This window comes from Knoellia remsis (genome assembly GCF_003002895.1).
Taxonomy (GTDB): Bacteria; Actinomycetota; Actinomycetes; order Actinomycetales; family Dermatophilaceae; genus Knoellia; species Knoellia remsis.
Genome location: NZ_PVTI01000010.1, coordinates 1 through 55,630, shown reverse-complemented (window position 1 = coordinate 55,630; position 55,630 = coordinate 1). Strand labels below are relative to the sequence as shown.

Annotated in this window: 59 protein-coding genes (1 of these 59 cut by a window edge); 14 read left to right on the top strand and 45 right to left on the bottom strand. The window is 70.9% G+C overall.

Features of this window, described 5'->3' with window-relative positions:
• The 5 genes from BCF74_RS07700 to BCF74_RS07680 form a co-directional block, all read right to left on the bottom strand.
• Positions 1–1,525, bottom strand: partial view of a lysophospholipid acyltransferase family protein gene (locus tag BCF74_RS07700; RefSeq protein ID WP_245889266.1) — the 5' portion only. The gene continues 86 nt to the left of window position 1, outside the view; only the first 1,525 of its 1,611 coding nucleotides appear in the window; the start codon lies at positions 1,523–1,525; its stop codon lies off the left edge, out of view.
• A complete protein-coding gene (locus tag BCF74_RS07695; RefSeq protein ID WP_170070169.1) occupies positions 1,525–2,568 on the bottom strand; it encodes an NAD-dependent epimerase/dehydratase family protein in 1,044 nt (347 codons plus the stop codon). Before BCF74_RS07695 ends, BCF74_RS07700 begins: the two co-directional genes overlap by 1 nt.
• 257 nt (positions 2,569–2,825) lie before the next feature.
• Entirely contained in the window at positions 2,826–2,924 is a 99-nt protein-coding gene (locus BCF74_RS07690; protein ID WP_003792170.1) for a 30S ribosomal protein bS22, read from the bottom strand.
• A 249-nt stretch (positions 2,925–3,173) separates the two neighbouring features.
• Positions 3,174–3,371 (bottom strand): helix-turn-helix domain-containing protein, encoded by a 198-nt coding sequence (locus tag BCF74_RS07685; RefSeq protein ID WP_106297368.1) that lies wholly within the window; start codon positions 3,369–3,371, stop codon positions 3,174–3,176.
• 173 nt (positions 3,372–3,544) lie between these two features.
• Positions 3,545–4,735, bottom strand: a complete 1,191-nt coding sequence (locus BCF74_RS07680) for an acetoin utilization protein AcuC (RefSeq protein ID WP_106297367.1) — start codon at positions 4,733–4,735, stop codon at positions 3,545–3,547.
• A 106-nt stretch (positions 4,736–4,841) separates the two neighbouring features.
• Between BCF74_RS07680 and BCF74_RS07675 the strand changes: the two genes are divergently transcribed.
• Positions 4,842–5,507 carry a potassium channel family protein gene (locus BCF74_RS07675; protein ID WP_106297366.1) on the top strand — a complete coding sequence of 222 codons (666 nt, stop codon included), beginning with the start codon at positions 4,842–4,844 and terminating at the stop codon, positions 5,505–5,507.
• A 23-nt stretch (positions 5,508–5,530) separates the two neighbouring features.
• Here the strand turns inward: BCF74_RS07675 and BCF74_RS07670 are convergent, their stop codons facing one another.
• The 7 genes from BCF74_RS07670 to BCF74_RS07640 form a co-directional block, all read right to left on the bottom strand.
• Positions 5,531–6,058, bottom strand: a complete 528-nt coding sequence (locus BCF74_RS07670) for a GNAT family N-acetyltransferase (protein ID WP_106297365.1) — start codon at positions 6,056–6,058, stop codon at positions 5,531–5,533.
• 117 nt (positions 6,059–6,175) lie between these two features.
• Positions 6,176–6,694, bottom strand: a complete 519-nt coding sequence (locus BCF74_RS07665; RefSeq protein WP_106297364.1) for a GNAT family N-acetyltransferase — start codon at positions 6,692–6,694, stop codon at positions 6,176–6,178.
• On the bottom strand, positions 6,687–7,487 hold the full coding sequence (gene proC / locus BCF74_RS07660) for a pyrroline-5-carboxylate reductase (protein WP_106297363.1): 801 nt from the start codon (positions 7,485–7,487) through the stop codon (positions 6,687–6,689). The genes BCF74_RS07665 and proC overlap by 8 nt, the downstream gene beginning before the upstream one ends.
• Before the next feature lie 261 nt (positions 7,488–7,748).
• Complete coding sequence (locus BCF74_RS07655; RefSeq protein WP_106297362.1) at positions 7,749–8,699, bottom strand: proline dehydrogenase family protein; 951 nt, start codon at positions 8,697–8,699, stop codon at positions 7,749–7,751.
• A 94-nt stretch (positions 8,700–8,793) separates the two neighbouring features.
• Positions 8,794–9,417: a TetR/AcrR family transcriptional regulator gene (locus tag BCF74_RS07650; RefSeq protein ID WP_106297361.1), complete on the bottom strand. Its 624-nt coding sequence runs from the start codon at positions 9,415–9,417 to the stop codon at positions 8,794–8,796.
• Positions 9,417–10,253 carry a sugar phosphate isomerase/epimerase family protein gene (locus BCF74_RS07645; protein WP_106297360.1) on the bottom strand — a complete coding sequence of 279 codons (837 nt, stop codon included), beginning with the start codon at positions 10,251–10,253 and terminating at the stop codon, positions 9,417–9,419. The genes BCF74_RS07650 and BCF74_RS07645 overlap by 1 nt, the downstream gene beginning before the upstream one ends.
• Positions 10,253–11,179 carry a Ppx/GppA family phosphatase gene (locus tag BCF74_RS07640; protein ID WP_106297359.1) on the bottom strand — a complete coding sequence of 309 codons (927 nt, stop codon included), beginning with the start codon at positions 11,177–11,179 and terminating at the stop codon, positions 10,253–10,255. The genes BCF74_RS07645 and BCF74_RS07640 overlap by 1 nt, the downstream gene beginning before the upstream one ends.
• Positions 11,180–11,260: 81 nt before the next feature.
• On the opposite strand from BCF74_RS07640, the gene BCF74_RS07635 reads away from it, so the two are divergent.
• Together BCF74_RS07635 and BCF74_RS07630 are read left to right on the top strand one after the other, a co-directional pair.
• Complete coding sequence (locus BCF74_RS07635; RefSeq protein WP_106297358.1) at positions 11,261–11,824, top strand: hypothetical protein; 564 nt, start codon at positions 11,261–11,263, stop codon at positions 11,822–11,824.
• Positions 11,825–11,828: 4 nt separating this feature from the next.
• Complete coding sequence (locus BCF74_RS07630; protein ID WP_106297357.1) at positions 11,829–12,644, top strand: DUF3109 family protein; 816 nt, start codon at positions 11,829–11,831, stop codon at positions 12,642–12,644.
• Between the two features lie 52 nt (positions 12,645–12,696).
• On the opposite strand, the gene nadC is transcribed toward BCF74_RS07630, so the two are convergent.
• From nadC to BCF74_RS07590, 9 genes are all read right to left on the bottom strand, one after another.
• Complete coding sequence (nadC, locus tag BCF74_RS17305) at positions 12,697–13,605, bottom strand: carboxylating nicotinate-nucleotide diphosphorylase (protein ID WP_425432809.1); 909 nt, start codon at positions 13,603–13,605, stop codon at positions 12,697–12,699.
• On the bottom strand, positions 13,602–15,362 hold the full coding sequence (locus BCF74_RS17300) for an L-aspartate oxidase (RefSeq protein ID WP_218279226.1): 1,761 nt from the start codon (positions 15,360–15,362) through the stop codon (positions 13,602–13,604). The genes nadC and BCF74_RS17300 overlap by 4 nt, the downstream gene beginning before the upstream one ends.
• Positions 15,363–15,412: 50 nt before the next feature.
• Positions 15,413–15,838, bottom strand: a complete 426-nt coding sequence (panD, locus tag BCF74_RS07620) for an aspartate 1-decarboxylase (RefSeq protein WP_106297356.1) — start codon at positions 15,836–15,838, stop codon at positions 15,413–15,415.
• Complete coding sequence (gene panC, locus BCF74_RS07615) at positions 15,838–16,758, bottom strand: pantoate--beta-alanine ligase (RefSeq protein ID WP_106297355.1); 921 nt, start codon at positions 16,756–16,758, stop codon at positions 15,838–15,840. Before panC ends, panD begins: the two co-directional genes overlap by 1 nt.
• Positions 16,752–17,681, bottom strand: a complete 930-nt coding sequence (locus BCF74_RS07610) for a Rossmann-like and DUF2520 domain-containing protein (RefSeq protein ID WP_106297354.1) — start codon at positions 17,679–17,681, stop codon at positions 16,752–16,754. Before BCF74_RS07610 ends, panC begins: the two co-directional genes overlap by 7 nt.
• Before the next feature lie 31 nt (positions 17,682–17,712).
• A complete protein-coding gene (locus tag BCF74_RS07605) occupies positions 17,713–18,096 on the bottom strand; it encodes a type II toxin-antitoxin system VapC family toxin (protein ID WP_106297353.1) in 384 nt (127 codons plus the stop codon).
• On the bottom strand, positions 18,093–18,362 hold the full coding sequence (locus BCF74_RS07600) for a hypothetical protein (protein ID WP_218279222.1): 270 nt from the start codon (positions 18,360–18,362) through the stop codon (positions 18,093–18,095). Before BCF74_RS07600 ends, BCF74_RS07605 begins: the two co-directional genes overlap by 4 nt.
• Before the next feature lie 48 nt (positions 18,363–18,410).
• Positions 18,411–18,956 carry an FBP domain-containing protein gene (locus BCF74_RS07595; protein WP_342747557.1) on the bottom strand — a complete coding sequence of 182 codons (546 nt, stop codon included), beginning with the start codon at positions 18,954–18,956 and terminating at the stop codon, positions 18,411–18,413.
• Between the two features lie 137 nt (positions 18,957–19,093).
• On the bottom strand, positions 19,094–21,028 hold the full coding sequence (locus BCF74_RS07590; protein WP_106297351.1) for a CocE/NonD family hydrolase: 1,935 nt from the start codon (positions 21,026–21,028) through the stop codon (positions 19,094–19,096).
• Between the two features lie 113 nt (positions 21,029–21,141).
• Here BCF74_RS07590 and BCF74_RS07585 point away from each other — a divergent pair, with 113 nt between their 5' ends.
• The 4 genes from BCF74_RS07585 (at position 21,142) to BCF74_RS07575 (ending at position 25,219) form a co-directional block, all read left to right on the top strand.
• A complete protein-coding gene (locus BCF74_RS07585) occupies positions 21,142–22,080 on the top strand; it encodes an SAM-dependent methyltransferase (protein ID WP_106297350.1) in 939 nt (312 codons plus the stop codon).
• A gap of 32 nt (positions 22,081–22,112) precedes the next feature.
• Entirely contained in the window at positions 22,113–23,294 is a 1,182-nt protein-coding gene (locus BCF74_RS07580) for an NADH-quinone oxidoreductase subunit D (protein WP_106297349.1), read from the top strand.
• Positions 23,295–23,457: 163 nt separating this feature from the next.
• A complete protein-coding gene (locus BCF74_RS17295; RefSeq protein WP_170070167.1) occupies positions 23,458–24,489 on the top strand; it encodes a hypothetical protein in 1,032 nt (343 codons plus the stop codon).
• Complete coding sequence (locus BCF74_RS07575; RefSeq protein ID WP_170070166.1) at positions 24,443–25,219, top strand: class F sortase; 777 nt, start codon at positions 24,443–24,445, stop codon at positions 25,217–25,219. Before BCF74_RS17295 ends, BCF74_RS07575 begins: the two co-directional genes overlap by 47 nt.
• Positions 25,220–25,262: 43 nt before the next feature.
• On the opposite strand, the gene BCF74_RS07570 is transcribed toward BCF74_RS07575, so the two are convergent.
• The 19 genes from BCF74_RS07570 to BCF74_RS07480 all read right to left on the bottom strand — a co-directional run bounded on the left by BCF74_RS07570 (position 25,263) and on the right by BCF74_RS07480 (position 44,449).
• A complete protein-coding gene (locus BCF74_RS07570) occupies positions 25,263–25,928 on the bottom strand; it encodes a vitamin K epoxide reductase family protein (RefSeq protein WP_106297347.1) in 666 nt (221 codons plus the stop codon).
• Complete coding sequence (locus tag BCF74_RS07565) at positions 25,925–26,629, bottom strand: DsbA family protein (protein WP_106297346.1); 705 nt, start codon at positions 26,627–26,629, stop codon at positions 25,925–25,927. The genes BCF74_RS07570 and BCF74_RS07565 overlap by 4 nt, the downstream gene beginning before the upstream one ends.
• A gap of 127 nt (positions 26,630–26,756) precedes the next feature.
• The gene (locus tag BCF74_RS07560) at positions 26,757–26,990 is read right to left on the bottom strand and encodes a plasmid mobilization protein (protein WP_106297430.1); all 234 of its coding nucleotides are present in this window, start codon (positions 26,988–26,990) and stop codon (positions 26,757–26,759) included.
• Between the two features lie 121 nt (positions 26,991–27,111).
• Positions 27,112–27,582: a DUF3180 domain-containing protein gene (locus tag BCF74_RS07555; RefSeq protein ID WP_106297345.1), complete on the bottom strand. Its 471-nt coding sequence runs from the start codon at positions 27,580–27,582 to the stop codon at positions 27,112–27,114.
• Positions 27,583–27,586: 4 nt separating this feature from the next.
• Positions 27,587–28,471: a 2-amino-4-hydroxy-6-hydroxymethyldihydropteridine diphosphokinase gene (gene folK / locus BCF74_RS07550; RefSeq protein ID WP_106297344.1), complete on the bottom strand. Its 885-nt coding sequence runs from the start codon at positions 28,469–28,471 to the stop codon at positions 27,587–27,589.
• Positions 28,468–29,310: a dihydropteroate synthase gene (folP, locus tag BCF74_RS07545; protein ID WP_106297429.1), complete on the bottom strand. Its 843-nt coding sequence runs from the start codon at positions 29,308–29,310 to the stop codon at positions 28,468–28,470. The genes folK and folP overlap by 4 nt, the downstream gene beginning before the upstream one ends.
• Before the next feature lie 90 nt (positions 29,311–29,400).
• Positions 29,401–30,051, bottom strand: a complete 651-nt coding sequence (gene folE, locus BCF74_RS07540) for a GTP cyclohydrolase I FolE (RefSeq protein ID WP_106297343.1) — start codon at positions 30,049–30,051, stop codon at positions 29,401–29,403.
• Positions 30,041–32,164 carry an ATP-dependent zinc metalloprotease FtsH gene (gene ftsH / locus BCF74_RS07535; protein WP_106297342.1) on the bottom strand — a complete coding sequence of 708 codons (2,124 nt, stop codon included), beginning with the start codon at positions 32,162–32,164 and terminating at the stop codon, positions 30,041–30,043. Before ftsH ends, folE begins: the two co-directional genes overlap by 11 nt.
• Positions 32,165–32,440: 276 nt before the next feature.
• Entirely contained in the window at positions 32,441–33,115 is a 675-nt protein-coding gene (locus BCF74_RS07530) for a GntR family transcriptional regulator (RefSeq protein ID WP_106297341.1), read from the bottom strand.
• A complete protein-coding gene (gene ppsA / locus BCF74_RS07525; RefSeq protein ID WP_281257178.1) occupies positions 33,112–35,523 on the bottom strand; it encodes a phosphoenolpyruvate synthase in 2,412 nt (803 codons plus the stop codon). The genes BCF74_RS07530 and ppsA overlap by 4 nt, the downstream gene beginning before the upstream one ends.
• Positions 35,524–35,537: 14 nt before the next feature.
• Positions 35,538–36,377, bottom strand: a complete 840-nt coding sequence (locus BCF74_RS07520; RefSeq protein WP_106297427.1) for a pyruvate, water dikinase regulatory protein — start codon at positions 36,375–36,377, stop codon at positions 35,538–35,540.
• A 95-nt stretch (positions 36,378–36,472) separates the two neighbouring features.
• Positions 36,473–37,399, bottom strand: a complete 927-nt coding sequence (locus BCF74_RS07515) for a VOC family protein (RefSeq protein ID WP_106297340.1) — start codon at positions 37,397–37,399, stop codon at positions 36,473–36,475.
• Positions 37,396–38,343: a fumarylacetoacetate hydrolase family protein gene (locus BCF74_RS07510; protein WP_106297339.1), complete on the bottom strand. Its 948-nt coding sequence runs from the start codon at positions 38,341–38,343 to the stop codon at positions 37,396–37,398. The genes BCF74_RS07515 and BCF74_RS07510 overlap by 4 nt, the downstream gene beginning before the upstream one ends.
• A 34-nt stretch (positions 38,344–38,377) precedes the next feature.
• Positions 38,378–40,171: an FAD-dependent monooxygenase gene (locus BCF74_RS07505; protein ID WP_106297338.1), complete on the bottom strand. Its 1,794-nt coding sequence runs from the start codon at positions 40,169–40,171 to the stop codon at positions 38,378–38,380.
• Positions 40,168–40,617: a nuclear transport factor 2 family protein gene (locus BCF74_RS07500; RefSeq protein ID WP_218279221.1), complete on the bottom strand. Its 450-nt coding sequence runs from the start codon at positions 40,615–40,617 to the stop codon at positions 40,168–40,170. The genes BCF74_RS07505 and BCF74_RS07500 overlap by 4 nt, the downstream gene beginning before the upstream one ends.
• The gene (locus tag BCF74_RS07495; RefSeq protein ID WP_106297337.1) at positions 40,614–41,138 is read right to left on the bottom strand and encodes a DoxX family protein; all 525 of its coding nucleotides are present in this window, start codon (positions 41,136–41,138) and stop codon (positions 40,614–40,616) included. The genes BCF74_RS07500 and BCF74_RS07495 overlap by 4 nt, the downstream gene beginning before the upstream one ends.
• A gap of 43 nt (positions 41,139–41,181) precedes the next feature.
• Positions 41,182–41,955 (bottom strand): SDR family oxidoreductase, encoded by a 774-nt coding sequence (locus BCF74_RS07490; protein ID WP_170070165.1) that lies wholly within the window; start codon positions 41,953–41,955, stop codon positions 41,182–41,184.
• Between the two features lie 210 nt (positions 41,956–42,165).
• Positions 42,166–42,717, bottom strand: coding sequence for a hypoxanthine phosphoribosyltransferase (hpt, locus tag BCF74_RS07485; protein WP_218279220.1), 552 nt, complete (start codon positions 42,715–42,717; stop codon positions 42,166–42,168).
• A gap of 178 nt (positions 42,718–42,895) precedes the next feature.
• Positions 42,896–44,449 (bottom strand): MFS transporter, encoded by a 1,554-nt coding sequence (locus BCF74_RS07480; protein ID WP_218279219.1) that lies wholly within the window; start codon positions 44,447–44,449, stop codon positions 42,896–42,898.
• A gap of 87 nt (positions 44,450–44,536) precedes the next feature.
• Between BCF74_RS07480 and BCF74_RS07475 the strand changes: the two genes are divergently transcribed.
• Positions 44,537–45,019, top strand: coding sequence for a MarR family winged helix-turn-helix transcriptional regulator (locus BCF74_RS07475; protein WP_218279218.1), 483 nt, complete (start codon positions 44,537–44,539; stop codon positions 45,017–45,019).
• A gap of 107 nt (positions 45,020–45,126) precedes the next feature.
• On the opposite strand, the gene tilS is transcribed toward BCF74_RS07475, so the two are convergent.
• From tilS to BCF74_RS07460, 3 genes are read right to left on the bottom strand one after another with little or no spacing between them, the layout of a single operon-like run.
• Positions 45,127–46,092 carry a tRNA lysidine(34) synthetase TilS gene (gene tilS, locus BCF74_RS07470; protein ID WP_106297333.1) on the bottom strand — a complete coding sequence of 322 codons (966 nt, stop codon included), beginning with the start codon at positions 46,090–46,092 and terminating at the stop codon, positions 45,127–45,129.
• A 19-nt stretch (positions 46,093–46,111) separates the two neighbouring features.
• A complete protein-coding gene (locus BCF74_RS07465) occupies positions 46,112–47,158 on the bottom strand; it encodes a zinc-dependent metalloprotease (protein WP_106297332.1) in 1,047 nt (348 codons plus the stop codon).
• Positions 47,159–47,189: 31 nt separating this feature from the next.
• Positions 47,190–48,635, bottom strand: a complete 1,446-nt coding sequence (locus BCF74_RS07460) for a D-alanyl-D-alanine carboxypeptidase/D-alanyl-D-alanine-endopeptidase (protein WP_170070164.1) — start codon at positions 48,633–48,635, stop codon at positions 47,190–47,192.
• Positions 48,636–48,747: 112 nt separating this feature from the next.
• On the opposite strand from BCF74_RS07460, the gene BCF74_RS07455 reads away from it, so the two are divergent.
• The gene (locus BCF74_RS07455; protein ID WP_106297330.1) at positions 48,748–49,410 is read left to right on the top strand and encodes an inorganic diphosphatase; all 663 of its coding nucleotides are present in this window, start codon (positions 48,748–48,750) and stop codon (positions 49,408–49,410) included.
• Positions 49,411–49,489: 79 nt separating this feature from the next.
• Here the strand turns inward: BCF74_RS07455 and BCF74_RS07450 are convergent, their stop codons facing one another.
• The gene (locus tag BCF74_RS07450) at positions 49,490–50,197 is read right to left on the bottom strand and encodes a GNAT family N-acetyltransferase (RefSeq protein WP_106297329.1); all 708 of its coding nucleotides are present in this window, start codon (positions 50,195–50,197) and stop codon (positions 49,490–49,492) included.
• 10 nt (positions 50,198–50,207) lie between these two features.
• Positions 50,208–50,651 carry an SRPBCC family protein gene (locus BCF74_RS07445; protein ID WP_106297328.1) on the bottom strand — a complete coding sequence of 148 codons (444 nt, stop codon included), beginning with the start codon at positions 50,649–50,651 and terminating at the stop codon, positions 50,208–50,210.
• Positions 50,652–50,721: 70 nt separating this feature from the next.
• Here BCF74_RS07445 and BCF74_RS07440 point away from each other — a divergent pair, with 70 nt between their 5' ends.
• The 5 genes from BCF74_RS07440 to BCF74_RS07420 form a co-directional block, all read left to right on the top strand.
• The gene (locus BCF74_RS07440) at positions 50,722–51,756 is read left to right on the top strand and encodes a hypothetical protein (protein ID WP_106297327.1); all 1,035 of its coding nucleotides are present in this window, start codon (positions 50,722–50,724) and stop codon (positions 51,754–51,756) included.
• A gap of 101 nt (positions 51,757–51,857) precedes the next feature.
• Positions 51,858–52,721, top strand: coding sequence for an aldo/keto reductase (locus BCF74_RS07435; RefSeq protein ID WP_106297326.1), 864 nt, complete (start codon positions 51,858–51,860; stop codon positions 52,719–52,721).
• A 140-nt stretch (positions 52,722–52,861) separates the two neighbouring features.
• Complete coding sequence (locus BCF74_RS07430; RefSeq protein ID WP_146132896.1) at positions 52,862–53,698, top strand: glycoside hydrolase family 15 protein; 837 nt, start codon at positions 52,862–52,864, stop codon at positions 53,696–53,698.
• 106 nt (positions 53,699–53,804) lie between these two features.
• On the top strand, positions 53,805–55,139 hold the full coding sequence (locus BCF74_RS07425; RefSeq protein ID WP_425432808.1) for an ISL3 family transposase: 1,335 nt from the start codon (positions 53,805–53,807) through the stop codon (positions 55,137–55,139).
• Positions 55,140–55,415: 276 nt separating this feature from the next.
• A partial coding sequence (locus BCF74_RS07420) for a transposase (protein ID WP_177426639.1) occupies positions 55,416–55,630 on the top strand: 215 nt, incomplete at its 3' end.

Sequence of the window (55,630 nt, the reverse complement as noted above, 5' to 3'; positions counted from 1 at the left end):
CGAGCATCGGGTCCTCCGACGCGCCCTCGCCGTGCGACGCTGTCTCGATCGGCGCACCGAACTCGATGATCCACTTGCTCGGCAGCGGGATGAGCCCCAGCGGCCCGAGCAGCGGGAAGGTGGGCGTGATGGGCGCATACGGCACGCCCAACAGCCGCGCCACCGTCTTCATGTTGCCGATCATCGGCGCGATCTCCTCCGCGCCGACGACCGACGTCGGGATGATCGGCACCCCGGCCTTGAGGGCCGCCGACACAAAGCCACCGCGACCGAACCGCTGCAGCTTGTAGCGCTCCTTGAACGGCTTGCCGACGCCCTTGAACCCCTCTGGGAAGACGCCGACGAGCTCGCCCTGGGCGAAGAGCCGGTCGACGTCGGCGTTCGTGGCCAGCGTCGAGCCGCCGCGCCGCGCGAACGCCCCGACGAACGGCGTCTGGAAGACGAGGTCGGCGCCGAGCGCGCGCATCACCCGGTGCTTCGGGTGTTCGTCGTGGATGGCTTGCGCCACCATGAGCGAGTCGATGGCGATGGTGCCCGAGTGGTTGCTGACGATGAGGGCGCCACCCTCGTCGGGGATGTTCTCCAGCCCGCGCACCTCGACCCGGAACCACTTCCGGTAGAGCGGCCGCAACAGCGGGAAGATGACGTTCTCGGCGAAATGCTCGTCGTAGCCGAACTCGTCGACCGAGTAGTCGCCCTCGATGCGGCGGCGGATGAACGCCAGCGTCGCCGCGATCCGGCGCTCGACCTCCTCGGGCGAGAACCCCGCTCCCTGGGCGGCCATCCGCATCGCCGCGATCGAGGCCGACAGCAGCTCCTCGATGCCGGGCACGGGCAGGGCCATGTCGGTCTGGGTCGCCGTGGGGTCCGGCGCCGGCGGGGTGGGCGCGGGCGGCGGCGCGACCCGCAGGTGCCGTCGGGCCGCCTCGTCCGCCTTGCGCTTCGCCCGCGGGCTCTGCGGTCGTATGCCGGCCTGCCGGGTCGCCTTCGACGACGCCTCGGAGCGGGGGTTGGGTCGGGGGCGGTGCGCTCCGCGTCCGCCGGCCGGAGCCGTCGTCGTCGCGGAGGTCTTGCCGGGGGCGCCGGCCTTCACCGCCGCGGTGGCCGCCTTCGTGGCTGCCGTCGAGGAGGTCGTCGACGAGGTGGCAGGTGCCGGTGGCGTCGCCTGTGCCGAGCTCGTCGCCGCCGACTCCACCGCAGCGGTCAGGAGGGGCGTGGCGCGACGACGAGCCCGCTCACCGGACGCGCGAGCGGCACCCGCCGCGACCGAGGACGGGCGGCCCGTCGGGTCCTTCTTGGCCGGGGCGTTGCGGCGGGTGGCGTCCGGCTTCGGAGCAGCCTTCTTCGGCGTCGTCTTCCTGGCGGCCGTCTTCTTCGCGGTCGCCTTCGTCGTCGCCGTCTTCGCGGTCGCCTTCGTCATCGGCTTCTTCGCGGTCGGCTTCTTCGGAGTCGCCTTCTTCGCGGTCGCCTTCGTCGTCGCCTTCTTCGTCGTCGACGACTTCGCGGCCGTGTTCTTTGTCGCCATCAGCGAACCCCCTTCGTTGCACGCCCGACGAGTTGCTGCGCCGTCCCCACGACGCCGCCCACGGCCCCGGTCACCGCATCGAGTGACGGCACGACCGGGCTCACCGTCCGGGCGAAGTCCTCGAACGCCGCGCGCGTCGAGTACGTCGGGCTGAAGCCGAGCACCTCGCGCATCGCCGTCGTGTCCATGCCGCGGCCGAAGGCGAGGAATGACATCTGGTCGGCACTGAAGTCGACGAGCCCGAGCCGCTTGCCCATCTGCGCGATCGGCCCGGCCGCCGCCATCGGCACCATGACGAACGGTCGCCGCACGATCGCGGCGGCCTGCATGACGGTGAGCACGCCGTCACCCGCGACGTTGACGACGCCGTCCGCTCCGCCGGTGACGCCGCGCAGGAGCGCACTGATCGCGTCCTCCTCGTGGACGAACTGCATCCGCGCGTCGTGCCCGAGCGGCACCGGGATGACAGGGAGGTTGAAGTAGTCCGTGATCGAGGTGCGGATCCGCGGCCCGATGATGTTCGCGAAGCGCAGCGTGAGGATGTCGATGTCGGGCCGGCGTCGAGCGAAACCGCGCACATAGCCTTCGACCTCGATCGAGTCCTTGCCGAAGCCGGACGCCGGCAGCCGCTTGGCCGTCATCTCCTCGGTGAACATCGCCGGGTCACGCGGGGTCGAGCCGTAGACCGCGGCGGTCGACTTCACGACGAGCCGCCGGACCGTCTCGGACTTCTGGCACGCCGCGAGCAGCTGCATCGTGCCGATGACGTTGATCTCCTTCTGCGGCGTGCGTCCGCCGGCGAAGGTGGGAGTGGCAATGACGTTCGCGTGCACGACGGTGTCGACGTCGCCCTGGGCGATGACCTTGCCGATCATCGGGTTGCGGATGTCGGCGCGGATGAACTCGGCCTCGCCGAGGTCGCGCGGCGGCGGGATGACGTCGACCCCGATGACCCGCTCCACGTCCGGACTGGCGGCGAGCCGTCGAGCGAGCACCCCGCCGAGGTAGCGGGACACCCCCGTCACGAGCACGACCTGACCCACCCGGGCCTCCCTCACGTTGCGACTGCCTCCAACGCCCCGACCCTACTTCGCCCCGGGTGCTCCGGTCACCGCTTGGCGACAGCGGTCACCCCAACTTTCCCGCCCCATGAGGGAACCTTGCGTCGGATGCGACTTCCGAAGTTGCACCCGAGGCAAGGTTCCGCTCCCTCGGTGGGCGAGCGAACGGCATACCGGAAAGACGAACGCGACCCACACCCGAAGGTGAGAGTCGCGGTCATCAGCGCGTCAGCGCGGCGTCACTTCTTGTTGCGACGCTGGTGGCGGGTCTTGCGGAGCAGCTTGCGGTGCTTCTTCTTCGCCATGCGCTTGCGGCGCTTCTTGATCACGGAACCCATGGAGCAGTCCTTGCTGGTTGAGAACATCGAATGACGGTGGACCCGCAGCTGCGGGCCGGCCTGCGCGGCCGACCGGCGCGCGTGTGTCGAAGGGCAACCCTACCGGCGGCGCTGCCACCTGCCCAAACGGGTCCGGGTGCGGAAGCGGACGAGCGGTCCCTCGGCATGCGACGAGGGCCGGACCGTGTGGTCCGACCCTCGTCGAATGGTGTGGCTGTCGTCGCCGGAGCGACTACGCCGGTGCGTCGCTCACGCGGTGCCCATGTAGGACTCCCGGAGGTACTTCTGCACCTCGTCCTCGGGAACCCGGAACGACCGCCCGACGCGCACGGCCGGGAGCTCGCCCCCATGCACCATGCGATAGACGGTCATCTTCGACACGCGCATGATCGAGGCCACCTCGGCAACGGTGAGAAACCGTACTTCGCCAAGCCGTTCCTGAGACATGTCACCTCGACTTCTGCACACGCGTATCGCCGGCTTCCCCACCGGCGGGCATCTACGGCGTGCAAGAAGCAACCATAGGGGCTGATGTGACGATTGGGGAAGTCGTTGGGCGGGGAATTGTTCTGCGTCCAGCCGACACGCGGGTCAGTGGGGAGATTTCCCCCACCGGGACCTCACTCGAACCAGGCGTCGAGGCCGTGGTGGGGGAAGGCCGCCTGCCGGGTCGCGAGGATCGCCTCGTCCACCGGGTCGTCCGGGTTGTAGCCCATCGCCCACGGCCGGACCCAGATGGGCAGGTCGCTCTCGGGCAGGTCGCCCATGCGCTCGGGACCGCTGCGGCCGAAGATTCGCTCGACGTGGTCTCGCCACTCCTGCGGCACCGGCGTCTGCGGGGGGACGGGCGTGTGCGCGGCGATGGCGGTGAGGTGGGTCCACGACCGCGGGACGACATCGACGAGCTCGTAGCCGCCACCACCCAGCGCGACCCACCGGCCGTCGGTCTGCTCGTGGGCGAGGCGGTGCAGGCCCTCGTGGGCCCGGCGCTGGGCGTCGAGGGAGATCGAGAGGTGCGCGAGTGGGTCCTGACGGTGGCTGTCGCAGCCGTGCTGGGTCACGAGGACGTCGGGCTTGAACGCACCGACGAGCGGGTGCGCGACGGACTCGATCGCCCGGAGCCACGCCGAGTCGCCCGTGCCCGGAGGCAGCGCCACGTTGACGGCGGTGCCGCGGGCGTCAGGGCCGCCGATGTCACCCGGCCACCCGGTGCCCGGGAAGAGCGCCCGGCCCGACTCGTGCACCGAGACGGTGAGGACGCGCGGGTCGTTCCAGAAGATCCGCTCAACGCCGTCGCCGTGGTGGACATCGACGTCGATGTAGGCGACCCGCTCGGCGCCGTTGTCGAGAAGGCGCTGGATGCCGGCAGCGATGTCGTTGTAGATGCAGAAGCCCGAGGCGTGGGTCGGCATCGCGTGGTGCAGTCCGCCGCAGTAGTTCACCCCGTGGTCGATCTCGCCGCTCCACACCGCGTCGCAGAGGTCGACGGTGCCCTGGACGATCCGGGCACTCGCCTCGTGCATCCCCTCGAAGGCCGGGTCGTCCTCGGTGCCGAGCCCGCGCCGCAGATCGGCCTGCTCGGGGTCGGCCGATGCGGCCTTGACCGCTGCGACGTAGTCGGCGTCGTGCACCGTCGCGAGGAGCTCGTCGCTCGCGACCTCGGGGCTGACGATGTCGACGGTATCGAGCACGCCGAGCGAGCGGGCCAGTCGCGTCGTGAGGTCGAGCCGCACGGGTCCCATCGGGTGGGTCGGGCCGAAGTTGTAGGCCAGGAACCCGTCGTCCCAGACGAGGCGCGTGCGGTGAGCCATGCCCGGCACGCTACCTCGCACCCCCGGTGGTGGCGTTAGCCTCGTCCGGACAGCAGACTCGCCGACGCCGACCACCGGCTTCTCACCGTGCCCACCAGGAGGCAGCGTGCCCGCGAAGAACAGCGACCTCGACGTCCTTGTCGTGGGTCTCGGCCGCTTCGGCGGTGCCGCCGCCCTGGAGCTGCGCCGCCTGGGGCACCGCGTCGTGGCGATCGAGAAGGACGGCTTCCTCGCGGAGAAGTTCCTCGGCCGGCTCACCTCCATCATCCACGGGGACGCGAGCGACCCGACGGTCATTCGCGACGCGAAGGTCTCGCGCTTCAAGATCGCTGTGGTCGGGGTGGGCTCGTCCATCGAGGCGTCCGTCCTCGCGTCCGCCAACCTCGTCGACGCGGGAGTCCCGACGATCTGGGCCAAGGCGATGTCCCCTGAGCACGCCCGCATCCTCGACCGCATCGGTGTCCAGCACATCGTCCGGCCCGAGGCCGACACCGGCCGCCGCGTCGCGCACCTCGTCGGTGGCAAGCTCCAGGACTACATCGAGTTCGACGACGGGTTCGCCATCGTCAAGATGCGCCCCCCGACGGAGACCATCGGCTTCACGCTCGAGCAGAGCGCCATCCGCAGCAAGTACGGCGTGACGGTCGTCGGGGTGAAGTCACCCGGCGAGGACTTCACGTATGCCGTGCCGTCGACGAAGGTGTCCGCGCACGACACGCTCATCGTCAGCGGCCCGAGCGAGCTGCTCGAGCGCCTCGCCGCCCGCCCCTGAGTCGTCGCGCCGCGCGCAGAAGCTCAGAAGTCGGTCGGGACGGACCCGCGGTCGCCGCCGAGGGGCAGCACCATGGCCACCTCGTCCTCGTCGTCGTCGCTCTTGACCCGCATGGGCCGGCGTTCCGCGGTGGGCCGGAACCCGAACCCGCTCGCGAACGCGACGGCCCGCCCGTTGTCGCTGCCGACCCAGTAGACGAGCTGTTTCTGGCCGCGCTGGCGGGCGAGGTTGGCACCGGCGCGCACGAGTTCTGTCGCCACCCCGCTGCCCCGGGCCTCGGGCGTGACCCAGAGACCGAACAGCTCGGAGACCTGCGGTTCGTCGTCGCTCGAGCGGCCCACACTGGCAATGCCGAGAGCGCGACCGTCCTGCTCGGCGAGCAGTCGGGCCGAGCGGTTCATCCGCAGCCGCCAGAAGTCCTCGTCATAGGCGTCCTCCTCGTCGGCTGTCGCGACGAACGCCTCGGGTGACTCCCGCAGAGCGGTCAGCCGGGTGTCCCGGTACTGCTGCCAGTCCTCCTCGCCCAGAGGGCGCACGCTGATCTCGCTCATGCCCCCACTGTTCCCGACCCCTCGCGCACGCGGCAACCCGGGGTCTCCCCCACTGGACCCGGGCAGCGCTGACCTGCGGGGATGCCTGGCGGGGCCTCGAGAACAGGCCCGACGACGTCACGTGATCGGGACGGCATACCCGATCTCGAGGATCCCGTCGTCCTGCGGGTTGAGCCACGTCGTGCCCGTCCGCGCGAAGCCGTGGCGCTCGTAGAGCCGCTGCGCCGGCACGTTCTCCTCGGCGACGTCGAGGAGGACCCGGGCGAACCCGTCCGCGCGTGCCTGGTCGAGCGCCGCACCGACCAACAGGTCGCCAATTCCCTTGCCGCGCACCGATGCTGACACCCACATGCCGATGAGGTAGGTCTCGTCGGCCGGCTGGTCGTCGGCGTGCCAGAGCGAGACCGTGCCCACCGGGCGATCACCCACAAAGGCGAGCCAGATCTGCGACGTCGTGAGTCGAGCGCGCCAGGTGGCGTCGTCGTAGGCCGCGCTCACGGCATACGAGTTGGCGAAGGCACGCGGAGTGTCGAGGAGCGAGGCGAGTCGCACGTCGCGGTAGGTGCGCAGCGTCGCCTCGGTGGCCCGCTCGACCCGCGCCGCGGGGTCCGACAGCGCCGCCGCTGCCTCAGCCACCGGAGAGCTCGCGCGATCGGACCGCCGCGGCCTCCATCGCGCTGACGAACGCCGCCCGCACCTTGTGGTCGTCGAGCTCGCGCAGCGCGGCCGCGGTCGTACCGCCGGGAGAGGTCACCTGCTCGCGCAGGACGGTCGGGTGCTGGCCGGTCTCGCGCAGCATCGTCGCCGCGCCGTAGAGCGTCTGGGTGACGAGCTCGGTCGCGGTCGCGCGCGGCATCCCGAGGACGACACCGGCCTCGATCATCGCCTCGACGACATAGAAGATGTATGCTGGCCCGCTGCCGGAGATCGCGGTGACCGCGTCCTGCAGCTTCTCGGGGACCTCGGTCACCTTGCCGGTGGCGGCGAGCAGCTCGCGGGCGTGGTCGAGCTGGTCGGGCAGGCAGTGCCTGCCGGGGCTGAGGGCCGCCATGCCTTGGTCGACGAGAGCCGGCGTGTTGGGCATGACCCGCACGACCGAACGCCCCTCAGGCAGGTGCGACTCGATGAACTCGGTCGTGATGCCGGCGGCGAGGCTGACGACGAGGTTGTCTCCGGTGACGTGCGGGCCGATCTCGTCGAGGAGCGCGGCCATGTCCTGGGGCTTGACGACGAGCACGAGGGTGTCGGCGGCCTCGGCGGCCTCGACGTTGCTCACGGTCCTGACGGCGTACTTCTCGGTGAGCTCGGCGGCGCGCTCGGGCCGGCGCTCGGTGATGACGAGCTCGTCGGCCGGGCGCCCGGACCGCAGCAGCCCCGAGAGGAGGGTCTCGCCCATGACGCCGGCACCGAAGATCGCAACCGTTCCCATGCGCAGGAGACTATGCCCTCGCGATGGGCGCCTTCACGTGCGTTTCACGCGCGTATGCCGGGTGCGCATCCTCCGTGGCGGCCCGACGGACGTGCAATGGGAGCCGAGAGCCATGGTGTCGAGCATGCCCCCGGGGCGGGACCCGGACTTCCCCCGGCCATTGCATGTCCGTCGGCCCACTCAGACCTTGGTTCGGCTGCGCTCAGCCCTTGGTGACCAAGGAGCGCAGGAAGACCTCGGTGAAGCGGACTCCCGCGGCACTCAGCCCTTGGTGACGAGACTGCGCAGGAAGAACTGCAGGTTGGCGGGGCGCTCGGCCATGCGGCGCATGAGGTAGCCGTACCACTCCTCACCGAAGGGCACGTAGACGCGCATCTGGTGGCCGCGGTCGGCGATGCGGGTCTGCTCGTCGGTGCGGATGCCGTAGAGCATCTGGAACTCGTAGGAGTCGGGCTCGCGGCCGTGGCGGCTCGCGAGGGCCCGGGCGATGTCGATGAGGCGGGGGTCGTGGCTCGCGATCATCGGGTAGCCCTCGCCGGCCATGAGGATCTTGAGGCAACGGACGTAGGAGAGGTCGACGTCCTCGGAGTCCTGGTAGGCGACGGACGCGGGCTCCTTGTAGGCGCCCTTGCAGAGGCGGACGCGGCTGCCGGCGGTGGCGAGGTCGCGACAGTCCTGTTCGGTGCGGTGCAGGTAGGACTGGAGGACGGCGCCGGTGTCGGGGAAGTCCTGGCGCAGCTCGGCGAGGATCGACAGCGTCGAGTCGGTCGTCGTGTGGTCCTCCATGTCGAGGGTGACCGTGGTGTCGGCCTCCTTGGCGGCCTCGCAGATGCGGCGCGCGTTGTCGAGCGCGATCTTCTCGCCGTCGTTCGGGAGGGCCTGGCCGACGGCGCTGAGCTTGACGCTGACCTCGGCGGCGCCGAACTGGGAGAGCTCCTTGTCGGCGAGAGCGCGCAGCAGGCCGACGTAGGTGTCGACGGTGTGCGCGGCCTGACCGGCGTCGAGAGTGTCCTCGCCGAGGTAGTCGATCGTGACCATGCGGTTCGTCGCGCGCAGCTCCGCGGCGGCCCCGACCGCGTCGGCGACGTCCGTGCCGGGGACGTAGCGGTGGACGACGGCCCGGCTCACCGGGGCCTTCTCGATGGTGTCACGCACCACCGTCGCGTCCGAGAGGGCAAGAAGGCTTGATCGCAGCACGTCCGAGGCATTCACGCCCAGCAGGGTAGTCGTTGTGGGAGATGCGTATGCCGCCCGCTCACCCTGTGACCTGAGCGCAGGCGGAGCGGTTGCGGGGGCGTGCGCGCACCTAGACAGGAGGCCGCGGGACGAGGTGCTCCTGGACGATCGGCGCCAAGCTGGCGACGAGCTCATCCTCCGACATGGCGGCAAGAGTCGGCTGACGCACCACGTACCGCAGCACCCCCATGCCGACGAGCTGCGACAGGGCGAGCGAGGCCCGGACCGGCAGCGCCGGCGACCCGTTGACACTGCCGCCGAGGCCCTCCGCTTCGAGCCGCTTCATGACGTTGACGAACACCGCTCGGCGCATGAACTCGCGCACGAACTCGGCCTGCTCCTCGTTCGCGGCGGCGGCGGCGAACATCGCTGCGAACCGCTCCCGACCGGCTTGCGGGTCCCACGTCGCCACGAAGAGCCGCACGAGCATCTCGCCCAGCTCCTCCAGGGGTGCGAACAGGATCGTGTCGGCGAAGATGTGCGGGTCCGGTGGGATGTCGACCATGGCGCCGAAGAGCTCGCCCTTGGTCGCGAAGTAGTGGTGCACGAGCTTCGGGTCCACACCTGCCGCGCGGGCGATGGCGCGCAGTGACGCCCCCTCGTAGCCGCGGCGGGAGAACTCGGCGCGTGCCGCCGCCAGGATGTCCGCGCGCGTGTCCTCACCTGCGGGTCGCCGTCCGCGCGGTCCCGCCATCAGGACTCCCCCCGCTGCGACTCGCTCGCTGACGCAAGGTGCAGTCGACAGAACGCGAGCGCCTCTGCGAGGGCGAGCTCACGCTGCTCGACGGACATCCGTCGGGTGGACACTTCGACGACCACTGAACCTCCAAAATCGTTGTCTACCAATGCATCCAACACCTCGGCACAGGGTTGGGACCCACGGCCCGGGATGAGGTGTTCGTCCTTCATCGACCCCAACCCGTCGGCGAGGTGCAGGTGCGCGAGCCGCGGGCCGAGTGCCTCGACCATGGCGAGGGCGTCGGAGCCGGCCGTCGCCGTGTGCGACAGGTCGAGGGTCACGTGGTCGTAGGGCTGCGCCACCGGGTCCCAGTGCGGCAGGTAGGCCTCGACTTCGCGTCCGCCGACGCGCCAGGGGTACATGTTCTCGACGGCGAGGGTGATCCCCGTGTCGTGCTCTCGCGTCGCGATGCCGTCGGTGAAGCCGAGCGCGTAGTCCTTCTGCCACCGGAACGGCGGGTGCAGCACGACCGTGTCGGCGCCCACCTCCGCGGCGAGCTCGAGCGAGCGGTCGATCTTGCCCCACGGCTCGACCCCGAAGATCCGCTGGCTGATGAGCAGGGTCGGCGCGTGGACCGAGACGATCGGTATGCCGTGCAGCTCGGAGAGCGCCTGCAGCGCACCGGCCTCTTGGGTCACCGGGTCGGTCCACACCATGACCTCGACGGCGTCGTACCCCAGCCGCGCGGCGTGCTGGAAGGCTGCGGCACAGTTCTCGGGGTACACCGATGCGGTCGACAGGGCGACGGGGATGTCGGGGACGACCACGGCGGAACTCTGACCTCGACCCATCAGTGCATTCCGTCGAGGCGGCGCAGGATGAGCCCCTCGCGCAGCGCCCACGGGCAGATCTCGAGACGGTCGACGCCGAGCAGGTCCATCGTCGCCGACACGACGATCCCTCCCGCGAGCAGCTGATGGGCGCGCGATTCGGAGACGCCAGGAAGTGAGCTGCGTTGCGCCACAGGCATTTTCGCGATCCGCGGGAGGACGTCGTCGAGAGCGGCGCGCTCGAGGAAGCGTGCGGCATACATGCCTTCGGAGCTGGGCGCCGCCCCGGTGATACGGGCGAGCGACCGCATCGTCTTGGACGTGCCGACCATTCGGTCGGGTGCCCCCGCCTTCGCGAGTGGGCGCAGCTCGCGCGCGATGGAGGCACGGACGAGCTTGCGGGTCTCGCGGACCGCGGCGAGGCCGGGCGGGTCGCCCGGGAGGTGGTCGCGGGTCACCCGGCCGGCGCCGAGCGGGAGCGAGATCGCGACGTCAGGGTCCTCGTCCATGCCCTGGGCGATCTCGAGGGAGCCGCCTCCGATGTCGGCGACGAGCAAGGTGCCGGCCGACCAGCCGAACCAGCGGCGAGCGGCGAGGAAGGTGAGGCGCGCCTCGTCCTCACCGGAGAGCACGTCGAGGATGACCCCGGTGCGGTCCTTGACCTCGGCGAGGACGTCGTCACCGTTCGGGGCCTCGCGGATGGCGCTCGTGACGAAGCCCATGAGGTCCTCGACGCCCTGGTCCTCGGCGACGGTGAGGCACTCGGCGACGAACTCGACGAGCTGGGAGCGTCCGCGCTCGCTGATGTTGCCGTCGTCCGTGACGTGCTCGGAGAGGCGGAGCTCACGCTTGTGCGACGTGGCCGACAGCGGCTGGGCCCCGGTGTGCGCGTCGACGACGAGGAGGTGGACCGTGTTGGAACCCACGTCGATGACTCCGAGCCGCATGCCGCCAAACCTACCGGTGCCCGGTGCGCCCGAGTACGCATGCTCAGGCACCACAGTGCACGGGCGCGCGATGATGCGGTCATGGAGCGCGTCGGAGCGATGAGTACGGCCGCCGAACCACCGGCGCCCGACCAGCCGGCACACCGGCGTGCACCGGTGTGGCCGGTCACCGCGGCCGTCGTGGTGCTCGGCCTCATGCTGCTCGCGTGGGACGCGTGGGCCGCGATCTGGACCACCGCACCGCTCTTCGGCGAGATCTCGACCCGGGCCGATCGGATCGAGGCCGGCATGGTGCTCCTCACCGGCACCGTGCCGGTCCTGGTCTGGTCCGCCTGGGCGATTCTGCGCGGTTCACGGCTCGGGCTGGCCCTCCTGCTGGCACCGACCGCGCTGCTCGGGTGGATGGGCGTCAACGAGCTCGGCAACGCCGGCGACCCGTCCGCCCCCGACCACGCTCGCCCCGTCCGGTGGTTCGACGCCACGGACGAGCTGACCCGGGGCAACTGGGCCGTGGCCGCGCTCGGCGTGCTCGCCCTCGTCGTCACAGCGGTGATGCGGCACCGGGGTGCGCAGCGCAACGGTCGCCACCGGGACGGCATACGCGCTGGTGGCACTGACGAAGGCGCGACCGACAACATAGGGTGACTCGGTGCCCGAGACTCCACTCGACATCCCCCGCACGTGGGTCGAGTTCACCGACCCCGCGGACGCGAGGCAGCGGTTCCGCTGCGACCTCACCTGGCTCACGTCGCGGTGGACGTGCATCTTCGGGTCGGGGTGCCAGGGCATCTATGCCGAGCGTCCCGACGACGGCTGCTGCACGCTCGGGGCCCACTTCTCCGACGAGGACGACCTCGCCCGTGTCGCCGCCGTCGTCGAGGAACTCGGCGAGGACGAGTGGCAGCTGCGCCCCGACAAGAAGAACCCTGCCAAGGTCGCGCACTGGACCGAGCTCGAGGACGGCGAGCGCAAGACCCGCGTCGTCGACGGGGCGTGCATCTTCCTCAACCGACCCGGCTTCCCCGCCGGCGCCGGCTGCGCCCTGCACCAGCACGCGGTCCTCACCGGCGCCGAGCCGCACACCCAGAAGCCCGACGTGTGCTGGCAGCTGCCCACGCGGCGCACGTTCCGGACCGTCGAGGAGCAGGACGGGTCGAGCTACCTCGAGGTGACGATCGGCGAGTACGACCGGCGCGGCTGGGGGCCGGGCGGGCACGACCTCGACTGGTACTGCTCGGGCAACCCCGAGGCGCACGTGGGCGCCGAGCCGGTGTATCGCAGCAACCGGGCCGAGCTCGTCGAGCTGATGGGCAAGGACGCGTACGACGAGCTCGTCGTCCGTTGCGAGGCGCACCTTGCCGCGGTCAAGGCGCTGCGAACCCCGGGGTCGCGCCGGCTGCTGCCGCTCTTCGTCCACCCCGCGACCGTCGAGGCAGGCACCCCCGCGACCCGCAAGGGCCACTGACCGCTGCGTCCCGAGCTCACCCAATTGGACGGTTGGGGACGGATGCGGATCCTCAGGGGCGCAGGTCGAGGGCGAGGTCGAGGATCGGGCTCGAGTGGGTCAGCCCGCCGACGCTGAGGTAGTCGACACCGGTCGCCGCGTAGGCCGCGGCCACCTCGAGCGTCAGCCCGCCGGTCGCCTCGATCTCGACGCTCTCCCCCGTCACCCGCACCGCCTCGACCGTCGTGCGCAGCAGCTGCGTCGACATGTTGTCGCACAGCAGGAACCGCGCACCGGCCGCGACGGACTCGAGCGCCTCCTCCGTCGTGGTCACCTCGACCTGGACCGGCACGTCGGGGAAGCGCGAGCGGACGGCGTCGTATGCCGCCGCGAGACTTCCGGCGGCGAGCTTGTGGTTGTCCTTGATCATCGCGACGTCGTAGAGGCCCATGCGCTTGTTGGTCCCTCCGCCCGCGCGGACGGCGAACTTCTCCAGGGCACGCAGGCCCGGCGTCGTCTTGCGGGTGTCGAGCACCGTCGCGCCGGAGCCCTCGAGCTCGTCGGCCCAGCGCCGGGTGTGCGTCGCAACACCGGAGAGCCGGCTGATGATGTTGAGCAGCGTGCGTTCGGCGACGAGGGTGACCTGCGTCGAGCCGGAGAGCTCCGCGACGATGTCACCACGCGCGACCCGGGTGCCGTCCGCGACGACTCCACTGACCGTCACCGGCTCGGCACCGAGCCTGCGGGCGACCTCGTCGAGGGTCAGCGCGATGACCTCGACCCCGGCGACGACTCCGGGCTCGCGCGCCACGACCGCTGCCGACGTCACCTGGCTCTCGGGGATCGTCGCCGTCGTCGTCACGTCGACGCCGTCCAGTCCGCCGAGGTCCTCGTCGAGGGCTCCGGTGATGACCCGGCGCGCATCCTCGACTGGGAACCGCAGGTCGCCGGCGGGCGATGAGGGGCGAGAAGGTGCGCTCACGGCATACGCCTTTCGGTCACGGTGAGGGTGCGGTCGGGCGCGACGACGACGCTCTGTCGGGCGAGCCAGCGGGTGTCGTCGCGGTCGGGGAAGTCGCTGCGGACGTGCCCGCCTCGGGTCTCCTCCCGCCGGGCGGCGAGCTCAGTGAGGACCTGGCCGAGGTGCAGCAGGTTCGTCGTCTCCCAGGTCTTCGGGCCGGGCTCGGCCTTCGACGGCGGCAGCGTGGCGAGGTCGCCGAGGGCCGTGGCCGTCGCGGCCGTCGACTCGCGCGAGCGCACTGGACCCGAGCCGGCGGTCATGGCCCGCTGCACGTCGAGCCGGCGCGACGAGTCGAGCAGCGCCTTGTCCGTGCCGGCCCGCTCCGGTGACTCCGGGACGACGACCTCGCCGAGCTCACCCGCGGCGATCCTCGCCGGGATGTCCGACGCGATGCGCGCCGCGAAGACGAGGCCCTCGAGCAGGCTGTTCGACGCGAGCCGGTTGGCACCGTGGACGCCGGTGCACGAGCACTCGCCACAGGCATAGAGACCCGGCAGCGACGTCCGCCCGCGCAGGTCGGTCTCGACACCGCCCGAGGCGTAGTGCTGGGCCGGCGCCACCGGGAGCAGCTGGGTCGCGGGGTCGAACCCGAGCGAGCGGCACGACGCGACGATCGACGGGAACCGCTCCTGCAGGAACTCCGCCCCGAGGTGGCGCGCATCGAGGAAGACGTGGTCGGTGTCCTGCTCGCGCATCGTGTCGAGGATGGCGCGGGCGACGACGTCCCGGGGCGCGAGGTCGGCGAGCTCGTGGCGGCCCTCCATGATCCGGCGCCCGTCGGCGTCGACGAGGAAGGCGCCCTCACCACGCACCGCCTCCGAGATGAGCGGCTGCTGCCCGGTCGAGCCCTCGCCGAGGAAGAGCACCGTCGGGTGGAACTGCACGAACTCGAGGTCGGTGATTCGCGCGCCCGCGCGCAGCGCCGCAGCCATGCCGTCGCCGGTGGCGACGGGCGGGTTCGTCGTCGACGTGTAGATCTGGCCGAGGCCGCCGGTCGCGAGGACGACCGCACGCGCGTATGCCGCCCCCACGCCGTCGAGCTGTCCCTCACCGATGACGTGGAGGGTCACGCCGTGGACCCGCTCGGCGCTGGTCGCGCCGTCGTCGGTCGCGCCGTCACCGGTCGCGCCGTCGTCGGTGGCGCCGTCGGTCGCGCCCCCGTCGGTCGTCGTGAGCAGGTCGACGACGAGGGCGTGCTCGACGACCTCGATGCCCGGGTCGTCGATGACCCGGTTCAGCGCCGCGATGAGCGCGCGCGAGATCTCCCGACCGGTCGCGTCCCCACCAGCGTGCGCGATGCGGTCGCGGTGGTGGCCGCCCTCTCGGGTCAGCTTGATCTCGCCGTCGGCGTCCCGGTCGAACTCGGCACCGAGCGCGACGAGCTGGCGGACCCGCTTCGGACCCTCGGTGACGAGCGCCTCGACGGCCGCGCGGTCGCACAGCCCGACCCCGGCGACGAGAGTGTCCTCGAGGTGCTCCTGGGGCGAGTCCTCCGGGTGCAGCGCCGCGGCGATGCCGCCCTGGGCCCACGCCGTCGACCCTTCGTCGAGAACGGTTTTCGTCACGAGCAGCACCCGGTCGACGCGCTCACGCAGCCGCAGCGCACAGGTCAGCCCGGCGATCCCGGACCCCACGACGATGACGTCGGCGCTCGTCGTCCAGCCGGGCGCGGGTGCCGCGAGCGCGCGCGGGATGCGCGGGATGCGTGGCCCCGGCACTCCCGGCGACGTCGCCCCGGGACCGGGGCGGACGGCATACGACTCCTCGCTCACCCGTGCGAACGCTTCGTGACCGCCGACGTCTTGAGGCCGAAACCCTCGGGCACGTCGCCGCCGTCGTCACCGACCTCGACGATCTTGTTGTCCTTGTCGACGAAGACGACGTGCGGGTCGTGGCTGCGCGCGTCGTCGTCGGACATCGAGGCGTAGGCGATGATGATGACGGTGTCGCCGGGGCTGATGAGCCGGGCTGCCGCGCCGTTGATGCAGAGGATGCCCGAGCCGCGCTCGCCCTCGATGGCGTAGGTCGTGAGGCGGTTGCCGTTGTCGACGTCGACGACGTCGACCTGCTGTCCCGGCAGGAGATCCGCGGCCTCCATGAGGTCCATGTCGATCGTCAGCGAACCGACGTAGTGCAGGTCGGCCTGCGTGACGGTCGCGCGGTGGATCTTGCTGTGCAGCATGTAGCGGTACATCACGAGCGAGCTCCTGGGTCGGGCTGACTGAACACGTCGAGTCTCCCACCGCCCGGCCCGACGAGGATCGGGGTGTTGTCGATGAGCCGGGTCGTGCCGACACGGGCCGCGACGGCGAGCAGCGCCTCGCCGCGGTACCACTCCGGCACGTCCTGGAGCGTGCTCGGGTGGACGAGGACGAGGTAGTCGACAAGTGCGAGGGGTTCGTCGACGAGGACCTCGCGGGCGGCTCGCCGGATCGCCGACGGACCGTATGCCGCGGCGTCGGCTCCCTTGGCGAGCGCGCGGCTGAGGCAGAGGGCCACCTCGCGGTCGGACTCGGTGAGGTAGGTGTTGCGGCTGCTCAGGGCGAGTCCGTCGTCCTCGCGGACGGTGGGGACGGAGACGATGTCGACGGGGAAGTCGAGGTCGCGCACCATCCGGCGGATGAGGAGGAGCTGCTGGGCGTCCTTCTGCCCGAAGAACGCCCGGCTCGCACCGGTGAGGTGGAGCAGCTTGCCGACGACCGTGAGGACGCCGTCGAAGTGGCCGGGGCGGGACTTGCCCTCGAGGACGTCACCGAGCGGTCCGGCGGACACGCGCACGCCCGGGTCTCCATCGGGGTAGACGACGTCCGGCGTCGGCGCGAAGACGATGTCGACACCCTCCTCGGTCGCGATGCGCATGTCGTCGTCGAAGGTGCGCGGGTAGCGGGACAGGTCCTCCTTGGGCCCGAACTGGAGCGGGTTGAGGAAGATCGTGAGGATGACGTGCTGCGCCGCCTCGCGGGCCTCGCGGATGAGCCGGGCGTGCCCTTCGTGCAGGGCGCCCATCGTCATGACGACGGCGATGTCGGTCCCCTCGAGGTCGGCCCGGGCGGCGCGCAGCTCGTCGCGGGTGCTCGCGACGGCCGGTGTCGCAGAACGGGATTCGGTCACGATCGGGGCTCCTGTGGGTCGGGCCGGCCGCGGTCGGGTCGACCTGGGTCGGCGAGCGCGTCGAGCAGGGGCTCGGCAGTGGTCGGCGCGAGCCGCCCACTCTCGAGCGCACGCACCGCCGTGGCTCGCGCGAGGGCGACATAGGTCGACCGGATCTCGGGTGAGACCCGGTCGAGCTCACGAAGGTGCGTGGCCACCGTACTCACGTCGCCGCGGGCGACGGGGCCGGTGAGGGCCGCGTCACCCATGCGCAGGGCGTTGTCGAGCGCCGCGTGGACGAGCGGGCCGAGGACGCGTCTGGGCTGCTCCACGCCGGCAGCGCTGAGCACGTCCATCGCCTCGGCGACGAGCGTGACGAGGTGGTTCGAGCCGTGCGCCAGCGCTGCGTGGTATGCCGCCCGGTCGCCTTCGGCGACCCATACCGGCTCACCGCCCATCTCGACGACGAGGGCTTCAGCCATGGGCCGCAGCGCATCCGGGCCGGTCACGCCGAACGCGCACTCCTCGAGCCGACCGAGGTCGATCGCCGTCCCCGTGAAGGTCATCGCCGGGTGGATGGCGAGCGGCAGGATGTGCGCGGCGAGCGCCGGGCGCAGGACGTCCGCGCCGTAGCGGCCCGAGGTGTGCACGACGATCTGTCCGGCCTGCCAGGTCCGCGTCGCGGCGAGACCCCGGACGAGGTCGGGCAGGGCGTCGTCGGGCACGGCGAGCAGGACGAGGTCGGCGCCGTCGATGACGTCGGGCACGTCCTTGACCGGCACACCCGGCAACAGCGCGGCCGCGCGCTCACGACTCTCGTCGCTCACGGCATACGCGGCCTGGATCCGGTGTCCCGCGCGGGCGAGCGCGGCACCGAGAACGGCACCGACACGGCCGGCGCCGATGACGCCGATCGACAGTCGCGCCGGGTGCTCACCTGAAGTCACGTGGCCAACCTATCGAGAGCGCGCGCGCCCTTCAGTCGTGGAACGTCGATACTCCGACCGTTGCCGCACCTCGGCCCAGCCGGGCATCGAACGTCGCCACCTGTCCCTCCACCTGCTGCGCCGTGAGCAGGACACAGCAGTCGGGCATCCTGAGACCGGACCGCGCCCGCAGCTCCGCGAGCCTGCCCGGCGCGTCGTCCGGCAGCGCGACGACTCGCACGCCCAACGCACGGACATCGTCATGCATCTCGGCTGCCCGGCCGACCTGCGCGGCGCGGACGAGGACCTCGGCGAGATTGAGCGGGCTCATCACGAGTTCTCCGCCCGCGCCGATCACGAGCTCTGCCGCAGCGTCGTGGCGCGCATCGGTGGGGTCGAAGAACGCGATGAGGACGCCCGCGTCCAGGACGATCATTCGGGCCACTCGCCCCGGAGGTCGTCGAGGTAGCTCGGTCCGAACATCCCCTCGTACTTGCCGCTGAGGCGTCGGGCCGCCTCGCGGCGGGCGGCGGCTCGGGTCTCGACGGAGGGCGCAACGCTTCGGCGCCCCTCCTCGATGAGATGGCGCAGCAACCGTGCGGGGCGGTCGCGATCCTCCGGCCAGCGGCGGGCGGCGACCTCGAGCGCGGCGGCGACCTCGGGGGTCTCCGTCACGGCGTGACGCGGCTTCGTCGTGGGCATGCCAAAGTGTAACACCAATCTAAGGTGCGACACCGCGCAGCGGGCGGGTCAGGCGGTCCCGAGAACCTGCGCGACGAAGCCGGACGAGCGCTCCCGCAGGCCGGCGATCCGACGCTCGACGAACCGCTCGCGATCCGCCGGGTCGTCCGACCCGAGCTCGGAGAAGGTCGGCTTGCGCCGCACGTTGTCCGAGCAGCCGTATGCCGTGCAGATGAGGGTTCCGATCGTGTCACCCTTGCGGCCCGCGGCTCCGGCCCGCTTGGCCACCTGGAGCGTCACGTCCTCGGTCTCGACCGGGTCCTCGCACCACGCGCAGATGGCACGACGCCGACGCCCGGCCAGTGCCGCGGGCGGAGGCGCGGTGCGCAGGATGACGCCGCGCGCGACCCCGTCGACCTCGACCACGGCATACCCGAGCGGACGTTTGGCGTCGCGCCAGCCGAGGTACTCGAGCCGATTCCAGTCGAGGGCGCCGAGGTCGGGCAGCGATGCCTGCGCCACCTCCCGCTTGGACGCGTTGACGAAGCTGGCGCGGATCTCTTGCTCGGTGAGGGGCTGCACGAGTACTTCCGGGGTCGGGACACGGGCGCCCACCAGTGTGCGGCTCCCACCGGACGCTTCGCGACCACATTTCCCTCCCGTCCCTTGCTGGGCGAGTCGTCCCTTTCTGGGTGAGTCGCCCCTTGATGGAGGGACAAGTCACCAGGGGAGGGACGAGTCAGCAGCAAAGGTCAGCGCGGGACGGCGTTCGGGTCGGCCTGCGCCGTGGTGCCAGCCGGCAGCGGCCGGACCGTGAGAGCGCCTCGCGTCATGCCGGACATGGAGCCCGACACCGGGAGGTTCACCCGCGTTGCGGCGAGGTCGACCGTGTAGGGCGTGGGCTGGTTGTCGAGCGTGACGACCCAGCTGCGGTCGGCGGCGCGTACGACGAGCCCGAGCTGGTGACCGGCCGGGATGACGACGTCGTTGGCCATCAGCTCGACCGTCACCTGGTGCGAGCCGGCGCCGCCCAGCCGCGCCCATCCTCGGGCCAGCACCTGCAGGGGCGTGGACCCGATGCGGCGGGTGACGTCCTTGTAGCAGGCATCGTCATAGGACGTGCTCTCACCCCAGCAGCTCTCGGTGGTGAGGGTCTGGGCCCCGTCGCCGGTGGAGAGCACGCGGTCGGCCTCGCCGTAGTCGACGAGGGAGACGCTCACCTGACCCGTCGGCGCCGTGTGGCTGATTCCGAGGTCGACGGTGGCGGTGCCGGAGAGCCGCAGCTCCTTCTTGAGCGTCCCGGTCGTGAAGAGCAGCCGGCCGGAGTTGGCGCCCGGCATCACCGCCGCGGACTCGGTGAGCGCCGGCTGGTTCGTGAACATCGCCGTGCCGCTGCCCTTGGCGCCGAGCGCCAACGTGCCGCCGGCCTGCGGCTGCAGCGTCTGCGTGCGGGCCGAGCTGATCGGCCACGTGCGCGACTCGCTCCACCGGTTCGGCGCGACCTCGACACTCACCGCCGGCTCGCGGTCGATGCCGTTGTCGATGCCGAGCAGCTGGTGGTCGAACCACCGCTGCAGGATGCCGGTCCAGCGCTCGCGGTCGCTGTCGAACGGGTCGACGTGGCCGAGCCGGGTGAGGAAGAGCTTGCGCTCGACACCCTGCTCGCCCAGCGCCTCCCACCACTTCGAGAAGTTCGGCGTCTTGACGTTGTTGTCCTGCAGGCCGTGGACGATGAGCGCGCTGGCCTTGACCTTCGACGCGTCGTAGAAGGTGCCCTCGCGGTAGTCGCGCTCGGCCCAGAAGTCGGTGTACTCGCCCGTCTCGTCACCGTCGTTCGCGGCCATCCAGTCCAGCCGCTCGGAGCAGTCCGTGACCACGGTCCGGTTGCGGGCGATCGTGCGGGACAGGCTCGTCGGGTAGTTGTACGACTTCGGGACCCCCTGCCAGCGGTTGTAGTCGTACCACGAGCTGATCGCCGCGACGGGCACGATCGTCGTCAGGCCCTCGGCACCGGTCGCCGCGACACCGTTGGCGAGGGTGCCGTCGTAGGACTTGCCGATCATGCCGGTCTTGCCGGTGCTCCACGTGGCGCTGACCGGGTTGCCGTCGCGATCGGTCGCGGTGCCCTTGCCGGCGAGCCACTCGACGACGACCTTGACGGACTCGATGTCGGAGCGCCCACCCTCGTCGGTGCAGCCCGTCGATCGCCCCGTCCCGGCCATGTCCGGTGCCACGAACGCGTACCCGCGGGGCACGAAGAAGTTGTCGTACGCCAGGGGCATCTTCAGCGGATTGCCTTGTGCGTCATAGGTTTTGAACTCGCCCTCGTTGCCGCGCCCGAGGCTCAGGTAGTAGGGGCTCGCGTCCATGATGATCGGGACCCTGCCGACACCGTCGAGCTCGCGCGGACGGACGATGTCGGTCGCGATGCGTTCGCCCTTGCCGTCGCCGTCGAGGTCGGGCGCGTCGACCCAGACCGTCTCGCGGATGGCCTTCGCGTAGTCGTAGATGGGGGCGGTGACACCGTCGACCAGCTCGTATGCCGGTGCGCTGGCTGTCGCGGCGGCCGGCGCCGTCGCGGTCCCGGAGGGTGCGGCCGCCGTGGCCGGGGCCATGGTTGCCGTCGCGGCGAGACCCGCGGGACCGATGGCGAGCGCGCCCACCAGGGCGATGAGTCGGGTCTTCACGGGTGCTCCTCACGAACGACGGTGTCCGGTGCTCTCCGGGATGTCCACGCTAGTCCGGCGCAGCCCCACGCGCCCGTCGAGCGCCTGCCTTGTCCGGTGGCGGACAAGGCAGGATGGAGCCGGTGAGGACGTGGCGGGAGGCGTGGCAGGACGCGCTCTACGGACCCGGCGGGTTCTACCGCCGGGGCGAGGGGCCGGCCGGGCACTTCACGACCTCGACCCACGGCCCGCTCGGCGTGGTCCTCGCTGAGGTCGTCGCGCGTCTCGCGGAGGAGGCGGGCGTGTGCCGGGTGGTCGACGTCGCGTGCGGGCGCGGCGAGCTGCTGGGCCACCTCCACGAGCAACGGCCCGACCTCGAGCTCCTCGGGGTCGACGTCGTCGACCGCCCGGCCCAGCTGGCCGCGGACATCGACTGGCTCCGCTCCCCCGGCGGTCCCGACCTCCCCGACGAGCTGCGCGACCTCGACGCCCTCGTCCTCGCCCACGAGTGGCTCGACGTCGTCCCGTGCACCGTCGCGCAGGTCGACGACCACGGCACGCTGCGGGAGGTCCTCGTCGACGACGACGGACACGAGCAGCTGGGCGACGAGGTCACCGGCGCCGACCGCAACTGGGCCGACGCGTGGTGGCCCGCAGCCACCCCGGGCGACCGAGTCGAGGTCGGCCGACAGCGCGACGATGCCTGGCGAAACCTCCTCTCCCGCAACCGAACCGGGGTCACCATCGCCGCGGACTACGGCCACACCAAGGTGAGCCGGCCTGCGCACGGCACGCTCACGGCATACCGACAAGGGATGGTGACCGACCCGCGACCGGACGGCACCACGGACCTCACCGCGCACGTCGCGATGGACTCACTCGGCGCTGACGAGGTCGTCACCCAGCGTGAACTCGTCCACCGTCTCGGCCTGGCCGCCGCGACACCCGACCATGCGCGCGCCACGACGGACCCGCTCGGCTACGTCGCCGACTTCAGCCGGGCGTCGACACTGCACGCCCTCACCGACGGCCGCGGCCTCGGCGGGTTCCACTGGGCGATCAACCGGCACTGACCACCCCGCCCTGACCCGGCATACTCGAACCCATGCCCGACCCGACCGAGACGACACCGCTCACGCAGAGCACCGTCACCGTCGGCGCGGGCGGGCTCGCCACGGCCGACATGGTCCTCAACATCGGCCCGCAGCACCCGGCGACCCACGGCGTCCTGCGACTGCGGCTCACCCTCGACGGCGAGCGCATCGTGGCTGCCGAGCCGATCATCGGCTACATGCACCGCGGCGCGGAGAAGCTCTTCGAGGTGCGCGACTACCGCCAGATCATCGTCCTGGCGAACCGCCACGACTGGCTCAGCGCCTTCGGCAACGAGCTCGGTGTCGTCCTCGCCGTCGAGGAGATGCTCGGCATGGAGGTGCCCGAGCGCGCGGTGTGGCTGCGCACGCTGCTCGCCGAGCTCAACCGGGTCCTCAACCACCTCATGTTCCTCGGCTCCTACCCGCTCGAGCTCGGCGCGATCACGCCGGTCTTCTATGCGTTCCGCGAGCGCGAGGAGCTCCAGGCGGTCATGGAGGAGGCGTCGGGCGGGCGGATGCACTACATGTTCAACCGCGTCGGCGGCCTCAAGGAGGACGTGCCCGCGGGCTGGCTCGGCCGCGTCGACGATGCCGTGCAGGCGGTGCGGCGGCGGCTGCCGGACCTCGAGTCGATGATCGTCGGCAACGAGATCCTCGCCGGCCGCACCCGCGGGGTGGGCGTTCTCGACGAGGCGACCGTGCAGGCATACGGCGTCTCCGGTCCGATCGCGCGCGCCTCCGGACTCGACGTGGACCTGCGGCGCGACGCGCCGTACCTCGCGTATGCCGGCCTGTTCGGTCCCGGGGGGCCCGGCCGGGTCGTGACCCGCACCGAGGGCGACTGTCTCGCCCGCCTCGAGGTGCTGCTCGAGCAGGTGCACGTCAGCCTCGACCTCGTCGAGCACTGCCTGTCGGTGCTGGGGTCGATGACGCCGGGGCCGGTGAACCAGCGCCTGCCCAAGGTGCTCAAGGTGCCCGAGGGCGAGACCTATGTCGCGACGGAGAACCCGCTGGGGTTCAACGGCTACTTCCTCGTCTCGCGCGGCGAGAAGACGCCGTGGCGGCTCAAGCTGCGGTCGGCGTCGTTCAACAACGTCCAGGTGCTCACCGAGCTGCTGCCCGGAACGCTCGTCTCGGACATGGTCGCGATCCTCGGGTCGATGTTCTTCGTCGTCGGCGACATCGACAAGTAGACGCCTCGGTCCGCGTCCCCGCAGGTCAGCGCCCTGTGCTCGTCGAGCGAGACGCGTGTCACGAAGTTACCTCGGGGTATGGCGCGCCGGCCCGCGGCGCGCTAGATTCCGCGGGTAGCCCGATTCTCCTCCGGCTCCTGCCACCCCTGAAAGCGTGACGTCAATGTCGACTTCCTTCGCCCGTCGTGTCTGCCTCGGCGCCCTCGCCGTCTCCGTCGTCGCGGTCGGTTCCGCAGCTCCCGCCCAGGCCGAGAGCACCCAGCTGAAGTACACCTGCGACGTCTTCTCCCTCAAGGTTGCCGGCGTGGGCCTCAGCGACCTGCTCGGTCAGCTTCCGTTGGACGCGGGTTCTGCAGAAGATGCCCTCGAGCAGCTCCGCAAGGCAGCCGAGAACGCAACGCCAGCCCCGACAAGTGCGCCGACCAGCGCCGCGCCCTCGGGTGATGCGACCCCGGATGCCACAGCGACGGGTCCACTCGATGCCATAACCGAGCAGCTTCCGGGCGGGTCCGCCGCACCAACCGACACCCCCGGCACGACGTCGAGCGCCGCCACGGATCCGATCACGCCGATCCTTGATCAGCTCGGTGCCAACCTGCCGATCACCGCAGTCTTCGACAGCGCCATCGCCGACGGGGCGACCGCCCCGGCGAACTCCGAGGTCACCCTCGACCCGGTCACGGCCAAGATCTTCCTCACCCCGCAGATCAACGACCAGATTCCCGATGCCGTCTTCCCCGTGGCCATCGGCGGGCTCGACCTCTACGGCGGCGTGCCCGAGACCGACCAGGAGATCAACGCCGCCATCGACTTCGACTCGTTCGGCGAGGACGGCGGTGGCGTCATCGTCTCCGGCAAGGGCGAGGCCGACGAAGCCCTCGAGGTTGGTGGGCCGGGAACCTATTCCTACGAGGCCGGTGACCTCACGCTCTACGCGATCAACGAGGACGACAATCTGGCCATCGGCATCGACTGCGCGCTGAACGACGGACAGGACGCGACGATCGACACCGTCCGCGTCGTCGGTGCGGCCGGCAGCGGCAGCGGCCCGGTCCGTCCCGTCGTCGTCCAGACCGACGCCGCCCAGCCGACGACGCCGTCCGCGCTGCCCTACGCCGCGGTGGCGTTCGGCGCGACCCTCGTCATCGGTGGAGCGGCGGGCATGGCTCGTCGCCGCAGTGCAGCTCGTCGCTGACCTCCGCAGGGAGCTTCGACGCCTGACGTCGAACCCCCGTGATGCCGCGCTGCTCGCGACGGTCGCCGTCTGCGCGGTGCTGCTCGTCGCCGGTCTGCTCTTCGGCAGCTTCACCAACCCCCAGGACGCCCAGGCTTCCGGCGCGACGACCGCCGGACCCTCCGCATCCTCGGCGAAGGCCAAGCCGCCAGCGGGCACCGCCGCCGGGAAGTCCCGCGGCAGCGCCAAGCCGCCGACCTTCGGAGCGCCCACGCGCAGCCCGAGCGGCAAACCGAACCGGGTGGTCGTCGTCAGCGGAAACCGCACCCTCGTCGACGCCAAGCTCATCCCGAGCAGGCTCGACGACAAGGGCGTGCTCGCTCCCCCGTTCGGCGTCGCCGGCTGGTACGCCGAGGCAGGCTGGGCCAAGCCCGGCTGGCCGGGCGCGGCGATCCTCGCCGGCCACATCAACCGCCGCAATAACGGCAACATCACCCTCGACACGTTCGGCAAGCTCACGTCCGTGCGCACCGGAGACCGCGTCACTGTCGTCTACAGCAGCGGTGAGAACGCCGCCTTCACGGTGACGAAGTCCAAGGCGCTCTCCAAGAAGGCCGTCCCCCAGGACGACTCGATCTGGGACGCCGACAACCCGAACCCCGTCCTCCGCCTCATCACCTGCGACCCGACGACACCGATCCAGGGCGGGCACTACAAGGGCAACTGGGTCGTCTGGGCCGACCCCGTCTGACGTCCCCAAGCGTCCAATTGGGTGACTTCGGGACGGAGCCGGGTCACCAGCCGCTGGCGACCGCCACGGAGAGCACACCGATCGTGACCAGCCAGATCGCCGCGACGCCGGCGGGCACGACCACGCCCGCGGGCACGGCCCGCGCCAGGCCCGCTCCGAAGCGCCCGGCCACGGCGTTGGCGGCCGTGACGAAGCAGAACGCGATGATCGTGACGACCCAGACGACGACGCAGTAGGGGCAGATCGCCCGGATCGAGAAGAGCGTCTGCGTCATCAGCCAGGTGACGAAGACGACCCCGAAGGTCACCCCCGCCTGGAGCCCGAGCCAGAACCACCCCGGCAGCTCTCGCCCAGCGCCGGTGAGCAGCACCACGCCGACCGTCACCACCACGGCGAACCCCGCCAGCCCGAGCAACGGGTTCGGGAACCCGAAGACCGTCGCCTGATCGGACTGCATGACGGCCGTGCAGTTGACCGCCTCGCTGAGCGAGCACGACGGGACGTAGAACGGGTTGGTGAGCAGCCGCAGCTTCTCGACCATGAGGACGAACGCGGCGACGAGACCGACGGATCCGCATACGGTCAACACCCACCCGAGAAGCCGCTGACCGGGGACGGTCCCGGCCGCCGTGCCCGACGACGCCGGCTCCGGGACCGTGTCCGGGACCGACCCGGCGTCCCCCGCGGCCTTCGGCGAGACGGTCGTCACTGTGCGAGCGCCTTGTCGATGGCGGCGACGAGGTCCTGGCCGGACTTCGGCTCCAGCTTCTTGCCGTTGAGGAAGAGCGTCGGCGTGCCCTGCACTCCGAGTGCCTTGCCCTCGGCGACGTCCTTGGCGATGCGGTCGAGGGTCTGCTGCGAGGTGTACGCCTTGTCGTAGGCCTTCATGTCGAGCCCGATCTCCTCGGCGTAGCTGCGGAAGAGGTCGTCCTTGGGCTCCTGCTGCTCGGCCCACTGCTTCTGGGTGTCGTACATCTTCTTGTACATCGCCTCGACCTCACCCTGCTGGGCGGCGGCCTCGACGGCGCGCGCGGCCCGCTCGGCGTTGAAGTGCGACGTGATCGGGAAGTAGCGGATGCCGAAGGTCACCTTGCCGTCGTACTTCGTCCGCAGCTCCTCCATGAGCGGGTAGAGAGCGCCGCACGCCTCGCACTCGAAGTCGAGGAACTCGACGAGGTTGACCTTGTCGTTCGGCGCGGTGCTCAGGCGATAGGTGTCGGGCCGCAGCGCCTGCGGGTCGGCCGGCGCGGGCGCAGTCGGGATCGTGACGTTCTCGCCGTTGCCGCCCTTCGCGGCGGCGTCGGCGCCGTCGTCGCCCGAGCCGGGCCGCAGCAGAACCACACCGACGACGAGAGCGGCGATCGCGATGACGCTGGTGAGGATGGCGGTGATCTTGACGTTGCGGTTCACGAGTGGTCTTCTCCGTCAGAGGTTCCGGTATGCCGTCCGCGCGCCGTGCGCCGACGCCTCACCTTCTCGTGCCCGCCCGACAGGGAGCCGGGAGAACCCTGAACGTTCCCTGCGCGCGAGGGCAGGGTCAGGCGGGGCGATCAAGCTCGTGCTCCACCGCCCGGCGAATCCACGCCGATACGGACCGGTCGTCCGCCTCGGCCCTTCGCTTGATGGCGTCGAGCTGTTCGGGGGTGAACCGCACCGGGATCGGAGAGCTCAACCCCTTCCCGCGGCGCCGCGGCTGACCCTGCGGCTCCTGATTCTCGGGTCGGGAGTAGAAGGCGTACTCCTCGTCCGGTGTCAGCTTCTCAGTACTCATCTCCATCCCTCCGGTAGGTACTCATCTCGGTCCCTCCGGTAGGTGGACGCGAGGCCTCGAACGGCTCGGAGCCGAGCAGATCAGGGTCGAGGCGGTTCACCCCTTAGCGTATACCAAACGACTACACGTTGCTGTCGTCGTCGGTGGGTGGGTCGACGCGGCACCAGCGCTGGGCCACGAGACCGGCGCCGACAAGGACCACGGCCGAGGCCACGAGGACCGCAAGTCGCCACGAACGGTCGTGGTTCGCGACGAGGGAGGTGTCGGACAACGCGACGGCGAGCTGGCCGGCATACCAGCCGGCGGCGGCCGACCCGGTGAGGACGGCCGCCTGCGCGAGGACGACGACGCGAGCGGCGCGCAGCGGGTCGAGGCGTCGGGTCGAAGTGCCGCGTAGGTAGGCGCGCACCGGCCACGCGAACCCGGCGACGAACGCCGCCATCGCGACGAGCAGGATCGCGGCGAGCCACGACGGTCGTGGGACGAGCGTGCCGCCGCGGGTGACGAAGTGCCACAGCACCCATGACGCGCCGCCGACGACGAGGGCGACGAGCAGGGCGACGCGCGGCCGGACACCGGGCCCGCTCACCATGACGTCACCACCCGTCCTCGAGCAGGTCGACGTCCGGGCCGAGCGCCACGCCTTCGCGGCTGACCTCGGCGACGAGGTCGGCGACGCGGCGGACCGTGCCGTCGACGCGCAGGGTCGCCTCGGGGTCGGCGTCGGCCCACGGCACGAGGACGAACGCGCGCTCGTGCGCCCGCGGGTGCGGCAGGGTGAGGGCCTCGGTCGAGAGGCGGACGTCGGTGTCGAAGACGGGGTCGCCGTACTGGATGAGGTCGAGGTCGAGCGTGCGCGGACCCCAGCGCTCCTTGCGCTCGCGGCCGTGGTCGAGCTCGATGTCCTGCAGCGTGCGCAGCAGGTGCTGCGGCGAGAGGGAGGTCGTGCCGGTGACGACGGCGTTGAGGTAGGTGCCCTGGGCCGGGCCGCCGACGGGTGTCGTCTCGTAGACGCGCGAGGCGGACTTGAGGTCGAGCGCGAGCCACAGGGCACTCACGGCGGTCTGGATCGTCTCGAGCGACTCGCCGAGGTTGGAGCCGATGGCGACGACGACGGGGGTGTCGCGGGCCCGCTCGACGGTGACGGCGACGTCGGTGAACGGGTGGCCGACCGGCGCTTGGGGCTTGTGCACCGTGACCTCGACGTACTCGACGAGCGGGCGGGTGAGGACCTTGGCCGCGATCCGGTCGCCGAGCGCCTCGATGAGGTCGAGCGGCTCGCCCTCGATGAGTTCGACGATGTCGCCCGCGACCTCGGCGTAGTTGACCGTGTCGGTGAGGTCGTCGCTCGTGCCGGCGGGAGCGAGGTCCACCTGCATGACGACGTCGACGACGAAGGTCTGCCCGTCGCGCTTCTCGAAGTCGAGGACGCCGTGGTGGCCCGTGGCCGAGACGCCCTTGAGGGTGATGCGGTCGCTCACTGCTGCTCGTGCTCCTTGTCGTGCTTCTCGACAGTTAGGTCGCGGTCCGCATCGCGGAGGGCGTCGGCGACGGCGAGCGCCTCCATCGTCGACGGCACGTCGTGGACGCGCACGGCCCACGCCCCGGCCCGCGCGGCATGGAACGACGTCACCGCGGTGAGCAGGTCCCGCTCGACCGGGGGCCGCAGCTCGTCACCCTCAGCGCGACCGACGCGGCCGAGGAACGTCTTGCGCGACGTGCCGACGAGCACCGGCAGCCCGAGCGCGACGACCTCGTCGAGGCGGGCGAGCAGCTGCCAGTTGTGCTCGGCCGTCTTGGCGAACCCGAAGCCCGGGTCGAGGATCAACTGCGCGTCGCGAACTCCATTCTCCCGCAACGCCTCCACCCGCTCCCGCAGCTCGACGCAGACCTCGGTGACGACGTCGCCGTAGACCGCGCGCGACTGCATGTCGACGCTGTGCCCGCGCCAGTGCATGACGATGAACGGTATGCCGGCCTGCGCGACGAGCGGTGCCATCTCACCGTCCGCGAGGCCCCCGCTGACGTCGTTGACGAGCGCGGCACCGGCCTCGAGCGCAGCGGCCGCGACCGAGGCGCGCATCGTGTCGATGGAGACGACCGCGCCCTCGGCAGCGAGCGCGCGCACGACGGGCACGACGCGGCGCAGCTCCTCCTCGACCGGCGGACGCTCGGCACCGGGCCTGGTGGACTCGCCGCCGACGTCGACGAGGTGGGCCCCGGCGGCGACGAGGTCACGCCCGTGCGTGATCGCCGCCTCCGGCTCGAACCACTCGCCACCGTCGCTGAACGAGTCCGGCGTGACATTGACGACGCCCATGACGAGTGGGCGACCGGTGTGACCGCCGCCGACCGGAAGTCGCTCGATGAGGTGCGTCACCGCGGGGCGCTCACGATGGTTGCGAGCCGCTCACCGCTTGCCGCCGAGCAGCAGCGACATCGCCTCTGCCCGGGTGGCGGGGTTGCGCAGCTGGCCGCGGACGGCCGAGGTGATCGTGCGGGAGCCGGGCTTGTGGACCCCACGCATGGACATGCAGAGGTGCTCGGCCTCGACGACGACAATGACGCCCTGGACGCCGAGGTGCTCCACGAGCGCGTCGGCGACCTGGGTGGTGATGCGCTCCTGCACCTGCGGGCGGCGGGCGAAGACGTCGACGAGGCGGGCGAGCTTCGACAGACCGGTCACGGTGCCGTCGGTCGCGGGGATGTAGCCGACGTGGGCGACGCCGTGGAAGGGCAGCAGGTGGTGCTCGCACGTCGAGAAGATCTCGATGTCGCGCACGATGATGAGCTCTTCGTGGTCGATGGAGAACCGCGCGGACAGGACGTCCTCCGGGGACTGCGACAGGCCGGCATACAGCTGGGTCGCGGCGCGCGCGACGCGGTCCGGGGTGTCGCGCAGACCCTCGCGGTCGGGGTCCTCACCGATCGCGATGAGGTACTCGCGCACCGCGGCGGCGGCCCGCTCGTGGTCGACGACCCGTGCGGGGAGCGAGTCGGCCTCCTTGGGGAGGACGCCGTCGAAGGTGCGCCCGTCGACTGCGGCGCCGTCAGTTGCCATCGGGGTCGACCCGTCCGCCCTCGGGCACCTCGATGACCTCGGTCGGCGGGTGCTCCTCGTCGACCTCGGCCAGCGGGCTGGCGCCGTCGGTCGCGGCCTTGTCGATCGCGGCGGTCGTGGCCGGGTCGCCCTCGTTGACGTGGGCGCCAGCCGGCGCACCCGACGGGTCGTGCCCGTTCAGGGCGGCCTGCTCGGCCGGGGTGAGGACCGGCGGCTTGTCGCTGATGCCGCGGTGCTCGCTGGAGAGCCACGTCGGGCGCAGCGGCCGCTTGATGATGTCGGCGAAGATCTCCTCGAGTTCCTTGGCGTTGAGGGTCTCCTTCTCGAGCAGCTCGAGGACGAGCCGGTCGAGGATCTGGCGGTTGTCGTTGATGACGTGCCACGCCTCGTCGTGGGCGGCCTCGATGAGCTTGCGGACCTCGTCGTCGACGAGCCCGGCGATGTGCTCGGAGTAGTCGCGCTGGTGGCCCATGTCGCGGCCGAGGAAGACCTCGCCCTGGCTCTGGCCGAGCTTGATGGCACCGACCCGCTCGCTCATGCCGTACTCGGTGACCATCTTGCGGGCCATGCCGGTGGCCTTCTCGATGTCGTTGGCGGCGCCGGTCGTCGGGTCGTGGAAAATGATCTCCTCCGCGACGCGGCCGCCGAGGGCGTAGGCGAGCTGGTCGAGGATCTCGTTGCGCGTCGTCGAGTACTTGTCGTCGAGCGGCATGACCATCGTGTAGCCGAGCGCGCGACCACGCGGGAGGATCGTCACCTTGGTGACGGGGTCGGTGTGGTTCATCGCGGCGGCGACGAGGGCGTGACCGCCTTCGTGGTATGCCGTGATCTTGCGTTCCTTGGCCGACATGATGCGGGTGCGCTTCTGCGGGCCGGCGATGACGCGGTCGATGGCCTCGTCGAGGGTGGCGTCGTCGATGAGCTTCTTGTCGCTGCGCGCGGTGAGCAGGGCGGCCTCGTTGAGGACGTTCGCGAGGTCGGCACCGGTGAAGCCCGGCGTGCGGCGGGCGACGGCGAGCAGGTCGACGCCGGCAGCCATCGGCTTGCCCTGGGCGTGCACCTCGAGGATGCGGTGGCGGCCGAGCATGTCGGGGGCCTCGACGGCGATCTGCCGGTCGAAGCGGCCGGGCCGGAGGAGGGCCGGGTCGAGGATGTCGGGGCGGTTGGTCGCCGCGATGAGGATGACGTTGGTCTTGACGTCGAAGCCGTCCATCTCGACGAGGAGCTGGTTGAGCGTCTGCTCGCGCTCGTCGTGGCCACCGCCGAGGCCGGCGCCGCGGTGACGGCCGACGGCGTCGATCTCGTCGACGAAGACGATGGCCGGCGCGTTGGCCTTGGCCTGCTCGAAGAGGTCACGGACACGCGAGGCGCCGACACCGACGAACATCTCGACGAAGTCCGAGCCGGAGATCGAGTAGAACGGCACGCCCGCCTCCCCGGCCACAGCACGGGCGAGCAGGGTCTTGCCGGTACCGGGCGGGCCATACAGCAGGACGCCCTTGGGGATCTTGGCGCCGACGGCGAGGAACTTCGCCGGGTCGGAGAGGAACTCCTTGATCTCGTGCAGCTCCTGGACGGCCTCGTCGGCGCCGGCGACGTCGGCGAAGGTGACCTTGGGGGTGTCCTTGCTCGCGAGCTTGGCGCGGGACTTGCCGAACTGCATGACGCGCGAGCCGCCGCCCTGGGCCTGGCTCATCATGAACCAGAAGAGGCCGACGAGCAGCAGGATCGGGAAGATGCTGATGAAGAGGGTCCAGAACGGGTTCTGGGTCTCGCGCTTGTCGTTGTAGCCGTCGGTCGGCGGGTTCTCGTCGACGAGCTGCACGAGCTGCTCGGCGCGGGCGTCGACGAACTCGGCGCGCACCTTGTCGGCGCCCTTGACGCCCGCCTGCTCGTCGCTGAACGTCTGCCCGTCCTTGAGGTCGAGGTTGAGGACGTTGTCGCTCGTGAACTCGGCCTTGGCGACTTTTTTGTCGGTGATCAGCTTCTCCGCCTTGGCGGTGTCGATCGTCGCGTAGCCGCCGTCGCCCCCGAACGAGAACATGACGACGGTGATCGCGATGACCGCGAGGACCCAGAACAGTGGGGTCTTGAAAACGCGCTTGGCATCCATGAATGTGAAGGGGGCGGGAGCCCCACGTCCTCCTGATCAACGAGCTCAACTACGGGTACGCTCGCGCGCCCCGAGTGCACAGGGACACGCTACCCGTCGCTGGAGGTCAGGTGCGGGCCGCGTCTGAGTGGCTCAACGAGCGTCGTATGCCGTGTGTTCCGTATGCCGTCCGCTCGCCTCGCGTGGTGACGCCCTCCGGCACACAACGGCTCGCGAGCCGGGCCGTCGCTCGCAAGCCGTTCCGGCTCGCGAGGCACACGGTGGCTCGCGAGCCGCCTAGTGCGATGGGAGGCTGGCGGCGAGGATGTCGGTGGTGTGCTGAAAGTGGGCGCGCAGGGCCTCGGTGGCCGCGTCGGCGTCGCGGGCCAGCGTGGCCTCGGCGATGGCGCGGTGCTCGGCGGCGACGTCACGGTCCGGCTCACCCCGCTGCGACCAGCGGCGGTAGAGCGAGGCCGCGTCGCGCAGGGCGCACGTGATGCCGAGGAGCCGCGGCCGCTCGCACCCCGCGAGCAGGGCCTCGTGGAAGGCGGTGTGCGCCTCCTCCCACTCGTCCGAGATCCGCACGGGCAGATCGGTGGTGAGCATCGGCGTGCGATCCAGCCGGTGCAGCGCCGCGACGAGGGCGGACTCCCACTCGACGCCGCCACACGCGATGGCCTCGCGCAGGGCCAGGGTCTCGAGGTCGATCCGGGTCGCCGTGAGGTCGCGCAGGTCGTCGAGCGAGACCGTCATCACCGAGAACCCGACGTTGGGCTCAGAAGTGACGAGACCCTGCTCGGCAAGCCGGGACAGGGCTTCGCGCATGACGCTCGCGCTCGCGCCGAACCGCTCGCACAGCGGCGCGAACTTCAGCCGCTCCCCCGGCTCGTAGGTCCCGGCGAGCACCTCGGCACGCAGTCGCGCGTGGACGTCGTCGGTGTTCGCCCGGGCACGGCGGGTCTGGGTCGTCACGAAGCCCCCGCGCTCGCATCGGCGTGCTTGGCCAGCGACAGCCAGGTCTCAACGACGGTGTCGGGGTTGAGCGACATCGTCTCGATGCCCTGGTCCATGAGCCACTCCGCGAGGTCGGGGTGGTCCGACGGTCCTTGGCCGCAGATCCCGACGTACTTTCCGCGGGACAGGCACGCCTCGATCGCCATCGACAGCATCCGCTTGACCGCGGGGTCGCGCTCGTCGAACTTGTCCGCCACGAGCGACGAGTCGCGGTCGAGCCCGAGCGTGAGCTGGGTGAGGTCGTTGGACCCGATGGAGAACCCGTCGAAGTGCTCGAGGAAGTCGCCGGCATTGACGGCGTTCGACGGCACCTCGCACATCATGACGACCTGCAGGTCGTTCTCCCCGCGCACCAGCCCGTGTGACGCGAGCAGGTCGATGACTCCCTGCGCCTCCGACAGCGTCCGCACGAACGGGATCATGATCTTGACGTTCGTCAGGCCCATCTCGTCGCGCACGTACTTCAGCGCCTCGCACTCCATCGCGAAGCACTCGGCGAACTCCGGCGACAGGTACCGCGACGCACCGCGGTAGCCGATCATCGGGTTCTCCTCGTCCGGCTCGTAGTGCGCCCCGCCGAGCATTCCGGCGTACTCGTTGCTCTTGAAGTCCGACATCCGCACGATGACCGGCTCCGGCGCGAACGCCGCCGCGAGCATCGAGACACCCTCGGCGACGCGCTGCACGAAGAACTCGCGCGGGCCGGCATACGCCTCGATGAGCGACTCGATCTCGGCGCGCAGCTCGGGCTCCTGGTCGTCGAGCTCGAGCAGCGCCCGCGGGTGGATCCCGATCTGCCGGTTGATGATGAACTCGAGCCGCGCCAGCCCGATCCCGGCGTTGGGGAGGCGCGAGAACTCGAACGCCTGGTCGGGCGTGCCGACGTTCATCATGATCTTCACCGGGATGTCCGGCATGTCGTCGAGGTTCGTCTCGGTGATCGTGAAGTCTCGTATGCCGTCGTAGACGTAGCCGGTGTCGCCCTCGGCGCACGAGACGGTCACCTCCTGCCCCTCGGTGAGGTCGCGGGTCGCCGAGCCGGTGCCGACGACGGCGGGGATGCCGAGCTCGCGGGAGATGATCGCGGCGTGCGCGGTGCGGCCGCCGCGGTTGGTGACGATGGCACTGGCGCGCTTCATGATCGGCTCCCAGTCGGGGTCGGTCATGTCGGCGACGAGGACGTCACCGGCCTCGAAGTCGTGCATCTCCTCGGCGGAGCGCAGGATCCGGACGCGACCGGCGCCGATCTTCTGGCCGATGGCGCGGCCCTCGACGACGACGGCGGACTCGTCGCGCTTGCCGTCCATGCGGAACCGCTGCAGCGTCGAGCCGGTCTCGCGCGACTTCACGGTCTCGGGGCGCGCCTGGAGGACATAGAGCCGCCCGTCGACGCCGTCCTTGCCCCACTCGATGTCCATCGGGCGGCCGTAGTGCTCCTCGATCTTCAGCGCGTGCTGCGCGAGCTCGGTGACCTCCGCGTCGGTGAGGCTGAGCTTGCCGCGCTCGGCCTCGTCGACGTCGACGAACTCCGTCGTGCGGCCGACCTCGGCGTCGTCGGTGTAGACCATCTTCGTGGCCTTGCCGCCGACGCCGCGCTTGAGGATCGCCGGGCGGCCGGCGCGCAGAGCGGGCTTGTGGACATAGAACTCGTCGGGGTTGACCGCGCCCTGGACGACCGCCTCGCCGAGCCCGTAGCTGCTCGTGACGAAGACGGCGTCGGGGAAGCCGGACTCGGTGTCGATCGTGAACATCACGCCTGAGGCGCCGATGTCGGAGCGCACCATCCGCTGCACCCCCGCCGACAGCGCGACGGCCTCATGGTCGAAGTTGCTGTGCACGCGGTAGGAGATGGCGCGGTCGTTGTAGAGCGAGGCGAACACGAGCCGGATCGCGTGCAGCACCGCGTCGATGCCGCGCACGTTGAGGAAGGTCTCCTGCTGGCCAGCGAAGGACGCGTCCGGCAGGTCCTCGGCGGTCGCGCTGGAGCGGACCGCGAAGCTCGCCTCGTCGCCCTGCTCACCGACGAGCGTCTCGTATGCCGCGCGGATGTCGGCTTCGAGGTCGGCGGGGAACGGCTGCTCCTCGACGGCCCGACGGATCTCGGACCCGGCCTGCGCCAGCGCCCGGGTGTCATCGACGTCGAGGGCGCCGAGGATGCCGTTGATCCGGTCTGCGAGGCCCTCGTGCGCGAGGAAGCGGCGGTAGGCCTCGGCCGTCGTCGCGAACCCGTCCGGCACCCGCACCCCACTCTGCGCGAGGTTGCTCACCATCTCGCCGAGCGAGGCGTTCTTGCCGCCGACACGCTCGACATCACCCATGCCGAGGTCCTTGAACCAGGCGACGTTCTCAGATCCGTTGGTGCTCAAGGCTTTTCCTTTGTTCAGCTCGACAGACGGGACAGGTGGGCGCTCTGCATGATGACGGCGGCCATCTCCTCCACCGACATCTTCGCGGAGTTGATCGACGGGATCCGGTGCGCGCGATACAGCGCCTCGGCCCGCCGCAGCTCGTAGCTGCACTGCGCGAGGCTCGCGTAGCGCGACCCGGGCCGGCGCTCGCCGCGCACCTGGCTCAGCCGGGCGGCGGTCGACAGGAGCCCGAAGCAGCGGTCGGACAGCTCGCGGATCGGACGCGGCAGCTCCGCCGTCTCGAAGTCCTCCTCGACGAGCGGGTAGTTCGCCACCTTGAGGCCGTGCTGGAGCGCGAGGTACATCGACGTCGGCGTCTTCCCGCAGCGCGACGGCGCGACGAGGATGAGGTCGGCCCCCTCGAGGTTGCGCAGGCTCGCCCCGTCGTCGTGCTCCATCGCGTACTCGATCGCCTTCATCCGGGCGTCATAGCGGCTGGTGTCCCCGACTCCGTGCAGCGAGTCCGTGCCGCCATGGGTGGCGTTGACGTGCAGCACCCGCTCGACGTCGTCGAGCGGCGGGCCGAAGAGGTCGATGACGGCACACGTCGTGCGCAACAGCTCCTTGCGCAGCTCCTCGTCGGACACGGTGGAGAAGACGAGCGGCGTCACCTCGTCGGTGTGCGCTGCGTCGATCTCAGCGACGACCCGACGCATGTGCTCGACCGTCTTGATGAACGGGATCTTGCGCCGCGAGAACGTCAGCGACGGGAACTGCTGGAGCATGAGGTTGCCCAGCGTCTCGGCCGAGATGCCCGTACCGCCGGCCACGAAGAAGACGGGAGTCACGCCGCCTTCGGGAGCGGACGGCATGCCGGCACCGCCGCTCCCGGCGGGAGCGGACGGCATACGGTCCTCGCCCGCAGACTCCTCGCGCTCCGTCGACACAGTCGTGAGCCTAGGACCTCTCACGCCGAGCTGTGCGCCCCGGTCATGAGTCCGGCGAGGTCCTCGGGCGAGAGGAAGGACGGCGGGGGCGGCGGGCCCCAGTTGAACAGGCCCTGGGCACCCTCGAGCACCTCCGGCTCCCAGATCTCGTCCTCGGGGATGGTGTCCATGTCCGAGAAGTACTCCGAGAAGTTGCCGGCCGGGTCCTTGAGGTACCAGAAGAAGTTCGAGCCGGCGTGGTGACGGCCGAGGCCCCAGACGTGCCGCTCCGGGTTGCCCTCGAGCATCGAGAACGCGCCCCGCCCGACGTCGTCGATGTCGTTGACCTGCCAGCTGGTGTGGTGCAGGTAGTTCACCGGTGACTGCAGCGCGAGGAAGTTGTGGTGGTCGGTGGAGCAGCGCAGGAACGCGCCCTTGTCACCGATGTGGTCCGAGACCTTGAACCCGAGCCCCTCGACGAAGAACCGCATCGTCGCCGTGAGGTCCGTCGTGCCGGCAACTGCGTGACCCAGCCGACGCGGTCGCACCGGGGTGTCGCGCAGTATGCCGGGGGCACGCCCGTGCCGGTCGATCCGTCCCGGGCCGTTGTAGGGGGTTGCCGGTTCGGGGTCCTGGGTGATGCGCGGACGGACGGTGACGCGCACGTCGAAGCCGCCGACGGGCTCGGTGGCGGTGAGCGTGGCGCCGTCGGCGTCGAGGTTCGGGGTGACGCCGATGGCCTTGAGGGAGAGGGCGATCCGAGCCAGGTCGTCGGCGTCGTCCGCCATGACGCCGAGCTCGACGAGCCGGCGGCGCGGGGCCGAGACGACGCGCAGCTGCTCGCCGCCGTCAAGGGTCGAGAAGCCGCCGTCGGCGCCCTGGGTCAGGCCGAAGTCGGTGTAGTAGGCCTGCGTCTCGGCGACGTTGGGGACGCCCATGACGACGTGGCTCAGTCCGTGCAGGCTCATGACTGGCCTCCTTCCGAGCCGTCCGCGCTGGTCGCGGCGCTGGTCGCGGCGTTGGTCGCGGTGCTGGTCGCGCCCTGCGCGACGAACTCCTGGCGGAGCTCGCCGATGCCTTCGGCCCGGCTCACGAGGACCTGGCCGGGCTGGATGAACCTCTGGGGCTTGCGGCCGAGGCCGACGCCCTCCGGGGTGCCGGTGAAGAGCAGGTCGCCGGGGTAGAGGGTGATGACCTTGGACAGCTCGGCGACGAGGCGCGCGACGGGGACGATGAGGTTGCTCGTGGAACCCTCCTGGACGACCTCGCCGTCGAGCGTGGCCGTGAGGGAGACGTTGTCGCGGTCGGCGAGCTCGTCGGTCGTGACGAGCCACGGCCCGGTCGGGGCGAAACCGGGGTAGGACTTGCCGAGGCCGAACTGCGGCGCCGGGCCGGCGAGCTGGATGACCCGTTCGGAGAGGTCCTGTCCGAGGGTGAGGCCGGCAACGTGGTCCCAGGCCTCGTCCTCGGTGACGTTGCTCGTCTCGCGACCGATGACGGCGACGAGCTCGACCTCCCAGTCGGTGTTGCCGCCCTCGGGCAGCGTCACCGTCGTCACCGGGCCGGTGAGGCTCGAGACGAACTTCGGGAAGACGGGTGGCAGCCCGCTCGGGGCGTCGAACCCGGACTCGTCGGCGTGGGCCTGGTAGTTGAGGCCGATCGCGACGATCTGTCGCGGGCTCGGTGACGGGGCGCCGAGGCGGGCCGGGTCGACCGGCTCCGACTCGGCGTCGGCGATCGACTGGGCCGCGGAGGCGACCCACGCCGCGAAGGCCGGCCACGCGGCATACACGCTCTCGAGCTCGGGGCCGAAGCGGCCGTCGCTCACCTTGTGGACGTCGACTGCGGCGGTGGGGTCGGAGCCGTCAGGGCTGATGAGGACGGCGCGGCCGTCGAGGTTGGCGAGTCTCATGGTGCTCTCCCTGTCGTGTGGGTTGCGTTGTCGTTCAGGTGGATTGGCGGTCGAGGACGTGGCGCAGGGCCGCCTCGAGGTCGCCGGTCGGGTTGTCGGTGAGACTCGCGGCACGCCACGCGACGTGGTGGTCGGGGCGTACGAGCAGCACACCGCTGTCCTCTATCTCGCGCAAGAGGGCCCAGCGGCCGAGGACGTCGGCATGCTGGCCGTGACCGATGACGTGGGCGCTCAGCGGCACGTCGAGGGTCTCGGCGAGCTTCTCCGCCGCGTCGACCCAGGGCTGGCCGCCCGGCCCGGTGAGGACGGCGAACCCGCCGTTCCCGGTGAGGTCGAGTGTCGAGACCGCCTCGCGGTCGCGCTCGAGCCAGGCGTGCGGCAGGCGCGCGCCGGGATGCGTCGTCGGGTGGTGGTGCAGCTCCGGGTCACGGTCGGGCGTCGGCCAGGGCGTGCCGTCGTCGAGGACCGCCCCGGAGGTGTAGCGCTGGTCGATCTCGACCCCGAGAGCGTTGAACTGGTAGTTCTGCAGCTGCACCGCGGCCGCCAGGTCACGGCGTCGCTGCTCACCCTCGGCACCTGGTGCATGCAGCCCGTCGAGGGCCGCGGCGCCCTCCTCGTCGCTCTGCCCCGGCCCGAAGCCGAAGGCCTGGCTGATCGGCAGCATGTCCTTGACCGACTGCATCGCGCGGTCGACGACCTGCTTGCCGACGGGCTGGCGCTCGGCGTCATACGAGTCGAGCAGCTCAGGCCCGGCCGCGCCCTGGAGGACGTAGGCGAGCTTCCACGCGAGGTTGAACGAGTCCTGGATCGAGGTGTTCGTGCCGAGGCCGTTGGCCGGCGGGTGCCGGTGGGCGGCATCGCCGACGAGGAACGCGCGACCCTCGCGGAACCGGTCCGCGACGACGTGGTTGATCGACCACGTGCTGACCGACTTGATGGTCACGTCGACGTCGGGGTCGCCGATGGTCGTGCGCGCCCGCTCGATGACCGCCGCCTCGGACAGGTCTGGCTCGCCCTGGCTCGGGTCGTACATGAAGAGCAGCACCCACTCGGTCCAGGGCTTGACGCAGATCCACGTGCCCGAGCCGACCCAGTAGTCGTTGCCCGGCTGGCTCGCGAAGTAGAGCGTCCCGGGCCGGTGCTCCGTGTAGGCCGTGAGGTCGGCCTCAAGCCAGACGTTCACGGCTGCGCCGAGGCCGGACTCGCCGGTGAAGTCGAACCCGAGGTTCTGGGCGACCGTCGAGCGGCCACCGTCGGCGCCGACGACATACGTGGCGCGGATCGTCTGGTTCACGCCGGTGTCGCGCTGACGGACCCGGGCGGTGACGCCGTCGGCATCCTGGGCGATGTGCTCGAGCTCGGTGGAGAAGCGGATGTCCGCGCCGAGTCGCGTTGCGGCGCGCAGCAGCTCGGGCTCGAGGATGTGCTGCGGGATGTTGCACATGCTCGACGGGCTGGCGAGCTCGTACTCGCTTCGACGCTCGGGGCCGCTGCCCCAAGTGAGCAGCCGGGCGAGCTCCTCGCCCGCGAAGCTCGTCATCCACACGTTGTGTCCCATGAGCTCGTTGACCGTCGCGACCTCGCGGACCTGGTCCTCGATGCCGAGGTCGCGGAAGACCTCGACCGTGCGGGAGTTGGTGATGTGCGCGCGCGGCGAATGCGCCGTGCCGGGGTACTTCGTCACGGTGATCGCGTCGACGCCGTGTCGGGCGAGGAGGGCCGCCATCGCGAGGCCGGCCGGTCCGGCACCAACGACGAGGACGTCGGTCGTGAGGTCGGGGCCGTTCTCAGTGGCAGCGTTGGTGGTGATGTTGGTGGTGGCACTCATGACGCCACCTCCACCGTGGCACCCTCACGCAGCCACGGGTAGCGCTCGGTGTCGGCCCCGGCGTAGTCCGGGTCGAGGTAGACGAAGAGCCGGTGGATCCTGCCGTCGCGGACCTCGAGGACGTCGCAGAACCGGCCGGCGTGGGTGACACCGGCGCGGAACTCGACGCCGTCGGCCGTGGTGCCGGAGGAGGTGCCCTCGACGACGACGGTGTCGCCGTTCACGACGTAGTTGAAGTACGCGCCGTCGTGGGTGATGCCCTGGAGCAGCGAGGCAACCCTGCCGAAGGCCTCCTTCGTCGCGTCGATCCCGCGCACGACCCCCACCTTGGGGAACATGAACTCGATGTTGTCGTCGAAGAGCTCGAAGAAGTCCTCGCCGCGGTCGAGCCGCATCAGGTAGTCGAGGGCGACGGCCTTGCGCTCGCCGTCGGTCATGGTGGTCATGCGGTCTCCTGAGGGGTGAGTGCCCGGGCGCGCCGGGACGAGGCGATGAAGGCATATGCCGCGAGCGCGCCGACCACGACCGCGACGACTCCCGTGACGGGCGTCCAGGAGCGGGTGAGCCCGAACGCGTGGTCGAGCGATATGCGCCCGGGCCCGGTGAAGGCGAGGGCACCGGCGACGAGGGCGTAGAGCAGCGGTAGCTCGTAGCCGCCCTTGACGGCCCAGAGGCCCTTGTCGGCGTTGACGGACGCGGCGACGAGCAGGGTGCCGAGGATCATCGCGGCACCGAGCGGGGTGAGCAGGCCGAGGACGAGCAGCGTGGCGCCGGTGATCTCCGTCGCCGCCGCGAGCAGGACCCGGCTGCGTCCGGGCCGGAAGCCCCACGTCTCGAAGAGGGGCGCGGTGCCCTCGGGTCCCATGCCCCCGAACGCGCCGAACGCCTTCTGCGAGCCGTGGGCGAGGATGAGGCCGCCGATGACGAGGCGGAGGACGAGCAGTCCGAGGTCGGTGCTGGTCTCCATGGTCACTCCTTCGTGAGCTGGATGGGCTGCGCGAGCCGGTGGCTCAGCTGAGGTGCATCGCCGCGTCGACGACGAGGTTCGACGCGTTGATGCCCGGGTTGTCGGTGAGCGCGAACGCCGCGCTGACGATGTCGGCCGTCTGGGGCAGGCGCTTGCCCGGAGTCCGCTGGCGCAACCGCTCGTACTGCTCGGCCCGCACCGGGTCCGCCTCGTCGACGGCGAGCGTCCCCATGACGACGCCGGGGGTGATGACGTTGACCCGCACCGGCGCGATCTGCACGGCGAGCGAGTTGGCGAGGCCGACGACGCCGGCGTTGGCCATCGAGATGGTCGTCGAGCCGGGCATCGGCCGCCACATCGACAGGCCGCTGAACATGAGGACCGACCCGCCGGGGTCGAGCTTCGGCAACGCATAGTGCACGCTCGCGGCATACCCGACGTTCTTCATGAGCGACGTCTTCGCGGCGTCGTCCGGACGGAAGTCCTTGATGTCGTTCTGGTCCCGGTCGAGTGCCGCGAGGATGAGGTGGTCGATGGTGTCCACCCCGTCGAAGAAGCGCTCGAGCGAGCTCCAGTCGGTGAGGTCGCAGATCCCTGCGACCGCGTCGATCCCGATGTCCGCGGCGGCCTTCTCGGCCTTCTCCGCGTCGCGGCCCGCGACCGTCACGCGCTGTCCGCGCGCCGCCGCCGCTCTCGCGATCTCGAGGCCCAGTCCCTGGGTGCCTCCGACGATGACCACGTGCTGGTCTTCGAGCGGCTTGGGTTCCCCGCTCTCGCGGAGGTCTGCACTCGTTCCGCCACTGCGCTGTGCCGGCATCTCGACCCTCCTTTGGGTGCGTGTGCCGACCAGCATGGCTCATGATTGACGAATAAACAAGAGATTTTCGAAAATCTCTCCTGGTCAACTTTCCCGCCCCATGCGGGAACGTTGAGTCACGCCCCACTTCGGTAGCCCTCCCTCACCCAAGGTTCCGCCATGGGGCGGGAAAGTTGGGATCAGCGGGCGGGCGTATGCCGGCCGCTCGCCTCAGCTGTAGACGTGCGGTGCGAGCGTGCCGACCTGGCGCAGTCCGCGGTACTGCTCGGCGTAGTCGAGGCCGTAGCCGACGACGAACTCGTTGGGGATGTCGAAGCCGACCCACTTGACGTCGACCTCGACCTTGGCCGCGTCGGGCTTGCGCAGCAGCGTGCAGATCTCGACGGACGCCGGGTTGCGGGACTCGAGGTTGGCCTTGATCCACGAGAGCGTCAGGCCGGAGTCGACGATGTCCTCGACGATGAGGACGTGCTTGCCGGAGATGTCGGCGTCGAGGTCCTTGAGGATGCGCACGACGCCGGAGCTCTTCGTCCCGGAGCCGTAGGACGAGACCGCCATCCAGTCGACCGGCGCCGTCATCGGCAGGGCGCGCATGAGGTCGGCCATGACCATGACCGCTCCCTTGAGGACGCCGACGAGGAGCAGGTCCTTGCCTTCGTACTCCTTCGCGATCTCCTCGGCGAGCTCGCCGAGCCTGGTCTCGATCTCGGTCTCGCTCACGAGCACCCGCTCGAGGTCGGCTCCCATGTGGGACGAGTCCACGGTGCACCCTCCTGGTCTGCTGGCCGGCAGCGGTCGGGGCGGTGCGCCGACGTGCCGGATGGTCGGGTCCTAGTCAACCGGACCCGACCATCCGGCGGACACCCGGACCTGCCACTGATTGCGCACAGTTCGCACGCGAGCGTGCGAACTGTGCGCAATCAGTGGTCAGCAGGACTGGTCAGCTCCGGGTCACCTCGGCCGGGACCGGCGCGTCCCCTGTGACCACGCGCGGCCGGCGACCGAGGAGGACGAGGGTCCCGAGGAGACCCGCGACAGTGAGGGTGATGACGACGGCGATCGAGGGCACCATGCCCGGAGGCAGGCGCGTCGGGTCGGCCGCGCGACCGGCACCGGCCGTCGCGGTGATCGCCGTGACGACCGCGATCATGAGTGCTCCCCCGACCTGGATGAAGGTGTTGAGCAGTCCTGACGCCAGCCCCTGCTCGTGGTCCGCGACGCCTGCGGTCGCCTGCGCGTTGACCGCCGGGAAGAGGATCGCGAAGCCGATGCCGAGCAGCACCATCGTCGGCAGGAGGAAACGGACGTATGACTGCTCGGGTCGGGCGAGGAGGAACCATCCGTAGGCGAGGCTGAACGAGGTGAGCCCGGCCGCGACGAGGACGCGGGTGTCGGCCCGGTTGAGCAGCCGGTCGATGCGCAGCGCCGACCCGAGGACGATGAGGCCCGCGGGGAGGAAACCGAGCGCCATACCGATCGCCGACCACCCGAGCTGCTCCTGGAGGTAGAGCGAGACGAGGAACTGGAACGCGGCATACCCGCCGAACATCACGAGCCCCGCGAGGTTCGCGTGGACGAGCTCGGGCGAGCGGAGGATGCCCAGGCGCACGAGCGGGTGCGGGTGGCGCAGCTCGATGACGACGAAGGCCGTCATGAGCAGTGCCGCACCCGCGAAGCCGGCCAGCGACACCGGGGCACCCCAGCCGGCCTCCGGCGCGCGGACGACGGTGAGGACGAGAAGGAGCAGGGCGAGCGTCGAGGTCAGGGCACCGGCGACGTCGACACGCCTGAGCGAGAACGCATCCGAGACCGAGTGCGGGATGACCTTCCAGCCGAGGGCGAAGAGCGCGAGCGCCACCGGGCCGGGGAAGAACAGCGCCGCACGCCACGAGATCTCGGTGAGCAGCCCGCCGGCGACGAGGCCGAGCGAGAAGCCGCTCGCGCCGCACACGGTGTAGATCGAGAAGGCCCGGTTGCGTGCGGCTCCTTCGGCGAAGGTCGTCGTGATGATCGACAGGCCCGCCGGGACCGTGAACGCCGCGGCGACGCCCTTGACGAAGCGCAGCAGGACGACGAGGGAGCCGACGTCGACGAGGGCGCTCACGACGGAGGCGACGCCGAAGACGAGGACGGCCGCGAGGAAGACCTGCCGGCGACCGATGAGGTCGCACGCCCTCCCTCCGAGCAGGAGGAAGCCGCCGTAGCCGAGGATGTAGCCGGAGATGAGCCACTGGGCCGCCGACGGGTCGAGGTCGAGCGCTGCGCGGGTCTCGGGGAGGGCGACCCCGATCATCGACAGGTCGAGACCGTCGAGGAAGAGGACGGCGCCGAGGACGAAGACGAGCAGCCAGACCCGGGAGGTCCACGGCGTGCCCTCGTCGACGACGAGGTGGTCGGACGCATCGGCCTGGCCGGGGCGGTCGTGCAGATCGGGACGGTCGCGGAGGTCGCGGCTGTCGGAGTCGAGGTCGGGTGGAGCACTGGTGGATGCCATGCCGCCTACTCTCATGCATCTGCATTCAATGCGCAAGCAAATAATGAGGAAACAACTGATTCACCCGCATCTGATAGGGTGCGACGCGTGAAGGGCAGCACGACCACCCCCGCCACGCCGCTCGACGACGACGCGCTCGCGGCCGGCTGGCGCGACCTCATGCAGCGCTACCAGCGCCTCAGCTGCACCCTCGACCGCACGCTCATGAGCGAGCACGAGCTCACCTCCAGCGAGTTCAACGTCCTCGAGGCGCTCTGCGTCGCCGAGCCGGCCGAGCTCAAGATGGCCGACCTCGGCACCCGCGTGCACCTCACCCAGTCCGCCCTGTCGCGGCTCGTCGGGCGGCTCGAGGAGGCCGGGCTCGTCCACCGCGAGATGTGCCCGAAGGACCGCCGCGCCGTCTTCGCCCGCGTCACCGACTCCGGCCGGGCTCGGTATGCCGAGGCGCGCCCCACCCAGCGCAGCGTCCTGCGCGCCGAGGTCGAGGCGGCCGAGGCCCCGTCGACGAACGCCTTCCTCGAGGCCTGCGCCGCCCTCCCGGCGGACCCCGCCGACTCCTCCAGCTCCTGACCGCTGTCCCACCAGCCCCACCCCTCCCCCGACTTCTTGCGCAGAGTTCGCACGCCTGCGTGCGAACTCTGCGCAAGAAGTCAGACACCGATGCGAACTGTGCGCAATCAGTCGAGGGAGATCTCGGCGCCTGGGGTGCGGCGGACGCGGAGGTTGCCGGGCGCGTGGACGGCGCCCTGTCCGTGCCACTGGGTGAGGAGGGCGTCGCAGGCGTCCGTATGCCGTGCGCTCACCTGACCCACCGGCGCGCCCGCCGTGGTGAGCAGCCGCCGCCACACCCGGGTGCGCACCGCCCGGTCGAACGCGAGCAGGTCCGCGACCGGCCACGGACCCGGCCCCAGGGAGCGCACCGCCCGGTCGGCCAGGGCGTCGAGCGCATCGGCGTCCTCGCGCAGCTGGTCGGCCGAACGCCCCAGTGCCTGGGCGACTCCCGGCCCGAGGTCACGTTCGAGGTCGGCCACCGCGTGCCGCGCCCGAACCCGGGTGAAGGACTCGTCCGCGTTCATCGGGTCGTCCCACCACGAGACTCCCTCGGCCGTGAGCGACTCACGGCACTCGACCCGGGTCACCCCGAGCAACGGGCGCCGTACCAACCCGCGCACCGACGGCATGCCGGCGAGGGAGCGAGCACCGGACCCGCGAACGAGGCCGAGCAGCACCTGCTCGGCCTGGTCGTCGAGCGTGTGCCCGAGCAGCACGACCTCGGCCCCGACCCGGTCAGCGACCGACTCCAGGGCTGCATACCGCGCATCACGAGCAGCCGCCTCGAGCCCAAATCCGTTCTGCGACACCACGACTCGCTCCACGACGACCGGGTCGAGTCCCAGGTCGCGCACCCACCCCGCAGCCCGCTCGGCCACCTCGTCGGACCCGGGCTGGAGCCCGTGGTCGACGACGACCGCCCCGCCGCGCCACCCAGCGTGCCGCTGCTCGTGGGCGACCGCCTCTGCCAAAGCCATCGAGTCCCCTCCCCCACTGCACGCGACCAGGACCACCGCGCCCGGTGCGACGTCCGACAACGCCGCGCGGACGGCATACCGGATCTTGGCCGTGGACGGATGCGGTCCGGACACCGTTGCGCCAGAGGGGAACTCAGCCGTGCACGCGCTTGACCCACGCGTCCGGGTCGGTGATCTCGAGCGGCCTCGGCAGCGTCTCGGGAGAGGTCCAGACGGCGTTGAAGCCGTCGACGCCGACCTTGTCCTGCACGCCGCGGACGAAGACGGCGCCGTCGCGGTACTGGCGCATCTTGGCCTCGAGGCCGAGGAGCCGGCGCAGGATCTTGTCGAACGCCCCGACGCCCTTGCGGCGCTCGGTGAACTTCTTGCGGATCTCGGCGACGGTCGAGATGTGAGCGGGACCCACGTCGTCCATGACGACGTCCGCGTGCCCCTCGAGCAGGGACATGACCGCGGTGAGCTCGGCGAGCTTCTCGCGCTGCTCCGGCGTCGTGACGAGGTCGGTGATGCCGCCGGAGCCGTCGCGCAGCAGCTCGGGCAGCTTCTCGCGCAGGCGCGACGTGAGCTCCTGGACCCGCTCGGGGTCGGGCGCCATGTCGGTCGCGAGCGCGCGGGCCTCGCGGATCATGTGCTCGCGCAGCCACGGGACGGCGGTGAACTGCACGCGGTGGGTCTCCTCGTGCATGCACACCCACGCGCGGAAGTCCTCGGGGTCGACGTCGAGCTCGCGCTGCACCTGGAGCAGGTTCGGGGCGACGAGGAGCAGGGCCGGCGTGCCGTCGGGAGCGAGGTCGTACTGCCCGAGCACCTTCGTCGACATGAACGCCAGCAGTGCACCGGCCTCGGCGCCGGTGACCTTGCCGCCGATCTGGGCTCCGAGGCCGTTCGGTGTGCCGCCCCGCTTGGCGACGATCTCGTCGAAGGCCGGCCCGAGCATCGCACCCATGGAGTCGGCGTTCGTCGCGATCCACGTCGGCCGGTCGACGACGAGCGCCTCGGGCGCATCGTCCGGGGTCTGCATCCGGGACGTCTCGGCCACCGGCCCGTGGGCCCGGCGTGCGGCCGCGCGGATCGCGGCGACCTCGGCGGCCGCCTCGTCCGCGGACACGCTCGGACCGGGCGGGACGAGGGTGCTGCCGGTGGTCTTGGCGAAGTTCCAGTCGACGTAGCCCGTGCTCACGCGTTCTCCTGACTTTGGGCGTTCATCGGGTTTAGCGGCAGCCGCACTGCGTCAGTGCGGTGACGAACCGATCCAACGCCGCCCGGGCACCGAGCGTTCCCGACGACTCTGGCACACGGTCGGCGAGGACGACGAACGTCAGCAGCCGCCCGTCCTTCGTCACCGTGGAGCCGGCGAGGCTCGAGATGCCGGTGAGAGTGCCCGTTTTTGCGCGCGGTATGCCGGCCGCGGCCTTCGTGGTCTTGCTCTGGTAGCGCTTGGCGAGCGTCCCGGTGAGCCCGGCGACGGGCAGCCCGGCGATGGCGTCGCGCAGGTCGGGCTCCTTGCCGCTGCTGGCGAGCGCGAGGACGTCACCGAGCGTCGTCGCGCTGACGACCTGGCCGTAGGCGAGGCCGCTCGCGTCGAGGGTAGCCATGCCGGCTGTGTCGACACCGGCCTCGGTGAGGGTGGCCTTGACGAAGGCGGGGACGGCGGTGAGCTTCGCGGGGGACTGGCCCTTGGCGGCCATGGCCTGGCGGACGAGGTTCTCGGTGAGGGCGTCGTCGCTGACGTTGAGGGCGACGTCGAGGACCTCGCGGTAGGTCGCGGACTCGACGGCCCCGAGCTCGCGAGCGCCCTCGGGTGCGGGGGTGCCGTGGTCGGTCGGACCGAGCGGGACGGCCTTCGTGGCGATGCCCTTGGCGGTGAGCAGCTTCGCGAGCGCCCCTGACACGGAGTCCTCGGCGACGGCGACCGATGGCGTGCCGTACTTCGGGCGCTGGATGGCTCGCCCGAGCATGGCGACGCCCTGGGTGAAGCCCTCGTCCGCGTCGATCTGCTTCCATTTCGCCGGGAAGCGCGGCCCGGCGGCATACGTCGCGTCGGTCCGCAGGGTCACCGAGGTGACGCCCTGCTCGCGCAGCGAGGCGGCGACCTCGTCGGCGAGGGTCCCGAGGCCGGCGTGGCCGGCGACGGACGAGGGGTCGGAGGCGCCTTCGCCGAGCATCGTGTCGCCACCGGCGACGAGGACGATCTCGCCGGGCTTCGCCCCCTCGACGACCTTGGTCGTCATGCGCGACTCCAGGTCGAGGGACCGGATGACCGCGAAGGCGCTGAGGACCTTGGTCGAGGACGCCGGCGCGCGCGGGGTGTCCGCGGACACGGCATACAGCTCCTCGCCGGTCAGCCCGTCGCGCACGGTGACGCCGACACTGGGACCGAACCACGGGTCCTTGACGAGCGGAGCGAGAACCGTGGTCAGTCCGGCGGTCGTGGGCACGGGTGCGCTCGGGGTCGGCGTGGGGCTGGGCGCGACCGCGGCGGGCAGCGGCGCCCACGACGGGGTCGCGGAGGGCGAGTCCGACGGGGTCGGCGCGGCGACGGGAGCACCGTCGTAGGTGAGGATGCCCGGCGCGAGCCCGGCGACGTCCGCCGCGGCGTACCCGGTGACGCCGACGACGACTGCGGCTGTGAGTCCGGCCACAACTCCGCGTCGCATGCGCGTGGCTCCCCTGTCGTTCGTGCTGATGGATTCGTGCGCCGCCCGGTCATACGGGAGACTGGTCCTCGAGCGTAGGTCATCCCCTCCCACCCGAAAGAAGGCCACCACCGTGGAGTTCGACGTCACCATCGAGATCCCCAAGGGACACCGCAACAAGTACGAGGTGGACCACGAGACGGGCCGCATCCGCCTCGACCGGATGCTCTTCACGTCGATGGCGTACCCGAGCGACTACGGCTACGTCGAGGACAGCCTCGGCGAGGACGGCGACCCGCTCGACGCGCTCGTCCTGCTCGACGAGCCGACGTGGCCCGGCTGTCTCGTGCGCGCCCGCCCCATCGGCATGTTCCACATGCGCGACGAGGCCGGCGGCGACGACAAGATCCTCTGCATCCCGGCCGGCGACCCGCGCAAGGCGCACATCACCGAGCTCGAGGACATCAGCGAGTTCGACCGCCTGGAGATCCAGCACTTCTTCGAGACCTACAAGGACCTCGAGCCCGGCAAGTCCGTCGAGGGCGCCCACTGGGCCGGCCGCGAGGACGCCGAGCGCACCGTGACCGAGGCCATCGAGCGCGCCCGCGAGGCGGGCGTGTCCACCGCGCGGTGGCGTATGCCGGCCGGTCACGACGCGTCGGCGGCGCCGGCGTCGTCGGTCCCGAACGAGGTGTCCGCGGCACGCACCGAGGAGGAGCACGCCCACGCGGCCGCCAAGGCCAAGGAGGAGCTGGCGACCAAGGAGAAGCCGCTCAGCGACAACCCCGACGCCTGACCCCCACAGACACGACTGATTGCCCGTTGCGGTCGCGCCCGGCACAACTGATTGCCCGTTCCGGTTGCGCCGGGCGGCGTCAGACCCGCAGACTCGCGCGCTGCTGCCCGGACTCGTCGAAGTTGGCCGGGTCGAGCCACGCCTCGTGGGCGGCCCGCACCGCCGGCCACTCCTCGCTCGTCACCGAGAACCAGTCGGTGTCGCGGCTACGCCCCTGGGTGACCATGTGGTTGCGGAAGCGCCCCTCGTAGGTGAACCCGAGTCGCCGAGCGGCCTGCTGCGACGGTTCGTTGAGGCTGTCGCACTTCCACTCGAAGCGCCGGTAGCCGAGGTCGAACGCGTGCCGCATGAGGAGGTGGATCGCCTCGGTCGCCGCGCGTGTGCGCCGCAGCCCGGTCCCGTGCAGGACCCCAGCGACCTCTGCCTGCCCCGTCCGCGGCTCGACGCGCATGTATGCCGCGATGCCGCTCGCCGTACCGGCTCGCTCCCCCTCGGTCGGGATGAGCGAGAACGGGAGCTGGGCGTCGTCCTCGAGCGCGGCGGCGAGGTGCATCCAGAGACCGGCGAGGTTGGCCGGCTTCGCGACGGGACGGTAGGTCCACAGCGGACCGTCGTCCGGTCCGCACGTCGCGGCGAAGAGGTCCGAGAAGTGCGCCTCGGACAGCGGAGCGACCCGGACATACCGGCCCTCGAGGGTCGTCGGTTCGAGCGGGGGCCGGGGCGTCCAGCCCTCGACCACCGGCCCGACGCGCTGTCCGAACTCGTTGGTCTCCGGCTCCTGCGACATACCGGCGACCCTAGACGTCAGCGAGCAGGCGCTGCATACCGTGTCGGCAGGAGCGCATCATCCAGGAATGGTTGGCGCGCAGGAGCGGGGCGAGGACCGGCGCGACCCGTCGCAGCACCGGCACCGTCACCTCGACCTCCTGCCGGAAGACCACCTCCGTCCCGCCACCCCCCGGCGTCAGCAGGAACTCCGCCCACCCGGTCAGGTCACCCGACAGCCCGACCCGCAGCCGCCCCGTCGCCGGGTCGTCGACCTCACGAACGAGCCTGAGCCGCAAGGTGATCGGCAGCAGACTGCGCACCCGCGCATCGCCGACGTCCTCACTGACCCGCACCACCGAACGCACCTCCCGCCACCAGGTGGGATAGTCCTCGACCGCCGCGCACACGGCATACACCTCCGCGACGGGAGCCGGCACGACCCAGCGGTGACGGAACCTCCACAGGCGACCCACGCGGCAAGTCTCGCGCAAGGGTTCACCTCGGCGGAGTCCGGCGTTCACCCGCGGCGGCGAGAGTGAGGGGATGAGAACGCTCCGGTATGCCGCTGCGCCCGCCCTGTCCCTCGTCCTCGCCGCCGCGTTGGTCCCGTCCGCGACCGCGGCCGGCACGACCCCCGACCTGCCGGACACGGCCCACCGCAACCATTTCGCCGTGATCGGCGACGTGCCCTACGGCGCCGACCAGGTCGCGCGCTTCCCCGGCTGGGTCGACGAGATCGACGCCGCCGACCCCGAGTTCACCGTCCACGTCGGTGACATCAAGAGCGGCTCGTCGGTGTGCTCGGACAGCTACATCACGAACATCCGCGACGTGCTCGACACCCTGAGCAGCCCGTTCATCTTCACGCCCGGCGACAACGAGTGGACCGACTGCCACCGGGTCAACAACGGCGCCTACAACCCGCTCGAGCGGCTCGACTTCGTCCGCGCGACGTTCTTCCCCGACCCCGGCCGCACCCTCGGCGAGAAGACCCGCAAGGTCGAGGCCGACACCGCTGCGGGCTACCCCGAGAACGTGCAGTGGCGCGAGGACCGCGTCTCGATGGCGGCGGTCCACGTCGTCGGCAGCAACGACGGCACCCAGCCGTGGACCGGGCTCGGGCTCACCGCGCCGACACCGGAGCAGCTCGCCGAGCAGGACGCGCGGATGGAGAGCGCCCTGCGGACGGTGCGCGAGGCGTTCGCGGACGCACGCCGTCGCCAGGACCGGGCGGTCGCGATCTTCCTCCAGGCCGACATGTTCGACCCGACCTACGACGTGCCGCTGTCGAACGTCTCCGAGTTCACCCCGCTCGTGCAGCTGCTCATCGACGAGTCGAACGCCTTCGACGGGGAGACCTACCTCTTCAACGGCGACAGCCACGCCTACAACGAGGACCAGCCGCTCGCGGAGGGCTCGCCGTGGCTCGACCTCTACGGCGTCACCGGGTCGAGCGACCTGCGCCGCGTCACCGTCGACGGGTCGGGCAACAACACGAACTGGCTCGACGTCACGGTCAACCCAGTCCGCTCCGGGCTGCCGGTGCTGACCTGGGAGCGCGTCCCCTACACGAGCTGACCCAGACCTCGCCTCGTGTGCCTGACGCAGACACATGCCTCTGCGTCAGGCACACACGGCGGCTGTGGTGGGGTCGGGTCGCGGCGCGTAGCGTCGTCGCCATGGCCACCACCTCCCCCGACCTGCCCCGCACCCACGAGCTGCACGACGGCACGACGATCCCCGCGATCGGTTTCGGCACCTATCCCCTGCGCGGCGACGACGGCATCGAGGCGATCACCTCCGCCATCACCGCCGGCTACCGGCTCGTCGACACGGCCGTGAACTACGAGAACGAGCGCGAGGTCGGCGAGGCGATCCGCCGCGCCGGCGCCGAGGGCATCGACCGTGACGAGCTCGTCGTCCAGAGCAAGATCCCCGGTCGCGACCACGCCTACGACAAGGCCGTCGCATCCGTCGAGGGCTCCCTCGAGCGGCTCGGCCTCGACCGTCTCGACGTCGGCCTCATCCACTGGCCGAACCCGTCGGTCGGGCTGTTCCCCGAGGCGTGGCGGGCCCTCGTCGACTGCCGCGAGCGCGGGCTCGTCCGCAGTATCGGCGTCTCGAACTTCACGCCCCAGCACCTGGCCCGCACCATCGACGAGTCCGGCGTGACGCCCGTCGTCAACCAGGTCGAGCTGCACCCCCTCTTCCCGCAGGCCGAGCTGCGCGCCGAGCACGAGCGGCTCGGGATCCGCACCGAGTCGTGGAGTCCGCTCGGCAAGCGGGAGGCGCCGTTCGGTGCCGACCCGGTCGCCGATGCCGCTGCGGCACATGGGGTTTCGCCCGCTCAGGTCATCCTGCGCTGGCAGCTCCAGCTCGGCGCGATCCCGCTGCCGAAGTCGGGCACGCCGGAGCGCCAGCGTGCGAACCTCGACGTCTTCGGGTTCGCGCTGACCGACGAGCAGATGGACGCCATCAGCGGTCTCGGTCGTGCCGACGGCCGCCTCTTCGACGGCGACCCGGAGACGCACGAGGAGATGTGACCCTGATCGGCGACCGCTGACCGGAACCCGGCGCACCGGCATACGCATCGATCGGTATGCCGGTCCGCTGGGTTTCGTCGTATCCGCGCGTGTTCGTGCCGGCCCTGGAGTAGGTTCGGCGCAACCGACGGAGGTAGCGGGTGCGCGGTGCAGGGCGAGCGACGGCTGCGGTGCTGTGCTGCGCCCTGCTCGCCGCGTGTGGCTCGAGGCCGGACGAGCAGCGCATCTGGGCCGAGCCGCAGCTGGCGACTGCTCCGGGCTATCGGGTGGCCGACGGCGAGCCCCGCGACCCCGAGCTGCTGAGAGCGGCGCGGGACTGGGTCGACAGCGGCACCGTGCCGGGTGAGGGCACCGAGTGGGAGCCGATGAGCCGGGTCGCGCTGCTCGACCTCAACCAGGCGATGAGCGGGATGTCGCGCGGGCTGGCGCCGGTGGCGGGACCCGCGGCGGGCTGGGACTACTTCTGGCCGCGCGACGGGGCGTTCGTCGCGGTGGCGCTGGACCGCACCGGACACACCCGCGAAGCGAGCTTCATCGTCGACTTCATGGCGCGGCTGCCCTTCGACAAGAAGCGTGGGTTCGACGCTCGCTACGAACCGAACGGCACGCCCGTGGTCGACAGGCCGCGCGGCCCACAGTCCGACGGGTGCGGCTGGGTGCTCTGGGCGGTCGGGTCCCTGTCCTCGGCGTCACTTCCGCCGTCGACGGCCGGGCTGCGGTCGAAGTGCCTGCGCAACCTGCTCGACCTGACGTGGAGCGGCTGGCAGCTGCCGCCGCCGTCGCCGGACTACTGGGAGGTCGCGGTCCCGGAGACCACTCTGGGCACGGTCGCCCCGATGATCGCAGGCTTGCGTGCCACCGCTGATGCTGCCGACGCTCCCCCGGCCGAGGCCTGGGCGGCCGGTCAGGCGGCGAAACGTCTTGAGAGACAGGTGTTCTCGTCGATGGGGCCCTCGTTGCAGGCTCTTCCCAGATGAGTGTGGGGTCAGGGCGACACGCAGGGTCTGCGGCCTGAGCTGAGAAGGGGTCGAGGTCCCGGAGGATCAGAGGACTTCTACCTCTTCTGATCTCAAGGACCTCGACGTGCCTGAGCCTACGTCGTGCTGCTCAGTTGTGGGCGGCTACTGCGACCGGTGTGACCTTCTTGTCGGCTTGGACGGGCTGCGTGTGACTGCGGTGGCCCGTGACGAGGACGGCGCGTTGACCGTGACGGTGGAGTCCGAGCCAGCAGTGATGGGCTGCCCCTCGTGCGGGGTGGTGGCGCACGGGCACGGACGGCTCGAGGTGCGGCTGGTGGACGCCCCGTCGGCCGGGCGGCCGGTCACGGTGGTGTGGCGCAAGCGGCGCTGGCTGTGCCCGGAGCCGGCCTGCCCGCGTGTGTCGTTCGTTGAGCAGGACGAGCGGGTCGCGCGGCCGCGGGCGCTGCTGACGACCCGGGCGTGCCGGTGGGCGATCGAGCAGGTCCGCCGCGAGCACGCCTCGATCCACGGGCTGGCCCGGCAGCTGGGCACGACGTGGGACACGGTGTGGGCCTCGATCCGCCCGCTGCTCGAGGATGCCGCCAACGATGAGTCCCGCTTCGACGGGGTCACCACCTTGGGCGTCGACGAGCACGTGTGGCACCACGTGTCCCCGCTCCGCCGCGGCCCGAAGGAGCTGACCGGGATGGTCGACCTGACCCGCCACCCGGACCCGAAGAACCCCGAGAAGATGGTCGTGCGGGCGCGGCTGCTGGACCTGGTCGTGGGCCGCTCCGGGCCCGCGTACGCCACTTGGCTGTGCGACCGCGGCGAGGCGTTCCGCAAGCGGGTGCAGGTGGCGACGCTGGATCCGTTCCGCGGGTACAAGAACGCGATCGACGACCAGCTGGCCGACGCCGTCGCCGTCCTCGACGCCTTCCACGTCGTGAAGTTGGCAGGTCACGCGCTCGACGAGGTCCGCCGCCGCGTCCAGCAGCAGATCCACGGCCACCGCGGCCGCAAGAATGACCCGCTGTATCGGATCCGGAACATCCTGCACGCCGGCGCCGAGCACCTGACCGAACGACAACAAGCCCGGCTCGCCGCCGCGATCGCCGCGGACGAACGACACGACGAGGTCTGGGTCGCCTACCAGTGCGCCCAACAGGTCCGCTCCGCCTACCACCAGGCCAGCCACGCCCAAGGTCGCGTGATCGCCGAGAAGATCCTCGCCAGCTTCGCCTCGTGCCCGATCCCCGAGATCGCCCGGCTCGGTCGGACGCTGGCCCAGTGGCGTGAGGCGTTCCTCGCGTACTTCACCACCGGCGGCGCGAACAACGGCGGTGCCGAAGCCGTGAACGGACTGATCGAGCTGCACCGCAGGGTCGCCCGCGGCTTCAGAAATCGCCAGAACTACAGGCTTCGGATGCTCCTCATCGCAGGAGGCCTCAACCTATGACCCCACACTCATCTGGGAAGAGCCGCATTATGGAGGCGACGGTTGGTGCCACCCACCCGAAGTCGATCGTCACGGAACACGTTGACAAGGGCGCCACGCGGTGTGGCGATTCGGCCCGAATTGCACTCCATCGGCCAGGCGGACAGTCCACAGGGAGTTGAGTCCATAGGGTTGGTGTACGACGACACCGGTGAGCGTGTCCCTACGCACGTAGGTGCGGTCACCGCGTGATCCTTCGAGTGAACCTCTCACAGCACTCTCGAATGGAGCATCGCGATGACCGCGAACACCAGTATCGACCCTGCCGTCTTCCTGCACGACCAGCTCGCCCAGGCCAGCCCGGACCTGATGCGCGATCTGCTGACCACGTTCATCAACGCGCTGCTGTCGGCGCAGGCCGATAGCGTGTGCGGTGCCGAGTACGGCACCCGTAGCCCGGACCGCACCAATAGCCGCAACGGGTACCGGCACCGGGACCTGGACACTCGCGC

What these genes read in the sequence shown, in the direction of transcription:
- BCF74_RS07690 (WP_003792170.1), bottom strand. Translation starts at nt 2,924, where the DNA reads ATGGGTTCCGTGATCAAGAAGCGCCGCAAGCGCATGGCGAAGAAGAAG.
- BCF74_RS07685 (WP_106297368.1), bottom strand. Translation starts at nt 3,371, where the DNA reads ATGTCTCAGGAACGGCTTGGCGAAGTACGGTTTCTCACCGTTGCCGAG.
- BCF74_RS07680 (WP_106297367.1), bottom strand. Translation starts at nt 4,735, where the DNA reads ATGGCTCACCGCACGCGCCTCGTCTGGGACGACGGGTTCCTGGCCTAC.
- BCF74_RS07670 (WP_106297365.1), bottom strand. Translation starts at nt 6,058, where the DNA reads ATGAGCGAGATCAGCGTGCGCCCTCTGGGCGAGGAGGACTGGCAGCAG.
- proC (WP_106297363.1), bottom strand. Translation starts at nt 7,487, where the DNA reads ATGGGAACGGTTGCGATCTTCGGTGCCGGCGTCATGGGCGAGACCCTC.
- BCF74_RS07650 (WP_106297361.1), bottom strand. Translation starts at nt 9,417, where the DNA reads ATGGCGGGACCGCGCGGACGGCGACCCGCAGGTGAGGACACGCGCGCG.
- BCF74_RS07645 (WP_106297360.1), bottom strand. Translation starts at nt 10,253, where the DNA reads ATGGGTCGAGGTCAGAGTTCCGCCGTGGTCGTCCCCGACATCCCCGTC.
- BCF74_RS07640 (WP_106297359.1), bottom strand. Translation starts at nt 11,179, where the DNA reads ATGCGGCTCGGAGTCATCGACGTGGGTTCCAACACGGTCCACCTCCTC.
- BCF74_RS07635 (WP_106297358.1), top strand. Translation starts at nt 11,261, where the DNA reads ATGGAGCGCGTCGGAGCGATGAGTACGGCCGCCGAACCACCGGCGCCC.
- panD (WP_106297356.1), bottom strand. Translation starts at nt 15,838, where the DNA reads ATGTACCGCTACATGCTGCACAGCAAGATCCACCGCGCGACCGTCACG.
- BCF74_RS07605 (WP_106297353.1), bottom strand. Translation starts at nt 18,096, where the DNA reads ATGATCGTCCTGGACGCGGGCGTCCTCATCGCGTTCTTCGACCCCACC.
- BCF74_RS07600 (WP_218279222.1), bottom strand. Translation starts at nt 18,362, where the DNA reads ATGCCCACGACGAAGCCGCGTCACGCCGTGACGGAGACCCCCGAGGTC.
- BCF74_RS07585 (WP_106297350.1), top strand. Translation starts at nt 21,142, where the DNA reads ATGGAGCCGGTGAGGACGTGGCGGGAGGCGTGGCAGGACGCGCTCTAC.
- BCF74_RS07580 (WP_106297349.1), top strand. Translation starts at nt 22,113, where the DNA reads ATGCCCGACCCGACCGAGACGACACCGCTCACGCAGAGCACCGTCACC.
- BCF74_RS17295 (WP_170070167.1), top strand. Translation starts at nt 23,458, where the DNA reads ATGTCGACTTCCTTCGCCCGTCGTGTCTGCCTCGGCGCCCTCGCCGTC.
- BCF74_RS07560 (WP_106297430.1), bottom strand. Translation starts at nt 26,990, where the DNA reads ATGAGTACTGAGAAGCTGACACCGGACGAGGAGTACGCCTTCTACTCC.
- BCF74_RS07555 (WP_106297345.1), bottom strand. Translation starts at nt 27,582, where the DNA reads ATGGTGAGCGGGCCCGGTGTCCGGCCGCGCGTCGCCCTGCTCGTCGCC.
- folP (WP_106297429.1), bottom strand. Translation starts at nt 29,310, where the DNA reads ATGGGCGTCGTCAATGTCACGCCGGACTCGTTCAGCGACGGTGGCGAG.
- folE (WP_106297343.1), bottom strand. Translation starts at nt 30,051, where the DNA reads ATGGCAACTGACGGCGCCGCAGTCGACGGGCGCACCTTCGACGGCGTC.
- ftsH (WP_106297342.1), bottom strand. Translation starts at nt 32,164, where the DNA reads ATGGATGCCAAGCGCGTTTTCAAGACCCCACTGTTCTGGGTCCTCGCG.
- BCF74_RS07520 (WP_106297427.1), bottom strand. Translation starts at nt 36,377, where the DNA reads ATGCCGTCCGCTCCCGAAGGCGGCGTGACTCCCGTCTTCTTCGTGGCC.
- BCF74_RS07515 (WP_106297340.1), bottom strand. Translation starts at nt 37,399, where the DNA reads ATGAGCCTGCACGGACTGAGCCACGTCGTCATGGGCGTCCCCAACGTC.
- BCF74_RS07510 (WP_106297339.1), bottom strand. Translation starts at nt 38,343, where the DNA reads ATGAGACTCGCCAACCTCGACGGCCGCGCCGTCCTCATCAGCCCTGAC.
- BCF74_RS07505 (WP_106297338.1), bottom strand. Translation starts at nt 40,171, where the DNA reads ATGAGTGCCACCACCAACATCACCACCAACGCTGCCACTGAGAACGGC.
- BCF74_RS07500 (WP_218279221.1), bottom strand. Translation starts at nt 40,617, where the DNA reads ATGACCACCATGACCGACGGCGAGCGCAAGGCCGTCGCCCTCGACTAC.
- BCF74_RS07495 (WP_106297337.1), bottom strand. Translation starts at nt 41,138, where the DNA reads ATGGAGACCAGCACCGACCTCGGACTGCTCGTCCTCCGCCTCGTCATC.
- BCF74_RS07490 (WP_170070165.1), bottom strand. Translation starts at nt 41,955, where the DNA reads ATGCCGGCACAGCGCAGTGGCGGAACGAGTGCAGACCTCCGCGAGAGC.
- BCF74_RS07480 (WP_218279219.1), bottom strand. Translation starts at nt 44,449, where the DNA reads ATGGCATCCACCAGTGCTCCACCCGACCTCGACTCCGACAGCCGCGAC.
- BCF74_RS07460 (WP_170070164.1), bottom strand. Translation starts at nt 48,635, where the DNA reads ATGCGACGCGGAGTTGTGGCCGGACTCACAGCCGCAGTCGTCGTCGGC.
- BCF74_RS07450 (WP_106297329.1), bottom strand. Translation starts at nt 50,197, where the DNA reads ATGTCGCAGGAGCCGGAGACCAACGAGTTCGGACAGCGCGTCGGGCCG.
- BCF74_RS07440 (WP_106297327.1), top strand. Translation starts at nt 50,722, where the DNA reads ATGAGAACGCTCCGGTATGCCGCTGCGCCCGCCCTGTCCCTCGTCCTC.
- BCF74_RS07435 (WP_106297326.1), top strand. Translation starts at nt 51,858, where the DNA reads ATGGCCACCACCTCCCCCGACCTGCCCCGCACCCACGAGCTGCACGAC.